General features: G+C 69.3%; 51 protein-coding genes, 2 tRNA genes and 3 pseudogenes (1 of these 56 running past the window's edge). 27 read left to right on the top strand and 29 right to left on the bottom strand.

The features are described from left to right. The 4 genes from ACZ4RZ_RS41365 to ACZ4RZ_RS41350 all read right to left on the bottom strand — a co-directional run. Positions 1–697, bottom strand: partial view of an SRPBCC domain-containing protein gene (locus tag ACZ4RZ_RS41365; protein WP_467752679.1) — the 5' portion only. The gene continues 338 nt to the left of window position 1, outside the view; only the first 697 of its 1035 coding nucleotides appear in the window; it begins with the start codon at positions 695–697; its stop codon lies off the left edge, out of view. Positions 698–763: 66 nt separating this feature from the next. Then, complete coding sequence (locus ACZ4RZ_RS41360) at positions 764–2419, bottom strand: polyamine aminopropyltransferase (RefSeq protein WP_467752678.1); 1656 nt, start codon at positions 2417–2419, stop codon at positions 764–766. Between the two features lie 228 nt (positions 2420–2647). Further along, positions 2648–3166 (bottom strand): DUF2617 family protein, encoded by a 519-nt coding sequence (locus ACZ4RZ_RS41355; protein WP_467752677.1) that lies wholly within the window; start codon positions 3164–3166, stop codon positions 2648–2650. A 345-nt stretch (positions 3167–3511) separates the two neighbouring features. Beyond that, positions 3512–3802 carry a hypothetical protein gene (locus ACZ4RZ_RS41350; protein ID WP_467752675.1) on the bottom strand — a complete coding sequence of 97 codons (291 nt, stop codon included), beginning with the start codon at positions 3800–3802 and terminating at the stop codon, positions 3512–3514. A 138-nt stretch (positions 3803–3940) separates the two neighbouring features. Here ACZ4RZ_RS41350 and ACZ4RZ_RS41345 point away from each other — a divergent pair, with 138 nt between their 5' ends. Beyond that, positions 3941–5128 carry a pyridoxal phosphate-dependent aminotransferase gene (locus ACZ4RZ_RS41345; RefSeq protein WP_467752674.1) on the top strand — a complete coding sequence of 396 codons (1188 nt, stop codon included), beginning with the start codon at positions 3941–3943 and terminating at the stop codon, positions 5126–5128. A 130-nt stretch (positions 5129–5258) separates the two neighbouring features. Beyond that, positions 5259–6461 carry a hypothetical protein gene (locus tag ACZ4RZ_RS41340; RefSeq protein WP_467752673.1) on the top strand — a complete coding sequence of 401 codons (1203 nt, stop codon included), beginning with the start codon at positions 5259–5261 and terminating at the stop codon, positions 6459–6461. A 12-nt stretch (positions 6462–6473) separates the two neighbouring features. Here the strand turns inward: ACZ4RZ_RS41340 and ACZ4RZ_RS41335 are convergent, their stop codons facing one another. Continuing rightward, a complete protein-coding gene (locus tag ACZ4RZ_RS41335) occupies positions 6474–7004 on the bottom strand; it encodes a YbjN domain-containing protein (RefSeq protein WP_467752671.1) in 531 nt (176 codons plus the stop codon). Between the two features lie 229 nt (positions 7005–7233). Further along, positions 7234–9840 (bottom strand): ATP-dependent chaperone ClpB, encoded by a 2607-nt coding sequence (gene clpB / locus ACZ4RZ_RS41330; RefSeq protein WP_467752670.1) that lies wholly within the window; start codon positions 9838–9840, stop codon positions 7234–7236. A gap of 136 nt (positions 9841–9976) precedes the next feature. Between clpB and ACZ4RZ_RS41325 the strand changes: the two genes are divergently transcribed. Further along, on the top strand, positions 9977–10390 hold the full coding sequence (locus ACZ4RZ_RS41325; RefSeq protein ID WP_467752668.1) for a pyridoxamine 5'-phosphate oxidase family protein: 414 nt from the start codon (positions 9977–9979) through the stop codon (positions 10388–10390). A 134-nt stretch (positions 10391–10524) separates the two neighbouring features. On the opposite strand, the gene ACZ4RZ_RS41320 is transcribed toward ACZ4RZ_RS41325, so the two are convergent. Further along, positions 10525–10860 carry a hypothetical protein gene (locus ACZ4RZ_RS41320; protein WP_467752666.1) on the bottom strand — a complete coding sequence of 112 codons (336 nt, stop codon included), beginning with the start codon at positions 10858–10860 and terminating at the stop codon, positions 10525–10527. 363 nt (positions 10861–11223) lie between these two features. On the opposite strand from ACZ4RZ_RS41320, the gene ACZ4RZ_RS41315 reads away from it, so the two are divergent. Beyond that, positions 11224–12234 (top strand): helix-turn-helix transcriptional regulator, encoded by a 1011-nt coding sequence (locus ACZ4RZ_RS41315; RefSeq protein WP_467752665.1) that lies wholly within the window; start codon positions 11224–11226, stop codon positions 12232–12234. Between the two features lie 48 nt (positions 12235–12282). After that, positions 12283–12495: pseudogene (locus tag ACZ4RZ_RS41310) on the top strand (helix-turn-helix transcriptional regulator); the annotation flags it as partial. Here the strand turns inward: ACZ4RZ_RS41310 and ACZ4RZ_RS41305 are convergent. After that, on the bottom strand, positions 12431–13492 hold the full coding sequence (locus tag ACZ4RZ_RS41305) for a helix-turn-helix transcriptional regulator (RefSeq protein ID WP_467752663.1): 1062 nt from the start codon (positions 13490–13492) through the stop codon (positions 12431–12433). The pseudogene ACZ4RZ_RS41310 and the gene ACZ4RZ_RS41305 overlap by 65 nt on opposite strands. Positions 13493–13899: 407 nt before the next feature. Between ACZ4RZ_RS41305 and ACZ4RZ_RS41300 the strand changes: the two are divergent. Together ACZ4RZ_RS41300 and ACZ4RZ_RS41295 are read left to right on the top strand one after the other, a co-directional pair. Then, positions 13900–14109, top strand: a pseudogene (locus tag ACZ4RZ_RS41300) (circularly permuted type 2 ATP-grasp protein); the annotation flags it as partial. Continuing rightward, a pseudogene (locus ACZ4RZ_RS41295) lies at positions 14089–14259 on the top strand (transglutaminase family protein); the annotation flags it as partial. The pseudogenes ACZ4RZ_RS41300 and ACZ4RZ_RS41295, both read left to right, overlap by 21 nt. Positions 14260–14312: 53 nt before the next feature. On the opposite strand, the gene ACZ4RZ_RS41290 reads toward ACZ4RZ_RS41295, so the two are convergent. Next, positions 14313–14804 (bottom strand): hypothetical protein, encoded by a 492-nt coding sequence (locus tag ACZ4RZ_RS41290; RefSeq protein ID WP_467752759.1) that lies wholly within the window; start codon positions 14802–14804, stop codon positions 14313–14315. A gap of 113 nt (positions 14805–14917) precedes the next feature. Next, on the bottom strand, positions 14918–16045 hold the full coding sequence (locus tag ACZ4RZ_RS41285) for a sugar ABC transporter substrate-binding protein (protein ID WP_467752661.1): 1128 nt from the start codon (positions 16043–16045) through the stop codon (positions 14918–14920). A 282-nt stretch (positions 16046–16327) separates the two neighbouring features. Between ACZ4RZ_RS41285 and ACZ4RZ_RS41280 the strand changes: the two genes are divergently transcribed. Then, positions 16328–16990: a PA14 domain-containing protein gene (locus ACZ4RZ_RS41280; protein WP_467752659.1), complete on the top strand. Its 663-nt coding sequence runs from the start codon at positions 16328–16330 to the stop codon at positions 16988–16990. A gap of 199 nt (positions 16991–17189) precedes the next feature. Next, positions 17190–18314, top strand: coding sequence for a fibronectin type III domain-containing protein (locus ACZ4RZ_RS41275; RefSeq protein WP_467752657.1), 1125 nt, complete (start codon positions 17190–17192; stop codon positions 18312–18314). Between the two features lie 60 nt (positions 18315–18374). Here ACZ4RZ_RS41275 and ACZ4RZ_RS41270 read toward each other — a convergent pair whose 3' ends face one another. From ACZ4RZ_RS41270 to ACZ4RZ_RS41250, 5 genes are all read right to left on the bottom strand, one after another. Further along, the gene (locus ACZ4RZ_RS41270) at positions 18375–18827 is read right to left on the bottom strand and encodes a heat shock protein transcriptional repressor HspR (protein WP_067028953.1); all 453 of its coding nucleotides are present in this window, start codon (positions 18825–18827) and stop codon (positions 18375–18377) included. Between the two features lie 5 nt (positions 18828–18832). After that, on the bottom strand, positions 18833–20014 hold the full coding sequence (gene dnaJ / locus ACZ4RZ_RS41265; protein ID WP_467752654.1) for a molecular chaperone DnaJ: 1182 nt from the start codon (positions 20012–20014) through the stop codon (positions 18833–18835). A gap of 33 nt (positions 20015–20047) precedes the next feature. Continuing rightward, entirely contained in the window at positions 20048–20704 is a 657-nt protein-coding gene (grpE, locus tag ACZ4RZ_RS41260; RefSeq protein ID WP_467752652.1) for a nucleotide exchange factor GrpE, read from the bottom strand. Continuing rightward, the gene (gene dnaK, locus ACZ4RZ_RS41255; protein WP_467752651.1) at positions 20701–22545 is read right to left on the bottom strand and encodes a molecular chaperone DnaK; all 1845 of its coding nucleotides are present in this window, start codon (positions 22543–22545) and stop codon (positions 20701–20703) included. The genes grpE and dnaK overlap by 4 nt, the downstream gene beginning before the upstream one ends. A gap of 158 nt (positions 22546–22703) precedes the next feature. Further along, positions 22704–23789 (bottom strand): MraY family glycosyltransferase, encoded by a 1086-nt coding sequence (locus ACZ4RZ_RS41250; protein ID WP_467752650.1) that lies wholly within the window; start codon positions 23787–23789, stop codon positions 22704–22706. 177 nt (positions 23790–23966) lie between these two features. Between ACZ4RZ_RS41250 and ACZ4RZ_RS41245 the strand changes: the two genes are divergently transcribed. The 10 genes from ACZ4RZ_RS41245 to ACZ4RZ_RS41200 all read left to right on the top strand — a co-directional run bounded on the left by ACZ4RZ_RS41245 (position 23967) and on the right by ACZ4RZ_RS41200 (position 41777). Further along, positions 23967–27077 (top strand): NACHT domain-containing protein, encoded by a 3111-nt coding sequence (locus tag ACZ4RZ_RS41245; protein ID WP_467752648.1) that lies wholly within the window; start codon positions 23967–23969, stop codon positions 27075–27077. A 183-nt stretch (positions 27078–27260) separates the two neighbouring features. Beyond that, positions 27261–29537 (top strand): (Fe-S)-binding protein, encoded by a 2277-nt coding sequence (locus ACZ4RZ_RS41240; protein WP_467752647.1) that lies wholly within the window; start codon positions 27261–27263, stop codon positions 29535–29537. 385 nt (positions 29538–29922) lie between these two features. Further along, positions 29923–31224 (top strand): FG-GAP repeat domain-containing protein, encoded by a 1302-nt coding sequence (locus tag ACZ4RZ_RS41235; protein ID WP_467752645.1) that lies wholly within the window; start codon positions 29923–29925, stop codon positions 31222–31224. A 110-nt stretch (positions 31225–31334) separates the two neighbouring features. Continuing rightward, on the top strand, positions 31335–32792 hold the full coding sequence (locus ACZ4RZ_RS41230; protein WP_467752644.1) for an FG-GAP-like repeat-containing protein: 1458 nt from the start codon (positions 31335–31337) through the stop codon (positions 32790–32792). A gap of 223 nt (positions 32793–33015) precedes the next feature. Further along, entirely contained in the window at positions 33016–34518 is a 1503-nt protein-coding gene (locus ACZ4RZ_RS41225) for an FG-GAP and VCBS repeat-containing protein (protein ID WP_467752642.1), read from the top strand. Between the two features lie 77 nt (positions 34519–34595). After that, complete coding sequence (locus tag ACZ4RZ_RS41220) at positions 34596–35963, top strand: FG-GAP-like repeat-containing protein (RefSeq protein ID WP_467752641.1); 1368 nt, start codon at positions 34596–34598, stop codon at positions 35961–35963. 35 nt (positions 35964–35998) lie between these two features. Beyond that, positions 35999–37360 (top strand): FG-GAP and VCBS repeat-containing protein, encoded by a 1362-nt coding sequence (locus ACZ4RZ_RS41215; RefSeq protein WP_467752639.1) that lies wholly within the window; start codon positions 35999–36001, stop codon positions 37358–37360. A 118-nt stretch (positions 37361–37478) separates the two neighbouring features. Beyond that, complete coding sequence (locus tag ACZ4RZ_RS41210; RefSeq protein WP_467752638.1) at positions 37479–38915, top strand: FG-GAP-like repeat-containing protein; 1437 nt, start codon at positions 37479–37481, stop codon at positions 38913–38915. 203 nt (positions 38916–39118) lie between these two features. Continuing rightward, the gene (locus tag ACZ4RZ_RS41205; protein ID WP_467752636.1) at positions 39119–40132 is read left to right on the top strand and encodes a Yip1 family protein; all 1014 of its coding nucleotides are present in this window, start codon (positions 39119–39121) and stop codon (positions 40130–40132) included. Between the two features lie 211 nt (positions 40133–40343). Next, positions 40344–41777: a recombinase family protein gene (locus tag ACZ4RZ_RS41200; RefSeq protein ID WP_467752635.1), complete on the top strand. Its 1434-nt coding sequence runs from the start codon at positions 40344–40346 to the stop codon at positions 41775–41777. Between the two features lie 139 nt (positions 41778–41916). On the opposite strand, the gene repSA is transcribed toward ACZ4RZ_RS41200, so the two are convergent. From repSA to ACZ4RZ_RS41140, 12 genes are all read right to left on the bottom strand, one after another. Beyond that, positions 41917–43338 carry a replication initiator protein RepSA gene (repSA, locus tag ACZ4RZ_RS41195; RefSeq protein ID WP_467752634.1) on the bottom strand — a complete coding sequence of 474 codons (1422 nt, stop codon included), beginning with the start codon at positions 43336–43338 and terminating at the stop codon, positions 41917–41919. After that, the gene (locus ACZ4RZ_RS41190) at positions 43335–44036 is read right to left on the bottom strand and encodes a DNA methylase (RefSeq protein ID WP_467752632.1); all 702 of its coding nucleotides are present in this window, start codon (positions 44034–44036) and stop codon (positions 43335–43337) included. The genes repSA and ACZ4RZ_RS41190 overlap by 4 nt, the downstream gene beginning before the upstream one ends. Positions 44037–44041: 5 nt before the next feature. After that, the gene (locus ACZ4RZ_RS41185) at positions 44042–44248 is read right to left on the bottom strand and encodes a hypothetical protein (RefSeq protein WP_467752630.1); all 207 of its coding nucleotides are present in this window, start codon (positions 44246–44248) and stop codon (positions 44042–44044) included. Beyond that, positions 44248–44427: a hypothetical protein gene (locus ACZ4RZ_RS41180; RefSeq protein ID WP_467752628.1), complete on the bottom strand. Its 180-nt coding sequence runs from the start codon at positions 44425–44427 to the stop codon at positions 44248–44250. Before ACZ4RZ_RS41180 ends, ACZ4RZ_RS41185 begins: the two co-directional genes overlap by 1 nt. A gap of 93 nt (positions 44428–44520) precedes the next feature. After that, positions 44521–44820, bottom strand: a complete 300-nt coding sequence (locus ACZ4RZ_RS41175; RefSeq protein WP_467752626.1) for a SpdD protein — start codon at positions 44818–44820, stop codon at positions 44521–44523. A 23-nt stretch (positions 44821–44843) separates the two neighbouring features. Beyond that, positions 44844–44999, bottom strand: a complete 156-nt coding sequence (locus tag ACZ4RZ_RS41170; RefSeq protein ID WP_467752624.1) for a hypothetical protein — start codon at positions 44997–44999, stop codon at positions 44844–44846. A 13-nt stretch (positions 45000–45012) separates the two neighbouring features. After that, positions 45013–45201: a mobile element transfer protein gene (locus ACZ4RZ_RS41165; RefSeq protein ID WP_467752623.1), complete on the bottom strand. Its 189-nt coding sequence runs from the start codon at positions 45199–45201 to the stop codon at positions 45013–45015. Positions 45202–45203: 2 nt separating this feature from the next. Then, entirely contained in the window at positions 45204–45389 is a 186-nt protein-coding gene (locus tag ACZ4RZ_RS41160) for a hypothetical protein (protein WP_467752621.1), read from the bottom strand. 20 nt (positions 45390–45409) lie between these two features. Further along, positions 45410–46069 (bottom strand): DUF2637 domain-containing protein, encoded by a 660-nt coding sequence (locus ACZ4RZ_RS41155; protein WP_467752620.1) that lies wholly within the window; start codon positions 46067–46069, stop codon positions 45410–45412. 251 nt (positions 46070–46320) lie between these two features. Beyond that, a complete protein-coding gene (locus tag ACZ4RZ_RS41150; protein WP_467752618.1) occupies positions 46321–46524 on the bottom strand; it encodes a hypothetical protein in 204 nt (67 codons plus the stop codon). Positions 46525–46605: 81 nt separating this feature from the next. Beyond that, entirely contained in the window at positions 46606–47949 is a 1344-nt protein-coding gene (locus ACZ4RZ_RS41145) for an FtsK/SpoIIIE domain-containing protein (RefSeq protein ID WP_467752616.1), read from the bottom strand. Positions 47950–47951: 2 nt separating this feature from the next. After that, on the bottom strand, positions 47952–48281 hold the full coding sequence (locus ACZ4RZ_RS41140; protein ID WP_467752757.1) for an SCO3933 family regulatory protein: 330 nt from the start codon (positions 48279–48281) through the stop codon (positions 47952–47954). Positions 48282–48472: 191 nt separating this feature from the next. Here ACZ4RZ_RS41140 and ACZ4RZ_RS41135 point away from each other — a divergent pair, with 191 nt between their 5' ends. The 7 genes from ACZ4RZ_RS41135 to ACZ4RZ_RS41105 all read left to right on the top strand — a co-directional run bounded on the left by ACZ4RZ_RS41135 (position 48473) and on the right by ACZ4RZ_RS41105 (position 55055). Further along, positions 48473–48793, top strand: coding sequence for a putative quinol monooxygenase (locus ACZ4RZ_RS41135; RefSeq protein ID WP_467752615.1), 321 nt, complete (start codon positions 48473–48475; stop codon positions 48791–48793). Continuing rightward, positions 48790–50025 carry a helix-turn-helix domain-containing protein gene (locus tag ACZ4RZ_RS41130; RefSeq protein ID WP_467752613.1) on the top strand — a complete coding sequence of 412 codons (1236 nt, stop codon included), beginning with the start codon at positions 48790–48792 and terminating at the stop codon, positions 50023–50025. The genes ACZ4RZ_RS41135 and ACZ4RZ_RS41130 overlap by 4 nt, the downstream gene beginning before the upstream one ends. Positions 50026–50546: 521 nt before the next feature. Continuing rightward, positions 50547–50747, top strand: a complete 201-nt coding sequence (locus ACZ4RZ_RS41125) for an SCO3870 family protein (protein ID WP_467752611.1) — start codon at positions 50547–50549, stop codon at positions 50745–50747. Between the two features lie 431 nt (positions 50748–51178). After that, the gene (locus ACZ4RZ_RS41120) at positions 51179–51664 is read left to right on the top strand and encodes a hypothetical protein (RefSeq protein WP_467752609.1); all 486 of its coding nucleotides are present in this window, start codon (positions 51179–51181) and stop codon (positions 51662–51664) included. Beyond that, complete coding sequence (locus ACZ4RZ_RS41115; protein ID WP_467752607.1) at positions 51661–53973, top strand: tetratricopeptide repeat protein; 2313 nt, start codon at positions 51661–51663, stop codon at positions 53971–53973. Before ACZ4RZ_RS41120 ends, ACZ4RZ_RS41115 begins: the two co-directional genes overlap by 4 nt. Positions 53974–54266: 293 nt before the next feature. Next, positions 54267–54323: transfer RNA gene (locus tag ACZ4RZ_RS41110), tRNA-OTHER, on the top strand. A gap of 402 nt (positions 54324–54725) precedes the next feature. After that, positions 54726–55055 carry a hypothetical protein gene (locus ACZ4RZ_RS41105; protein ID WP_467752605.1) on the top strand — a complete coding sequence of 110 codons (330 nt, stop codon included), beginning with the start codon at positions 54726–54728 and terminating at the stop codon, positions 55053–55055. Between the two features lie 214 nt (positions 55056–55269). On the opposite strand, the gene ACZ4RZ_RS41100 is transcribed toward ACZ4RZ_RS41105, so the two are convergent. Beyond that, entirely contained in the window at positions 55270–55785 is a 516-nt protein-coding gene (locus tag ACZ4RZ_RS41100; protein ID WP_467752604.1) for a phosphoribosyltransferase, read from the bottom strand. Between the two features lie 4 nt (positions 55786–55789). Next, positions 55790–56365 (bottom strand): dCTP deaminase, encoded by a 576-nt coding sequence (gene dcd, locus ACZ4RZ_RS41095; protein ID WP_467752603.1) that lies wholly within the window; start codon positions 56363–56365, stop codon positions 55790–55792. Positions 56366–56887: 522 nt separating this feature from the next. Between dcd and ACZ4RZ_RS41090 the strand changes: the two genes are divergently transcribed. Continuing rightward, positions 56888–56961: transfer RNA gene (locus tag ACZ4RZ_RS41090), tRNA-Gly, on the top strand. Positions 56962–57137: the final 176 nt, after the last annotated feature.

Here is a 57137-nt window from a genome sequence, read left to right as displayed (position 1 = left end):
CGGACTCGGACTCGGGCTCGAGCTCGGACTCGGGCCTGGGCTCGGACTCGGGCTTGGGCTCGAGCTCGGACTCGGGCTTGGGCTCGAGCTCGGACTCGGACTCGGACTCGGGCCTGGGCTCGGGCTCGGGCTTGGGCTCGGCCGAAGCCTCGGATTCAGCCGCCACGTCCGGCTCGGACTCGTCCCGAGACTCGGACAGCGCGACCGCACCGGGCTCGGGCTCCGGCTCGGCCCGGGACTCGGGCTCCACCCCCGCATCCGGCTGAGGCTCCCGCTCACCTCCCGCCCCCAAGTTCTCCGCGAACCGGCTCAGCAGCCGCACCCCCGCCGAGGACACCGCGTCCGGCGGGAGTTCCGCCACGCGGCCGTCGCCGGAGGCCGTGCCCGTGAAGGCGAGGGTGGTGCCGCCGTCGGTGGGGCGCAGGTGTACGGCGAGGGCGAGCTTTACCGAGCCGGTGCCGCGGGCCTCGGTCGCATCGCCCTCGACGGCGTAGGTGCCGTCGTCCTGGGCTGTGACCCGGAGCGCCCCGCGGTAGGTGATCGTGTGGCCGCCGACGCGGACTCTCAGCCGCCCGGAGACGGGCGGCGTCCCCGCGTCCTGCTGGAGGCCCGGAATCGCACGGGCCACCCGCACAGGATCGGCCAGCGCCTCCCTCAACCGCTCGGCCGGAACCGGAACGAACACCTCATGCTCCATGTCAGCCGAGCCTACCCAGCACGGCCCGAAGCGCACCCGTGTATCACGGGATTCTCCCGCTCCACTTCAGTCGGCGTACCGCGGATGCACCAGAGTGGAGGGCGGGAGGCCGGCCGTGACCCGCGTTCGGTAGGCCTCCCGCGCGTCCGCGGCCAGGGCCGCCCGGGTCAGCGTGCGCAGCCGCGGCCCGTGCGGGGCGAGGCTCAGGCGTACGCCCGTACGGGAGGCGGAGGCCAGGATGAAACCCCAGTCCCGGGGGGCTTTCGACGTACCGCCCGCCGTACGGTCGGGACCCGCCGCGAAGCCGGAGTCCCGGCCGCCCACGCGGTAGGGCTCGGTGCGCAGCCCGGCCGCCCGGATCGTCCTGTCCACCGTCCAGAAGACGCGGGGGCGGGAGGCGACCGGGCCCGCGTGGACCGCCAGGCGGCCGTCGGGGGCCAGGACACGGTGCGCCAGCCCGTAGAACTCCTGCGAGTACAGCTTCGTACTGGCGGTGATGCCCGGGTCGGGAAGGTCCGAGATGACGACGTCGTACGTCGACGGGGCGCTGCGCAGCCAGCGGAAGGCGTCCGAGGTGATGACGTGCACGCGCGGGTCGTCGTACGCGTGGCCGTTCAGGGCGGACAGCGCCGGGTCGCTGCGCGCCAGCCGCACCACCCCCGCGTCGATTTCGACGACGTCGACACTGCGCACCCCGGGGTAGCGCAGCACCTCGCGCGCCGCGAGCCCGTCGCCGCCGCCGAGGATGAGCACGCGCGCGTGCGGGCCGTTCATCGCGGGGTGCACGAGCGCCTCGTGGTAGCGGTCCTCGTCGCGGCCGCTGACCCGGAGGCGGCCGTCGAGGAAGAGGCGCAGCGGACGGCCGTGCGTGCCGCCGGTGAGGACGACCTCCTGGACGTCCGTCTGGAGGGCGACCCGCACATCCGTCCCGTACACCGCGTGCCGCGCGGCCCGTTCGAAGTCGTCGACCAACACCGCGGCGGAGGCGAGGAGTCCGAGGACGACCAGGTTGGCGACCAGGAGAACCCAGCGCACCCGGCGGGTCAAGTCGCCCCGGAACAGGCCGAGTACGAGAGCCCCGCCGGCCACCGCGTTCACCGTTCCGGTGAGCAGCGCGCCCGTCAGCTGGCCGAGCAGTGGGAGAAGGAGGAAGGGAAAGGCCAGGCCACCCACCAGCGCGCCCACGTAGTCCGCCGCGAACAGGTCCGCCACCGCTCCACCCGGGTCCTGGCGGCGGATGCGCTGTATCAGCTCCATCAGGAGGGGGACTTCGGCGCCGATCAGCAGGCCGATGGTGAGGGAGAACGCCACCAGCAGATAGCGGGATCCGTTCGCCCAGACGCCGCCCCAGTCGCCCGTCCACGCGAACACCGCGTACAGCGCCATCGCGCTGCAGCCGCCGACGAGCGCCAGTGCCGCCTCGACCGCGCCGAAACCGGCCGCGGCGCGGGGACGCAGCCGCTTCGCGGCGAGGGAGCCGATGCCCATGGCGAAGACCATGACGGAGAGCACGACGGAGGCCTGGGTGACCGAGTCGCCGATCAAGTACGAGGCGAGGGCGACGAGTTCGAGTTCGTACACGAGTCCGCACGCCGCGCAGACGAATACGCCGGCGAGGACGAGGAACCGCCCGATGCCCGGGCGGACGGGCAGCCGCGCCTGACCCTGGACGCCCCAGAGCGGCGGCGCGCCGGGGGGAGCGGGCGCGTGCGGTTCGATCACCCCGCGAACGCTACGTCACGTCGGAGCTACGCTTCGTCACCCACACGTGTGGAACCGCGGCACTTTATGGCACCCCGGGTTGCGGAGGGCGTATCCGGGGCTCCGCCGCAGACCCCGCCAAGGGGTTGCGCCCCCTGCCCCATCGGCCTCAACGGCCCCGTCCTCAAACGCCGGACGGGCTGAAGACTGCCGGCCCGAGCCGAAAAGCCGCCCGCCGGCGCCCAACCGTCACAGCGCCGCCGTCACCCGAACCCCCACCCTCGTCCTCGTCGCCACCAACTGCCCGTCCTGCGGGTACGCGTGCCACGTACGCCAGTGGACCTGACCCTCGTGGCGCTGGGCGAGCAGCGCGGTGAAGGCGTGGGGGCTGCCGGGGAAGACGCCCGCCAGACCGTTGGGGTGGTCGGAGACCAGGGCCAGCAACTCCTGGGCGCGGCCCGCGAAGGAGCCGGGGGACAGCACTTCGACCCGGGCCGCGAACTCGTACTCCCAGTTGCCGACCCGCTTCGCCACGCCGAGCGGGAGGGGCGTGCTGCTGCCGGGGATGCACGCGACGGTCTCCGAGCAACTGCCCCGCTCCTCCTCCAGGAGCACCTGGTGGGACGCGCCGAGGAGTCTCAATTGGAGCTTCGCCCCGGCGAGTTCGAGGTCGAGCGTGGCGAGGGCAGGCAACGGCTCACGGCCGAGGGTCCAGGCGAGATCGGCCGCGCGCGTGTCGGTGTACGAGGTTTTCAGGGTCGTGAGCATGGGTCGGCTCCGCTAGCACGCAAAGGGAGGTGGGGGTCCGGCGCACCCGGTCGGCACCGGGGGAACGGCCCGGTCAGCCCGGTCAGGAAGGACGACCCGACGCCAGGATGACGACAGGGCCTCGGGGCTGCGTTGGTGATTGAGAGGGAATCATGAACTGTGGCGCCGCCACAGCGTTTTTACCCAACTTCGTCGGGTTTCCATCCCTCCGAGGGCTCCACAGCTCAACTGTTCAACTACGGCGTGCGCCCGGCGCACGGAAGTGCCCGTCGGCAGCCGTTGCCCGACGGGCACTTCCGTGTGCTCCGGATGCGCTTCCCTCACTGGGAGCTCAGCTGCCCCGTGTCAGCTGCCTCCGCCGCATCCGCCCCCGCCGCCACAGGAGGACCCGCCTCCGCAGGACGAGCCTCCGCACGACGAGTGACCGCCGCACGAGTGGCCCCCGTGGTGCCCGGACGAGCCGCTGTCGCCGGCGCCGCCGACCCACCAGCTGCTGCCGCCGCTGTCCGACGAGGAGCCGCGGTACGAACGGCGGCCCCCCTTCGAGAGCGTGACCTTCGACTGACTGCGGCTGGTGGCCATGAACGCCACGACGAGCACGATGCAGACGACCGCCAGGATGATGCCGATGACCATGGCGCCACCCTCCTTTCGTTCCCCCGAAGCGGCCCCCCGTGGGCCGTGCTTCCTGTATCGCTTCTTGCGTGAGAGGGGGATGCCCCCGCGTCTCATGACCCAAAGCAGAGTTGAGGAAGTCCAGAGCTTGGGCGCAGGATGACCGGCATGACCTCCAGCGCACGCCCGTTCCTCAACCGCCGGCTCGCCGAGTTCGGAACGACGATCTTCGCCGAGATGTCCGCCCTCGCGTCGAGCACCGGCTCGATCAACCTCGGCCAGGGCTTCCCCGACACCGACGGTCCCGAGGAGATCCGGGAAGCGGCCGTGCGGGCGCTGCGGGACGGGCGCGGCAACCAGTACCCGCCGGGTCCCGGCATCCCCGAGCTGCGCACCGCGATCGCCGCGCACCAGGAGCGCCGGTACGGCCTGTCGTACGACCCCGACACCGAGGTCCTGGTCACGGCGGGCGCCACGGAGGCCATCGCCGCCACGCTGCTCGCCCTGCTGGAGCCAGGCGACGAGGTGATCGCCTTCGAGCCGTACTACGACTCGTACGCGGCCTGCATCGCGATGGCGGGCGGCACCCGGGTCCCGGTCACCCTGCGCCCGCACGAGGGCAGCTTCCGGCTCGACCTCGACGAGCTGCGCGACGCCGTCACCGACAAAGCCCGGCTGCTGCTGATCAACACCCCGCACAACCCGACCGGCACCGTCCTCACCCGCGAGGAACTCACCGAGATCGCACGGCTCGCTGTGGAGCGTGACCTTCTCGTGGTCACGGACGAGGTCTACGAGCACCTCGTCTTCGACGGCGCCGAGCACCTGCCGATGGCCACGTTCCCGGGGATGCGCGAGCGGACGGTCACCATCGGGAGCGCGGGGAAGACCTTCTCGTTCACCGGCTGGAAGGTGGGCTGGGTGACCGCGCCGCCCGCCCTGGTCAGCGCCGTGCGGTCGGCGAAGCAGTTCCTCACGTATGTGTCGTCGGGGCCGTTCCAGTACGCCGTGGCCGAGGCGCTCGCGCTGCCGGACGCGTACTTCGATGCCTTCCGCGCCGACATGCTGGCCAAGCGGGACGTGCTGGCGGCGGGGCTCACGGAGGCCGGATTCGAGGTCTTCCGCCCGCAGGGCACGTACTTCATCACCACCGACATCCGGCCGCTCGGCGAGTCCGACGGCTTCGCCTTCTGCCGCGCCCTGCCGGAGCGCGCCGGAGTCGTCGCCATCCCGAACGCCGTCTTCTACGACCACCGGGAGGCGGGCGCGCCCTTCGTGCGGTTCGCGTTCTGCAAGCAGACGGAGGTGCTTCAGGAGGCGGCGAAGCGGCTCAAGGCGGCGTGGTAACACCGCCTTGAGCGCCGCCGTTAGCACTGCGCGCGCCGTCCGTACGGACGGCGCGCCGGGGCGAGGTGAACCGTACCCGCACGGAGGCGCAAAGCTCGCAAATACCCCGTAGGGAACGCACAGTTCGGGTGTGACCCACCCGAGTACCCTCGCTCGCCCCGCCCTCACGGAGCCCGGGGACCGCGCCCACCCGTCGCAGCGGGCCGCGCGCAGCCTGCCGACCGCCGCGGTGACCGCACTGGGGCTGTTCGCCGCCGCGCGCCTCACCGGCATCCTCGTGCTCGCGGCGGCCGCCTGGGCCACCGGCAAGCACCCGCTCGTGCTGCTCGCGCGGTCCTGGGACTCGATCTGGTACCTGGACATCGCGGCGCACGGCTACGGCAGGACGATGTATTTCCAGCCCACCGTCGTCCACAGCGACCTGGCGTTCTTCCCGCTCTACCCGGCGCTGGTGCGCACCGCCACCGCGCTGACGCCGCTGCACGCGGGCACGGCGGGCCTGCTGGTCTCCTGGCTGTCGGCGGCGGCGGCCGCCTGCGGTGTGTACGCGATCGGGGCCCGGCTGCACGGCCGCGCGGTCGGCACCACCCTCGTCCTGCTCTGGGGCCTGCTCCCGCACTCGGTCGTGCTGTCGATGGCGTACACCGAGCCCGTGCTGACCGCCTTCGCGGCCTGGTCGCTGTACGCGGTGCTCAGCGAGCGCTGGCTGTGGGCGGGCTCCCTCGCGGCGCTCGCGGGTCTTTCCCGGCCGAACGGGTTCGCGGTGGCGGCGGCGGTCCTCGCGGCGGCGGCGCAGGAGGTCTGGCGGCGGCGCGGAGGAAAAGTTCCCCACAGCCTGTGGACGGGCGCCGCTCTCGCGCCGCTCGGCTGGGGCGGCTACGTGCTGTGGGTGGGGCAGCGGAAGGGCGATCCGCTCGGCGGCTACTTCGAGGTGCAGCGGCTGTGGGGCTCGCGCTTCGACTTCGGGATGGGCTCGCTCCGCTTCATCAAGCACCTGCTGCTGTTCGGGGACCGCTTCGTGTTTCCCGTGACGCTGCTGATCGTCACCGCGGCCGTCCTGCTGTACGCGCTGCTGATCGCCGACCACGCGCCGTTGCCGCTCCTCGTCTACAGCGGCGTATTGCTGCTGATCGCGCTCGGCGGCTCCGGCTTCTTCGAGTCCAAGCCGCGCTTCCTGCTGCCGGCCTTCCCGCTGCTGCTGCCGCTGACGCGGGCGCTGACGCGAACGGCGAGAGCCCGGCCCTGGCACGCGACCCTGGTGGTCGGCGCCCTGGCCGGGCTCTCGTTCGCATACGGCGCGTATCTGGTGGTGATCACACACACGCCGCTGTGAGTCCCCTGAGGGTTACTCCTCGTCGTCTTCGGGCTTCTCCGCCTCGTTGATCTCCTGCTCCAGGCCCAGCTGCTCGACGAGCCACTTGTCGAACTCGATGGCGGCCCGCACCCAGCTGACCGTCGACGAGACGAAGTGCTCCAGGCTGACGCCGGTGCCGATCAGCATCTGCGCCTCGCCGATCAGGCGGACGGTGCCGTCGTCGTGCGTGTGGCTGTAGACCTTGGGCCACAGCGTGCGGCGGTTCCAGTCGTCGATGGACTCCAGCAGCGAGGGCTTCTCGTCGATCTGGTGCGGCCGGTCGTAGAACGTCCGCACCGAGAAGACCTGCTGGTCACCCTCTCCGCGGAACATGAAGTACGTACGGAACTGCTCCCACGGCGCCGCGAGGTCACCCTCATCGTCGACGACGTACTTGAGCTCCATCTGGTCAAGGAGCTGCTTCACGAGGTCCTGATCCGGGACGACGGGGCCCGCGGGGCCGCTGGGCTGCGGCTCGGGCTGGCCCCCGAAGTTCGGAATCGAGGACGGGTCGATGCTCACCGTGTATTTCCCTTCGTACGGATTCTGCCATCCTCCCCCATTCGGGGAGGGGAGTGGCAACCCCTGACGGGGCCTGTCGCCCGGGCGCTGGCAAGATCCGGTCACGGGCACCGCTCGGCGCCCGCCCCCGGAGCCTCCGCACTGATCATCCGAAGGGTTTGGCGCCGGTCTTCCGCAGCGCCTCGGCTCACCGGGCCGGGCCTTCGCACCGGCCCGGTGAGCGCGGCCCTTACAGCGTCTTGCCCGTCGCCGGGCCCACGATCAGCCCGTCGCCGAACGCGTCCACCCGTACCGTGTCGCCGTCCTTGACCTCGCCCGCCAGGATCTCCTTGGCGAGGCGGTCGCCGATGGCGGTCTGGACGAGGCGGCGCAGCGGGCGCGCGCCGTACGCCGGGTCATTCCCCTCGTCGGCGAGCCAGGCCAGGGCCGCGTCGGTGACCTCCAGGGTCAGCCGGCGCTCGGCGAGCCGCTTGGCGAGCCGGCCGATCTGGAGCCCCGCGATGCGCTCCAGCTCCTCCTTGTCGAGGGCGGAGAAGACCACCAGGTCGTCGAGCCGGTTGAGGAACTCCGGCTTGAAGGAGGCCCGCACGATCTCAAGGACCTGCTGCTTCTTCTCCTCCTCGGAGGTGAGCGGCTCGACGAGGAACTGGCTGCCCAGGTTCGAGGTGAGGATCAGGATGGTGTTGCGGAAGTCGACCGTCCGCCCCTGACCGTCCGTCAGCCGTCCGTCGTCCAGCACCTGGAGCAGGATGTCGAAGACCTCCGGGTGCGCCTTCTCGACCTCGTCCAGCAGGACGACGCTGTACGGGCGCCGGCGCACGGCCTCCGTCAGCTGGCCGCCCTCCTCGTAGCCGACGTACCCGGGCGGGGCGCCGACCAGCCGCGCGACAGTGTGCTTCTCGCCGTACTCGCTCATGTCGATGCGGACCATGGCCCGCTCGTCGTCGAAGAGGAAGTCGGCGAGTGCCTTGGCCAGTTCGGTCTTGCCGACACCGGTGGGACCGAGGAAGAGGAAGGAGCCGGTCGGACGGTCCGGGTCGGCGATTCCGGCGCGGGTGCGACGTACGGCGTCCGACACGGCCTGTACGGCCTCGGTCTGGCCGATGAGCCGACGGCCCAACTCCTCCTCCATGCGCAGGAGTTTCTGGGTCTCGCCCTCCAGGAGCCGCCCGGCGGGGATGCCGGTCCAGGAGCCCACGACGTCGGCGATGTCGTCGGGCCCGACCTCTTCCTTCACCATCGTGTCCTCGGCGGCTTCCTCCTCCGCCTCGGAGGCCTCCTCCAAGTCCCTTTCCAGGGCTGGGATCTCGCCGTACAGCAGCTTGGAGGCGGTGTCGAAGTCGCCGTCGCGCTGGGCGCGTTCGGCCTGGCCGCGCAGCTCGTCGAGCTTCTCCTTCAGCTCACCGACGCGGTTGAGAGACTGCTTCTCCTTCTCCCAGCGGGCGGTGAGACCGCGCAGCTCCTCCTCCTTGTCGGCGAGGTCGCGGCGCAGCTTCTCGAGGCGCTCCTTGCTGGCGGCGTCGGTCTCCTTGCCGATCGCCAGCTCCTCCATCTTCAACCGGTCGACGGCGCGCTGGAGTTCGTCGATCTCGACCGGGGACGAGTCGATCTCCATACGCAGCCGGGACGCAGCCTCGTCGACGAGGTCGATGGCCTTGTCGGGCAGGAAGCGGGAGGTGATGTACCGGTCGGAGAGGGTCGCGGCCGCGACGAGCGCGCTGTCCGCGATCTGGACCTTGTGGTGGGCCTCGTAGCGCCCCTTGAGCCCGCGCAGGATCGCGATGGTGTCCTCGACGGTGGGCTCGGCGACCAGCACCTGCTGGAACCGCCGCTCCAGCGCCGGGTCCTTCTCGATCCGCTCGCGGTACTCGTCGAGCGTCGTGGCACCGACCATCCGCAGCTCACCACGGGCGAGCATGGGCTTGAGCATGTTGCCGGCATCCATGGCGGAGTCGCCGCCGGCACCCGCGCCCACCACCGTGTGCAACTCGTCGATGAAGGTGATGATCTGCCCGTCGGAGTCCTTGATCTCGGCGAGGACGGTCTTGAGCCGCTCCTCGAACTCACCGCGGTACTTCGCGCCCGCGACCATCGCGCCGAGGTCGAGCGCGACGAGCCGCTTGTCCTTGAGGGACTCGGGCACGTCGCCCTTCACGATGCGCTGGGCGAGCCCCTCGACGACGGCGGTCTTGCCGACACCGGGCTCACCGATGAGAACGGGATTGTTCTTGGTGCGGCGGGACAGCACCTGCACCACCCGCCGGATCTCCTGATCGCGGCCGATGACGGGGTCGAGCTTGCCCTCGCGCGCCGCGGCCGTGAAGTCGGTACCGAACTTTTCGAGCGCCTTGTACTGGCCCTCGGGATCCGGGGTCGTCACCCGGCGTCCTCCCCTGGTCTTCTGGAACGCCTCAAGGAGCTTCTGCGCACTGGCGCCCTGCTGGGAGAGTACGTCGCCGGTCTGGCCGCCCTTCGCGGCGATACCGATGAGCAGGTGCTCCGTGGAGAGGAACTCGTCGCCGAGCTCCCTGGCACGTTCGGCGGCGTCGGCGATGACGGCGAGCAGCTCGCGGTTGGGCTGCGGGGGCGCGACGGTGGACCCCGTCACGCTGGGCAGGCCCGCAAGGACACGTTCGGTCCCGGCGCGTACGGAGGCCTGGTCGGCGTCGACGGCGGCCAGCAGATCAGTGATGTTCTCGCTTGCTTGTTGGCCTCGCCCCCCGAGCAGCGCCAGCAGCAGGTGCGCGGGGGTCAGATCCGGGTGCCCCTCGGACACGGCCCGGTTGGTGGCCGCGTTGATCGCATCCCGGCTCCTGTTGGTCAGCTCGGCGTCCACGGTCGCGTTCTCCTCCTTGCGTCAGCGGTCCTGCATACGTCCCTCGTGCATGCATCCCTCATGCTGAGTGTGCCAACGGGCACAAAGTTGAGTCTATTCCACTCAAGGCCGCGACGGGGGCGTAGATTCGGGCCTCATGGCTTCATATCCGGTGGACCCGCGGCAGCCCGACGCCGCCTACCTCAGCTTCTGGCGCGAGCGGCACCTGTGCACGCTCTCGACACTCCGTCCCGACGGGAGTCCGCACGTGGTGCCGGTCGGGGTGACCTACGACCCCGAGGCGGGCCTGGCCCGGGTGATCACCAACAAGTCCAGCGCGAAGGTGGGCCACGTACTGGCGGCGGGGGCGGACGGGGCGCGGGTCGCGGTCTGTCAGGTGGACGGCCGCCGCTGGGCGACGCTGGAGGGGCGGGCGACGGTGTCCGGCGACCCGGCGCGCGTCGCGGAGGCGGAGCGGCGGTACGCGGAGCGGTACGGGCGGGTGCCGTCCCCGAACCCGTCCCGGGTGGTGATCGAGATCGACTTGACCTCGGCGATGGGGCGCGGCTGATTTCGGCCTATGTCGGTATGGGCTGATACCGGGAGGTTTCACGTAAAACTGCAGCGGCGTCACCGTGTTCAGGTCACGGTGACGCCGCTGCGGGGGGAAGTACCTGCGCGATCTACTACGACGGGGGAATCGCGTCAGGCACTGCGGGGGGTGGCTGCAATGGTCTGTACGTCCGGAGCTTCCGGTTCGGCCAGCTGGTGGTCGCGCTGGTCGAGGTTCACAAAGATCATTCCGTACCGAATGGCACACCGCACTGGCTGTGGCGCCCCCCGAGGCCGCCGCAGACACCGGTACGCCCGCAAGTCGTCCTCTTCGTCCCGGGTGACCACCACCGGTTCCCCGAACACGGTCACCATCAGCGAGTCACCGCTGTGGGGGATGGCGGTGACCAGGTCGATGAAGTGCCAGCCGGAGCGGTAGGCGGTGGCCATTTCTCGGCGGAAGGAGCGGTCGTCGGGGGGAGTAGTCATGAGTCCACTGAAGCCTTCGTGACGTCACTCACAGCACTGTCGGCCGGAACGCTCAGACCCCAACCGCTGTCAGCCTGCACGGTCGTCTGCGCGTTGCCCCAGCCGCTGTCCATGGAGATAGCCGCCGGCATGCTGCCCCAGCCGCTGTCCGGTGGCGCCGATGTCGTCGACGAGCCCCCCGCCGCGAGGCCCAGAGCCCCGAGAGCCACAACCGCGGAGAAAGCAGTGGCAAGTACTGAGCGAAGCATTCTCCTGTACATAGTCGGCTTCGTCCTCACTTGATCGGATCCTCTCCCCCGGTAATGAAGACGATGTCTTATTCAGGCACGTCACCACCACCGACACGATGCATCATGTTCCTGCATGTTCAGGACCCTGGGGGGTGGCGATTTGCCCATAGAACACTCAAACCAGACACATCCCCATCCCGTCACCGAACTTTGTGACGAGGGGGCGCGCTTGTACACGAGCGCTTTGAGCACCGGGCGCATCGCCCGGGCCGAAGCGGCGGCCGCGCCATGCCTCCTGGAGTTCGCGCTGCTGCGCCCCGATCCGGACGACTCGAACTGGCTGCGGCCCGTCCCCCCGTCCGTCGCGCTCACCCAACGACTGCACCCTATTGAGCGCGAGATCCAGGAGCGCAGACGGCGCACCATCGAACTGACCGAATCATTTGAGCCGTTCATGATGGTCAGCGCCCAGGCTCCCGCCCCCACCCACGCGATCACCGTGCTGGAGGGAATCGACCGCATCAACGCGGCGCTCGACGTCGCCACGTCCGAGTGCCACACGGAGATGCTCACGATCCAGCCAGGCGGCCGCCGCAGCGAGCACATCCTCAACGAGGCCCTGCAGCGGGACCGGCCCCTTACCGACCGCGGCGTCCGGATCCGCACTCTGTACCAGCACACGGTCCGCTACAGCCAGGGCACCGCCGCGTACATGGACCGCATAGCGAGCGGGAAGATAGAGATCCGAACGCTCGAAGAACTCATCGAGCGGCTCATCATCTGCGACGGGACCGTTGCCTTCATACCCGCCAGCGACGACAACCAGTTCGCCCTGGAACTCCGTCACCCCGGCCTGGTCCGGTATCTGACCAGAGTCTTCGAGCAACTCTGGCGCCGCGCCACCCCTCTGCGGGAAGAAGTCCCGTACGAGTCCACCCCCGACGGCATCACGGGCGTCCAGCGCTCGATAGCCAAGCTCCTCGTCGAGGGCCATGTCGACGAGGCCATCGCGCGCCGGCTCGGGATGAACGTCCGCACCTGCCGCGCCCACATCGCGAAGCTCGCCGCGGCCCTGGGTAGCGGAAGCCGGGCCCAACTCGGCTTTCTGATAGCGCAGTCGGGGATTCTGGACCAGGAGCACTGAATGCCGAGAAGGCAGGGCGACGCGGCCCTCGCTCAGCGCGCGGGCGTAGAGCGCACGATGGCGAACCTTCTCGTCGAAGGCCTCACCGATGCCGCCACAGCCGACCGCCTCGGTATGAATGTCCGCACCGCCCGAGTCCACATCGCCAAACCCGCCGCCCTGCTCGGCAGCGAGAGACGGGCCCGACTCGGCTGTCTCATAGGCCAGTCGGGGATCCTTGACCAGGAAGGTCAGGAACACCAGGGGCATCAGGAACCGTGATCGGCTGGAGCTCCCCGGGGCGGGGCGGCCCGTCCAACCCCGCCTGGGCGATGCGGACGCCCAACTGGGTGCGACTGGCCGCGCCCAGGGTCTCCGACAGACGCGCGATGTGCGCCCGGCACGTACGGACGCTGATGCCGAGCCGTTCCGCGACCACCGCGTCCTGGTGGCCCTCGGCAAGGAGCGCGGCGATGGAGCGTTCTCGATGCGTGATGCCCTCGATGCCCGTCGACGGGAGCGGGGACGTCAGCGGGATCGCCAGACGCCACAGGCGCTCGAAGACCGTGACCAGGTAGTCGACCAAAGCCGGGTGGCGCAGTTCCAGGGCGATCGTGCGGTCCGGGTTCGCGGGGATGAAGGCGACCTTGCGGTCGAAGAGGATCAGGCGTTCCACGACCTCGTCGAGGGTCCTCGCCTCCGCCGCGTCCCCCACCAACTCCATGTAGTTGAGAAGGCCCTGGCCATGCCTCGCCACGTGTGTGTACAGGTCGCGCATGCGCACGCCCCGGCGGCGCATCTCCAGCGCCCGGTGCAGACCCTCGGAGAGTTCGTCCTCGCGGCGGATACCGCCCGGCTGCACGGCGAGGACCTCGCTCGTGCACTCCTCGGTCGCCTTGTCCATGGCGGCCCGGATCCGCGGCAGTCCGTCGAGGACGCGGATCGCCACGCCCTCGGCCGGCGCCTGGACGCGCCCGCCGAGCCCCGCGTACCACTCGAACGCGGACACCGCGTCGCCCACCCGCGCCTGGCTCGCGCTGACCTCCTCGTACACCCCCCGCAGCAGTCGTGTCATGACCTCCTGCGGCGAGGTCGGCACCAGCCAACCCATGTCGTCGGGGTCGGGGTGCAGCAGCGCCAACTCCAGCAGGCAGGGCACCGATTCCGCGTCCTCGCGGGGCACGCGGCCGCGCCGCACGGCCCGGGAGTACACCCGGTCGCCGGCCTCGCACAGTCGGTCAGCGCCGTGCGGATGCGTGTCCGTCCCGTGCCCGGCCATCTCCCACCCCTGGCTCCAACCCTGGCGTAAGCCCCGCATCCCAGCGTCTTTCGCAGCGCAACCACCCGCGCTCCGGCGTCTTCCGCAGCGCAACTATGCGCGGCCCCGTCCGGCATCGCAACACGGCTGCTCCGCCTACGCGCCCCATCTCGCCCGTATTTGCGGGCAAAAGTTCCCACCTCCGCCCTGCCCCTTGCAACAAGATGACGGTGGTGCCGCCCCGGCGCCCGGTGCACCGTGGAGCCGCTTCCCACGGGGTGCGCGACGGCGCTCCGAGCGACCCTGGTCGATCACCCCCCTTTTTTCGGCCAGGGCCCCGCGTGCGGCGGCGCACGGCGAAGGGCCGCGTGAGCTGCCGGAAATCACCGAGTGATCGGCATGTTACGTACCGCACTTGACGTCAGCTCATGGCGGACATATGTGACGCGTACGCGTTGGCCGATGCGTGGCACGAGATGTTTGAGCGGCCCGGTGAGGTCAGGACCGCCTATGAGCCGGCGCTGGCGGCGCTGCAGCCGATCGAGCCGGGTGAACTGCGGTTCCGGGCCGACCAGATGGCGCGGGCCTTCACCGACCGGGGTGTGACCTACGCCTTCGCCGGCCAGAGCCACGCCTGGATCGAGTACTGGGCGGGCGACCGGACCGGCTACGACCCCACCAACAGCACCCGCGCCGACGAGTCCCACGTCGTGGTCGGGCGGCGCCGCGACCACGACGACGTGACCCCGCACAAGGGGGTGTACCGGGGGTGGCCGGGGGGCCGCCCTCGACGTGTTCCGACGCGCCTTCGGGTACACCCCGGGCACGCACCAGCGGCGTGTCAGCCCGCGACCCAGCTCCTGAGGAGCGCCTCCCGGGCCGGCCGCCACGGTGTCGCGCCGCCGCCGTCGGCGCGGCCCCACTCCACCAGCCGTGCCACGTCCGCCGTACCGTCCACGAACCGTTCCAACAGCTCCAGCGACAGCTCGTACTCGGACTGCACATAGCCCCCGACGGCGGCGCAGTACACGGTCAGCTCGGCCTTCTCCTCGTCCGTGCGGACGTGGATCTCGAACGCGGGCGGGGCCTCGCCGCCGCCCAACGCCACGTCGAGGACCGTGTCCACCACGCTGTTCACCAGCCACCGGGTGCTCGAACGCACCGGGGCGTAGTGGACGCTGACGTCGCGCACGTCCGGCCAGGCCCAGAACCCCTTCTGGTCCGTGCCCACGGCCTCGATCCCCTCGGGGGTGAGCCGGACGCCGCGCCCGAACCCCTCGGGCTCTGCACCGAGGTACACGCTCTCCTCGGTGATCCAGAACAGGCCGATCATGGCCACGGGGCGCCTCCAGGGGGACGACAGGGGTACGACGTTCGACACGACGTTCGGTCACCCTCTGAGACACCGGTGAACCGCGAACGGTTCACCGGCACTGCGTCCGCGTCCTACTTGATGCCGTTCGCGCGGCACGCCGCCTTGTAGCTGGCCGTGCAGATCTGCTGGACGGTGTAGATGCTGTCGGGGATCACCGTGTCCTTGATGTTGCCCTTCTTGAGCGCGACCACGGGCACGAGCTGGGCCGGAATGTCCTTGTTCGTCGGGCTGTTGACCTTGTCGCGGGTGAGGGCGTCGAACTCGATCGAGCGGCCCTGGACCCTCGCCACGGCCATCTCGGCGGCCGCGGTGGCCTCCTGCGGGTACGACTTGTACACGCTCATGAACTGGTCGCCCTTGAGGATGCGCTGCACCGCGTCGAGCTCGGCGTCCTGGCCGGTGACAGGCGGCACGGAGCTGACGCCCGCGGTCTTCAGAGCGTCGATGACGGCGCCCGCGAGGCCGTCGTTGGCGGAGTAGACACCGGCGATGTTGTTGAGACCGACCGCGGCGATCGCCTTCTCCATGTTGGCCTTGGCGTTGACCGGGTTCCAGTCCTTGGTGTCGTAGGACTTGGCGATGACGACCTTGTTGTCGAGCTCGGAGAGGGCGCCCGCCTTGAACTGCGCGGCGTTCGGGTCGGTGGTCGCGCCGTTCATCATGATGATCTTCTTCGAGGACGAGTTGCTGCCCAGCGCCCCGACGAGCTCCTTGCCCTGGACCTCGCCGACGAGTTCGTTGTCGAAGGAGATGTACGCGTCGATCGGGCCCTGCGCCAGGCGGTCGTAGGCGATGACGGGAATGCCCGCGTCCTTGGCCTTCTGCACGCCGCTCGCGATGGCCTGGGAGTCCACCGCGTCCACGAGGATGACGTCGACCTTGTCGTCCACCATCTGCTGGAGCTGGGTGTTCTGCTTGGCCGCGTCCTGCTCGGCGTTGGCGTAGACGACCTTGCCCTTGTTGCTGGTGAGCTTCTCGACCTGCTCCTTGATGATGCGGTAGTCGAACTTCTCGTAACGGGTGTTTTCCCTCTCCGGGAGGAGCAGGCCCACCTTGATGTCGTCGCCCTTCGTGGGGCTGGCCTTGGTGTCGCTGCCGCCGATTCCGTCCACGACACCGCAGCCGGCGAGGGTGACGGCCATGGCGGACGAGGCCAGGGATATGACGGTGCGACGCAGACGGGTGTTACGAGTGTTCACATCAGGTGCCTTCCGGGCGAGGTTGCAGCATTGCGACCCAGGTGGCTGAAAGCCAACGCGGCGATCACCTCAGCGTCAAGGACTAACCACTTAACGAGATGGCAACAGCGTTCCGTGTTCCCCAAGTGAACACGATGGGAAGAGGGTACGCCCCGTCTTCCAGCAATCCCCATGGCTTCACCTTCTGTGATCCACCGTCGTACAACCAACTCCCCTGCTCAGGAGTCCTGATCGTCAACGGTTTTGCCCGCCGTTGACGATCAGGACTCCCGAAGGAACGCATTGAACCCAGCCAGAGGCACGACCGCGGCGCTCTCCTGCGCCCTCGTGCTCGCCACCGCCGGCGGTCTGCTCACCGCGACCGTCATCCCCGCGTCCGCGGCGACGAATTGCGCATCTCCCGTCTACAAACGGGAGTTCTTCGCGAACACCACCTTCTCGGGCACAGCGAAGAAAACGGACTGCGACGGCACGATCGACCAGAACTGGGGCACCGGCGCCCCGGCTTCGGGCCTGCCGTCCAACAACTTCGGCGTCCGCTGGACAGTGACCCGCGACTTCGGATCCGGCGGCCCCTTCGCCCTCCCCCTCGCGACCCAGGACGGCCTCCGCGTCTACCTCGACGGCAGCCGCAAGGTCGACCTCTGGAAGAACGTGTCGTCGACGGTGAAGAAGACCGTCAACATCACCATCCCGTCCGGCAAGCACACCCTGCGCGTCGACTACGTCAACTGGACCGGCTCCGCCACGGTCAAGTTCACTTACGCGCCGCGGACTTCGGCCACCTACGACAAGACCGCGCCGCTGGCCCCGGCCGGCCTCGCCGCCACGTACACGGCCGCCACCCAGCAGACCAAGCTGACCTGGTCGAAGAACGTCGAGATGGACCTCGCCGGATACCGCGTCTACCGGCAGGTGGCGGCAGCGGAGCCTGGCGGCAGCTGACCTCGGCGACCACCACCTCGTACACCGACGTCCCGCCCGCCACCGGGGACAAGTACGAGTACCTCGTCAGGGCGTACGACAAGGCCGGGAACTTCTCGGCGGAGACCGCACGCGCCACCGTGCCCAGTTTCGCCGTGACCACCCGACCGGCTTCGCCGCCACCGGCACCGACAAGGGCATCGCCCTCTCCTGGAATGCGGTGCCCGGCGCCGCCCGCTACCGCGTGGTCCGCGTGGCCGAGGGCGAACCCGGCATCTACTGGTTGCCCACCGGCACCTCGCTGACCGACACCGGCGTGGCACGCTCCGCCGCGTACGAGTACCGGGTCGCGGCGGTCGACGCCAGCGGCCGGATCACCGCCTACACCCCCCTCAAGGCCGCGCGGCGCCTAGTGGCCGCCCCCGCGAACGTCCAGGCGTTTCCGCAGCGCAGCGCGGTCACCCTGACCTGGCGAGTGGACGAGGAGACCGGCGGGGACTACGCGGACTTCCGGATCTACCGGTACGGCGGCGCGAGCGCCGGATGGGCCGAGGTGACCGACCGCTGCGACCCGTACAAGCGCACCCTCGCCGACGGCACCGTCCAGCACCTGTGCACGGACTACTCGGCGGGCACGGGCATCGCCTACCGCTATGTGGTCACCGGCTACGACAGGACCGGCACGGAATCGATTCGGAGCACCGAGGCGGCGGCCACCACCGGCACTGACGCGCAGGGTCCCGCGGCGCCGGCCTCCGCGACCGCGGCCTCCGCGGACTGGGGCACGGTCGTGACATGGGAACCGGTGGCCGACGCCGATCTCGACCGCTACTCCGTGCTGCGGGGCACGACCGTCGTCGACGGCGACTCCGTCGGCTGCTCCGACCCCGTGCACATCGGCTGGGCCGACGCGGACGCCACCTCGTACCAGGACGTCAACCTCGCGGACGGCGAGAAGTTCTGCTACGTCGTACGGGCCGTCGACTTCGCCGGCAACGCCGGTGAGGGCGCCACGGCCCACACCACCGAGAGGGATCTGAGGCCCACGGTGCAGACTCCCGCCGGGGCCACCCACATGGCCTGGGCGACAGTCTGGAGCCCCGGCACGGTGCAGGTGGGCATGTGGTCACCCGCGGGCACGGAGACCTACAGCAGTGCCCGATTCTCCCGCTGGAACCCGCAGACCGGGACCTTCGACGCACTGCCCGAATCGGAGTACACCACGATCTACGACCACGACGTCCCCACCGGAACGACCCTGTGGTACCAGGTCGTCGGTGTGCGCGACGACGGCAGCATCTCGCAACCGGTCCTCGTGGGCGTGGCCGTGCCGCCGGCCTCCTGAACAACGCGAAGGGGCCCGGAGGTTGGAAACCTCCGGGCCCCTTTCACGTGCGCGAGCGCGTCAGTCCGAGGACTGCTGCCGCTTCGGCCGCCACACCACCAGCGCGCTCGTCTGCTGGACCTCCTGGTACGGGACCAGGTCGCGGCGGTACGAGGCGTGGACGGCCGCCTCGCGTTGCTGCATGGCGGCTGCCGCGCCGTCCAGGGCCGATTCCAGTTCCGCCACGCGGGACTGGAGCGCGGCGACCTGGTTCTCCAGTTCGATGATGCGCTTGATGCCGGCCAGGTTGATGCCCTCGTCCTGCGACAACTGCTGGACGGTGCGCAGCAGTTCGATGTCGCGGGCCGAGTAGCGCCGGCCCCGCCCGGCGGTGCGGTCGGGGGAGACCAGGCCGAGGCGGTCGTACTGACGCAGGGTCTGCGGGTGCAGGCCGGAGAGTTGGGCCGCCACCGAGATGACGTAGACCGGGGTTTCCTCGGTCAGTTCGTACGGGTTGCGTCGACGGCCGTCCATCACCCTCAAGCTCCCTTCGCGGCCTGGAACAGCTCCGCCCGCGGGTCCTCACCCGCGGTCGCCTCGCGATACGCCTCCAGGGCGTCACGAGCCTTGCCCGACATGTCCGTGGGGACCGCGACCTCGACGGTGACGAGGAGATCGCCCCGGGTGCCGTCCTTGCGGACCGCACCCTTGCCGCGGGCCCGCATCGTCCGGCCGTTGGGCGTGCCCGGCGGCAGCTTCAGGGTGACCGGCGGTCCGCCCAGCGTCGGCACACGCACCTCGCCGCCGAGAGCCGCCTCCGCGAAGGTGACGGGCACGGTGACGGTGAGGTTGTCGCCCTTGCGGCCGAAGACCGGGTGGGCGTCCACATGGACGGTGACGTACAAGTCGCCCGCCGGGCCGCCCCGTTCGCCGGGTGCGCCCTTGCCGCGGAGGCGAATCCGCTGGCCGTCGCTCACCCCCGCCGGGATGCGGACCTGCATCGTGCGCGACGACTTGGCGCGGCCGCTGCCCTTGCAGATCTCGCACGGGTTCTCCGCGATCAGACCACGGCCCTTGCAGTCCGGGCAGGGGTCGGTCAGGGAGAATCCGCCGCCCGAGCCACGGGCGACCTGGCCGGTGCCGACGCACGTCGGGCACACCCGAGGGGTGCCGTTCGCGTCGCCGGTCCCGGAGCACGCCTTGCAGGGCGCCTGCGACGTCATCCGCAGCGGAACCGTCGCGCCGTCCACCGCCTCGGTGAAGCTCAGCGTCACCTCGGTGTCGATGTCCTGGCCGCGCCGGGGCTGCGTACGAGTGCCGGTGGTCGCGCCGCCGCGGTTGAACAGGCCCCCGAAGACATCCCCGATGCCGCCGCCGAAGCCGCCTCCCGCGCCCTGTCCCTGGGCGCCGCCTCCGAAGAGGTCGCCCAGGTCGAAGTTGAAGGAGCCGCCGCCGGCGCCGGGACCCGGACGGAAGCCGCCGTTGCCGAAGAGGGCGCGTGCCTCGTCGTACTCCTTGCGCTTCTTGGGGTCGCCGAGCACGTCGTTGGCCTCGGAGATCTCCTTGAAGCGCTCCTCGGCCTTGGCGTTGCCCTTGTTGGCGTCCGGGTGGAACTCGCGGGCGAGCTTCCGGTACGCCTTCTTGATCTCAGCCTCGGTGGCGTCCTTGGGGACGCCGAGGACCTTGTAGAAGTCCTTCTCGATGAAGTCCTTGGTGCTCATCCTCAGCGTCCCTCCTCTCTTGTGCGTTCAACGTCAGCCCTCGTCCGGGCCACCGCTCTCCTTGTCGTCGGCCGCCTCGGCCTCGTCGGCCTTGACGGTCTGCGCCCCCGGCTGGGGCTCGGCGACGGCCACCCGCGCGGGACGGATGGTGCGCTCGCCGATGCGATACCCCGGCTGCAGAATCGCCACGCACGTCGTCTCGGTGACGTCGGGCGCGTACGAGTGCATCAGGGCCTCGTGGATCGTCGGGTCGAAGGGCTCGCCCTCCTTGCCGAACTGCTGCAGCCCCATCTTCGCCGCGACGGTCTCCAGCGACTCGGCCACCGACTTGAAGCCGCCGACCAGTTCGCCGTGGTCCCGTGCACGGGCGATGTTGTCGAGCACGGGCAGGAGCTCGGTCAGGAGGTTCGCGATGGCGATCTCCTTGACCGCGATCCGGTCGCGCTCGACCCGACGGCGGTAGTTCTGGAACTCGGCCTGGAGCCGCTGGAGGTCCGCCGTGCGCTCGTTGAGCGCCGTGCGCGCCTGGTCCAGCTGGGCCGTCAGGCCGACCAACTGTGCTGCTGCGTCCCCGTCCGGGGCCGCCGCCCCCTCCGAAGAGGAGGTGGCGGTCTGCGGCTCGGCGTCGTCAGAGGTGGCGCCGGAGGGGACGTCGGGCTTCTCCTCGAAGCCCGGGGTCTCCTCCGTCACGCGGCACCGTCCTTACGCTCCTCGTCGACGATCTCGGCGTCGACGACGTCGTCGTCGGCCTTCGGGGCCTCGGCACCGGGAGCGTCGCCGCCCGCGGCCTGCGCGGCCTGGGCGTCGGCGTACATCGCCTGGCCCAGCTTCTGCGAGACGGCGGCGACCTTCTCGGTGGCCGTACGGATCTCGGCGGTGTCCTCGCCCTTGAGCGCGGCCTTCAGCTCCTCGACGGACGCCTCGACCTCGGTCTTGACCTCGCCGGGGACCTTGTCCTCGTTGTCCTTGAGGAACTTCTCCGTCTGGTAGACGAGCTGCTCGCCCTGGTTGCGGGTCTCGGCGGCCTCGCGGCGGGCGTGGTCCTCCTCCGCGTACTTCTCGGCCTCCTGGCGCATCCGGTCGACCTCGTCCTTCGGCAGCGAGGAGCCGCCGGTGACGGTCATCTTCTGCTCCTTGCCCGTGCCGAGGTCCTTCGCGGTCACGTGCATGATGCCGTTGGCGTCGATGTCGAAGGCGACCTCGATCTGCGGGACACCGCGCGGGGCCGGCGGCAGACCGGTCAGCTCGAACATCCCGAGCTTCTTGTTGTACGCCGCGATCTCGCGCTCGCCCTGGTAGACCTGGATCTGCACGGAGGGCTGGTTGTCCTCGGCGGTGGTGAAGATCTCGGACCGCTTGGTCGGGATCGTCGTGTTCCGCTCGATGAGCTTCGTCATGATGCCGCCCTTGGTCTCGATACCGAGGGACAGCGGGGTCACGTCGAGGAGCAGGACGTCCTTGACCTCACCCTTGAGGACACCGGCCTGGAGGGCGGCGCCGATGGCGACGACCTCGTCCGGGTTGACGCCCTTGTTGGCGTCCTTGCCACCGGTCAGCTCGCGCACGAGCTCGGCGACGGCCGGCATACGGGTGGAGCCACCGACGAGAACGACGTGGTCGATCTCGGAGAGGTTGATGCCCGCGTCCTTGATGACGTTGTGGAACGGCGTCTTGCAGCGCTCCAGAAGGTCGGCGGTGAGCTGCTGGAACTGGGCGCGCGTGAGCTTCTCGTCCAGGTGCAGCGGGCCCTCGGCGGACGCCGTGATGTAGGGCAGGTTGATCGAGGTCTCGGTGGACGAGGACAGCTCGATCTTGGCCTTCTCGGCGGCCTCACGGAGGCGCTGGAGGGCCATCTTGTCCTTGGAGAGGTCCACGCCGTGGCCGCTCTGGAACTGCTTCACCAGGTAGTCGACGACACGCTGGTCCCAGTCGTCACCACCGAGGTGGTTGTCACCGTTGGTGGCCTTCACCTCGACGACGCCGTCGCCGATCTCCAGCAGGGACACGTCGAAGGTGCCGCCACCGAGGTCGAAGACGAGGATGGTCTGGTCGTCCTTGTCGAGACCGTAGGCCAGGGCGGCGGCCGTCGGCTCGTTGACGATGCGCAGCACGTTCAGGCCGGCGATCTCGCCGGCCTCCTTCGTCGCCTGACGCTCGGAGTCGTTGAAGTACGCGGGAACGGTGATGACCGCGTCCGTGACCTTCTCGCCCAGGTAGGCCTCGGCGTCGCGCTTCAGCTTCTGCAGGATGAAGGCGCTCATCTGCTGCGGGTTGAAGTGCTTCCCGTCGAGCTCGATCTTCCAGTCCGTACCCATGTGACGCTTCACCGAGCGGATGGTCCGGTCCACGTTCGTGACCGCCTGGCGCTTGGCGACCTCGCCGACGAGCACCTCACCGTTCTTGGCGAAGGCGACGACGGACGGCGTGGTCCTGGCGCCCTCGGCGTTGGTGATGACGGTGGGCTCGCCGCCCTCCAGAACGCTGACGACGGAGTTAGTCGTGCCCAGGTCGATGCCGACCGCACGTGCCATTTCGATTCCTCCAGCAATGACTTGAGTGGAACGGACTCAAGTGTGCATGACGCCCGCCGCTGGGTCAACAGACCTGAGTCGGGGGGGCTCAACTCTTATCTGTTCCTTACGCGCAAGAGGGGTCTGAACTGGAGCTTTGCCGCCTGGGGTTGAGGATTTCAGCCCCGGCCGGCACCCATCAGCCCGTCCGGCGCTGGAGGACGAGGCCGTGCAGGCCGATACGGGGGTCCGGATCTGGGGGCGGAGCGCTGAGGGGACGGGAACGGGTAGGGGCGGCGGGGACGAGGAACCGGACGCGCGCCGCCCGCGACCACGACGAGCGCGACGCACCCCACCACCCACCATGCCGCACCCGCCCCCACCCACCCCAGGTCGATGAGCAATCCCACCACCGCCCCGGCGAACGCGGCGACCCCGATGACGACCGTGACCCCCTGCCGGGTCAGCCCGACCCGCCGCAGCCGGTGCACGAGATGGTCCGGCGCGGACCGCAGCGGCGGCCGCCCGGCGCGCCGCCGCGACACGAGCACGAGTACGGCATCGGCACTGGCCACCGCCGTCAGCGCGAACCCGCCCCCGAGCCCGGGCCCGGCCTCCCGCCCGGCCTGCACCAGCACGACCGCCGAGGCCAGCACGAACCCGGCGAACAGCGCACCGCACCGCCCCGGCACGATCCGGGCCGGCGGCCACCCGTGCATCAGGAACCCGGTGAGCGCGGCGGCCAGCACGCTCAGCAGCGCCGCGAGCCCGTCCATGACCTCGGCGGCGGCACACCCGCTGAGCGCAAAGGCGGTGATGACGCCGACGGTCCCCATCACTCCGTCGGCGTGATCGAGCGAGCCGAAGGCGTGCACGACGAAGGCGATCCAGGCGACTGCCAGCACCCCGGCCGGCAGCCCGAGTTCGTCGTACGGCACGGTCAGCGCGGCGGCACCCAGCACGCCGGCGACCCGCACCGCGAGCGGCACGGCCCAGAGATCACTGACCAGTCCCAGCACGGCGACCCCGATGCCGGCCATCAGCACCCGCCCGGCCTCCGGCCCCAGCGGGGCGACGTCCGTCCAGTCCACGATCCCGGCCACGAACGCCGTCCCGGTGACGACGGCCACCCCGCCGAGCAGCGGAACCGGCCGCACACGCCGGCGCTCGACCACCCCGAGGCGCAGGGCGAACATCCGCAGCAGCGAACTGAGCGCGGCGGTGAGCAGCAGTGCGGCCGTGGCGGCGGCGATTCCGTACAACACGCCCTTGAGGCTAAGCCCGAACACCCCAATATGGGATGAATAACACGATCTGCTTTACGTGTCACGCCGTGCATCCCATGGCCGCACATGGCCGGAAGCCGCCTGGCTGCCGCATACCCCGGGGACGTACCCTGCCTCCCCTGGAAGCATGGCGCCGGAGGGAACACGGGGGATCCGGTGGGGAACGTACTGCGTGCCTGGCCCATCGGACTCGCCGGGATTGTGCTCGGAGTGGCCGCGACCGCCGCCAAGGACTGGCTCGGCGGCAAGGCGAAACTCCTGCTCGACTTCCTGTACGCACGGCTCGCCGGCAGCGCGCTGCTGCGCAGGACCGCGCTGGCCAAGTACACGCGCGCGCTGTACCTCAGGCACCGCCGCTTCGCGGTCTCCTTCCAGGTGGACGACGACCTCAAGCTCCCGATGGAGCAGGTGTACGTCCCCCTGCGCAGCGCCCGCGCCGAGGGCGCTCTCGGGGAGCTGGCGGCGAACCTGCGCGACGAGCCGCACAGCGTGGTGCTCGGCGTGCCGGGCTCGGGCAAGACGATGCTGCTGCGGCACGAGGCGCTGATGTGGGCACGGCAGCGCATCCGGGTGCGCGGCGGGGAGGACCGCGCAGACCGGATGGCCCGGACCGGTCTGCGCGCCCTCCGTGTCAATCTGCGGGACCGTCGGGACATCCCCGTACTCCTCGAACTGCACCGGCTGAACAAGGAGCCGGAGCTGGGCCTGGAGCAGCACATCGTGCGCCACTTCGAGCGGCACGAGTTCCCGCGGGCGGACAAGTGGGTGGCGCGGGCGCTGGAGCGGGGCGAACTCGCCCTCTACTTCGACGGCCTGGACGAGGTGACGACCGAGCTGCGGCCCCGGGCGGTGGACCAGATCAAGGACTTCATCGCGACATACCCCGACTGCAGGACCGTGGTGACGTGCCGCGTCGCGGTGTACGACGGCTGGTTCGCCGACGACGTGGGTCAGACCCTGCGCGTGCGTGACTTCGACGAGCACCTCATCCGCCGCTTCCTGAACGGGTGGCCGTGGCGGGTGGGCACGGCAGAGGACACCGTCGACCAGGTGCTGGGCGCGCTCCGGGACACCCCGCAGATCATGGCGCTGGCCCGCAATCCGCTGCTGCTGACGATGATCGCGTACCTCTACGACTTCGTGTACGCGGGCACGGAACAGGTGCTGCCGCACACGCGGGCGGAGTTCTACAAGGAGGTCATCGACAGTCTCCTGATCGACCGCCGCCGCCAGCCGAAGTTCTCGCTGCCCCTGAAGAAGGCGGTGCTCCAACAACTCGCCCTGGCGGCCCAGGACATTCCGTCGGGGACGCACGACCGGCTGGCACTCCCGGAGAGCGAGGTACTGCGGACCACGCGGCGCGTGCTGCAGCAGCAGGGGCGCGATCCGGCCGTCGCCGAGGACGTGCTGAAGGAGATCGTGGAGCGCAGCGGACTGCTGCTGGCCGTGGACAACGGCGAGCGGTACCAGTTCGCCCACCTGACGTTGCAGGAGTACCTGGCGGCCGTGGCCCTCGCGGCCGATCCGGCGGGACTGCTGCGGCGGTACGAGGGGGACCCGGCAGCCTGGCGGGAGGCCGTACGGCTGTGGTGCGGGGTGGAGCCGCGGGACTCGACGGAGGTGGTGCGGGCGGTTTTCGGACGGGACCGGGTGTTGGCGTTTCAGTGTCTGGCGGACGCCAGCACCGTCGACGACCGGCTGGCGGAGCAGGTGCTCGAGCACTTCACCAGCAGGCTCCGCAGGGGTGATGCCGACGAGCAGGTGATCGCCGCGTTCGGGCTGGTCGCCGGGGACCGTCGACAGCACGGCATACGGGTATTCAACTTCCTGACGGAAACGCTTCGCTCGAACCCGGCGGAGCTGGTCGCCGCGCCGGAGAGCCGGCCTCACGCCGACGCCGCGGCCCACGCGCTGGCGGCCACCAATCTGCCCATGGCCGCCGCCATGCTGGCTTCGACGGCCCAGCCGGTCAACCCCGCCTGGCGTGCTCTGCCCCTGATGGGGGACCTCGCGGTGCCGCTGTTCGCGTACAAGGCCGCCGAGTACCCCCAGGCCGTCCGCCAGCTGTGGTCCATCCGCACGCCCAAGGCCGCGCTCGCCCTGAACCACCTGCTCTGGCACGACCGGTCCCCCGAGACGCTGCTCATGTGCGCCTTCCACCTCGGCGAACTGATCACCGTCCCGGAGATCGCCGCCGAGCTGCGCACCGCACAGGTACGGCCCGAGGAGGCGCAGTACCTGGACTGGGTCTGGCGGCCCTTCACGCAGGGGCCCGACGACGCGCTGGCCAAGATCGCCGGGAGGATCGCCGCGATCATCAACGGGGCGGAGGCCGCTGCCTTCGCGGGACTGCCGGATCTGCCGCCGCCCGATCCGCGGATCATCGCCGCGCTCGTCGTCATCGATGACAGCCCTCTGCCCAGCGTCGAACCCTTCTCAAGGGCGGGGGACGCTCCAGAGGCAGCAGCGGACTGGTACGCCCGGAACGTGGAGTCACGTGGTCCCGGGCGGTCCACGCCATCGGCCGACCTCAGCGCTCTCGACCTCGCCCAGGCTCTGAGCGAGGCCGCGGAGACGGAACCGTCGGCGCTGCCGTACGCCACCGCCGCCCTCTCCGCGGCCGGGCTGTCCCCACGCCGGTCGGCGCTCCTGTCCCTCCTCCCCGCCTCCGTGCGCTTGGCGGCCATCAGGACACTCCTGCGCCAGCCCGCCTTCGCTGGGACGCAGAGCTGGGACGCGCTCCCCCGGCACACCGAACCCACCCGCGACGACAGGTCCTTCGACTACAACACGAGCCCCCACTACCGCTTCATCCTGCTGATCTGCCTTGCCTTCTCCGGCCTCGCCGCCTGGCGCGCCTTCGAAGCCGCCACCGGAGACCGCCCCTGGGGCCCCGGGTGGCCGGCCGCGGCCGCCCTCGCCCAGATCACGATCGCCTGGCTCGTCCTCATCGGCCACGGCATCCTCACCAACCACTGGGTGCTCGCCGAACTCGGCATCATGAGCGGCCCGACGCTGCTCTTCGCGATCACCGACGACGAACGTGAGGGCCGCTGGGCCCTGGCCACCCTCGGTCTCGTCCCCGCCGCGGGCGTCTACTCCTTCGTCGCGGTCATGGAGCCCTGGGGCGTGCTCGCGGCGATCGGGGTCATCGTCCTGGCGACCGCGGCCTGCGTTGTCGCCCGCAAGCTCGCGGACGTACGCAAGCGGGACGTACAGGCGAGAACCCACCCGGTACGGGAACTCGTCCTCAAGCCCCTCCTCTGACCCCGCCTGCGAGAACGACGCGCCCCCGCTCAGGCAACCCTCAGCGACGCAGATCACCGCACTCCTGGCTACAGTGCGGCGCTAGAAGTGGGTAGTCTCAGACGGACTGCATAAGTTACCGCTTAGTAATCACCTTCGAGGTCATACTCGAAGCAACACCTCGCAGGCCCGAGGAGCCCCCAAATGCAACTCGCCGCGATCATCGTGTCGCTGGTCCTGACCGTGGTCGGCGTTGCGCTGCTCGCACGCGCCATCGGCCAGTTCGTCCGGTATTTCAAGCTCGGCCAACCCGTACCCGCCGGAGCCCGGACGGACAACCCCTACCAGCGCAGTGTGACGCTGGTCAGGGAGTTCCTCGGCCACACGCGGATGAACCGCTGGGGCATCGTCGGCTTCGCCCACTGGTTCGTGGCCGTCGGCTTCCTGACGCTGCCGCCGACGATCATCACCGCGTACGGCCAGCTGTTCCAGGCCGACTGGACGCTGCCGTTCATCGGCGGCTTCCTGCCGTACGAGCTGTACATCGAGTTCATCGCCGCGATGACGACCATCGGGATCGTCGTCCTGATGGCCATCCGGCTGCTGAACCTGCCCTCGCGGCCTGGCCGCAAGTCGCGGTTCGCGGGCTCCAAGATGGGCCAGGCGTACTTCGTCGAGTACGTCATCCTCACCATCGGCCTGGCGATCTACGTGCTGCGCGGCCTTGAGGGCGCGCTGCACCACGTGGACCACTTCGAGGCCGCGTACTTCGCGTCGTACCCGCTGATCCTCGCCTTCAAGGGCCTGGGCCTCGGCACGCTGCAGAACCTCGTCTACTTCACCGCCATGATCAAGCTGGGCACGACCATGATCTGGATGATCACGGTCTCGCTCAACACGAACATGGGCGTCGCCTGGCACCGCTTCCTGGCCTTCCCGAACATCTGGTTCAAGCGGAACGCGACCGGTGAGACCGCGCTCGGCGCGCTCCAGCCCATGACCTCCGGCGGCAAGCCGATCGACTTCACCGACCCCGGTGAGGACGACGTCTTCGGTGTCAGCCAGGTCGAGCAGTTCTCCTGGAAGGGACTGCTGGACTTCTCCACCTGCACCGAGTGCGGCCGCTGCCAGTCGCAGTGCCCCGCCTGGAACACCGGCAAGCCGCTCTCCCCCAAGCTGCTGATCATGTCGCTGCGCGACCACGCGCACGCCAAGGCGCCCTACCTGCTCGCCGGTGGCGGCAAGACCATGGAGGGCGAGGAGAAGGCGTCCGAGGAGCAGCTGAAGGACGTCCCCGCCGCCGCCCTGGCGGAAGCCGAGCGCCCCCTCATCGGCACCGTCGAGGAGAACGGCGTCATCGACCCCGACGTCCTGTGGTCCTGCACCACCTGCGGCGCCTGTGTCGAGCAGTGCCCGGTCGACATCGAGCACATCGACCACATCGTCGACATGCGCCGCTACCAGGTGATGATCGAGAGCGCGTTCCCGTCCGAGGCGGGCACGATGCTCAAGAACCTGGAGAAGAAGGGCAACCCCTGGGGCCTGGCCAAGAAGCAGCGCCTGGAGTGGACGAAGGAAGTCGACTTCGAGGTGCCGGTCGTCGGCAAGGACATCGAGGACCTGTCCGAGGTCGACTACCTGTACTGGGTCGGCTGCGCGGGCGCCCTGGAAGACCGCGCCAAGAAGACCACCAAGGCCTTCGCGGAGCTGCTGCACATCGCGGGCGTCAAGTTCGCGATCATGGGCGGCGACGAGAAGTGCACCGGTGACTCCGCCCGCCGCCTCGGCAACGAGCCCCTGTTCCAGGAGCTCGGCATGGAGAACGTGGCCGCGCTGAACATGGCGTTCGGTGAGGACGACGAGGACGAGAGCACCAAGAAGCCGAAGTCCTCGAAGAAGATCGTCTCCACCTGCCCGCACTGCTTCAACACCATCGCCAACGAGTACCCGCAGCTCGGCGGTGACTACGAGGTCATCCACCACACGCAGCTGCTCCAGCACCTCATCGACGAGGGCAAGCTGCTCCCGGTGACCCCGGTCGACGGGCTCATCACCTACCACGACCCCTGCTACCTGGGCCGTCACAACAAGGTCTACACGCCGCCGCGCGAGATCATGTCCGCCGTCCCGGGCCTGCGCCAGCAGGAGATGCACCGCCACAAGGAGCGCGGCTTCTGCTGCGGCGCCGGTGGTGCGCGGATGTGGATGGAGGAGCGCATCGGCAAGCGCATCAACAACGAGCGCGTGGACGAGGCCCTCAGCCTCAACCCGGACATCGTCTCCACCGCCTGCCCGTTCTGCCTCGTCATGCTGACCGACTCGGTCAACGGCAAGAAGAACGACGGCAAGGCCAAGGAGTCCATCCAGGTCGTGGACGTGGCCCAGCTGCTGCTCGACTCCGTCAGGACGCCGGTCGACGAAGAGCCTCCGGCGGGTGAGGCCGATTCGGAGAGCGCGCCGGAGCCGGAGCCGGTGAAGTAACCGGCCGGCTCGTACCTTCCGACGCCCCCTGCCCCTTCCGGGCAGGGGGCGTCGCCGTTCCCACGGGTCCGTTCAAGTGCAACCGGTCCAGCCGGAGTCCGCGGCTCTCCGCGACGCGCAGTGCGTCATGGAGGACCTCGGCCAGGCGCTCGGCGAGAAAGCGGAGTTCACCCGGCCGGGTGTCCGGGAGCGGGCTGACGTACACCGAGCCGGGCCTCGGCTCGTTCGTCACCGAGCAGCCGCCCGAGCCCTCCGAGTAGGGCTGGACGCAGGCCGGGGTCCAGACCCCCGCGTGACCCATCCCGCACGTCCCACCCCTTAACCCCCCGCTCGAACACGTGCATGATGACCCGCGTTGTTGTCTCCGGGGCGGGTGAGGTGCGCGGTGAGCGGGCGAAGAGCGGGTACGCGGGTGGCGGCAGCCCTGGCGGTATGCGCCCTCGGGGGCAGCCTTCTCGCCGCCTGCGGCCCCGGCACGAACTCCGGGACGGCCAAGCGCACCCCGGCACACGTCGCGAACGCCCCGGCCCAACTCCCCATACCCCAGGGCAAGGGCAGCAAGGTCGCCGACGACTTCAACGGTGACGGGCACCGCGACCTGGTTCTGGGCGACCTCGTCAAGGAGCAGAGCCACGCGGACGACGCGGGCATCGGCATCGTCTACGGCGGCGCGCACGGACTCACGCCCGGCGCCCGGCAGTTGCTGAGCCCGAAGAAGCAGGCCGCCCCCACCAAGGGCCAACTCCCCGCCGTCTTCGACGCGGAGGCGAGCTGCGACCTCGACAAGGACGGCTTCACGGATCTGGTCGTGTCGACGGACCCGCCGTACGACGGGCAGGGGCAGCCACCGGTCCCCCTCCAGATCCTCTTCGGCTCCCCGAAGGGCCTCACCGGCAGGGCGGTCAAGCTCGACGTCCCCGCCCAGGCGCGTTTCGGGAACGACTGGGCCGACCAGCCCGTGTGCGGCGACTTCGACGGCGACGGTGCCGAGGACCTGGTGGTGCACGCCTCGGCGGGCCGACTCAGCTATCTGCGCGGCCCGTTCAGCCGCAAGGGCGCCCCGCGCAAGGCCGGTGCGCCGATCCCGTCGCCGGGCGAGGTCCCCACGGGTCCGGCCGCCGACGTGAACCGCGACGGATACGACGACCTGCTCGTCCGTACGGCGGAGGGCACGGGCAAGTCGGCCGTGGTACTCGGCGGACCGGACGGCCCCGCCCGCACGGGGGTCGTCCTGCCGGCCGGCATCGACGTGGCGTTCGGCCGCTTCGGCAAGGGCAGGGCGCTGGACGCGGCGATCGGCGCGATGGGCGCGACGGCCGTGCGCTACGACCTGCCGACCGCCGGACGCGGCAGCCTCGCCTCCCCCGGTTCGGTGCTCGACGCCGGGGACTTCGACGGGGACGGGCTGAGCGAGCTGGTCTCCAGCGGCTCGCGGCTGCATGTGTTCCGGGGCCGTACGACGGGACTGTCGGCCGCGGGCATGGTGACCGTCGAGCCGCCCGCACAGGGCACCACGCGGGTGGTGGCGGTCGGCGACTTCGACGGGGACGGGCGGGCGGACCTGGCCGTGCGGGCGTACCGGGGCGAGACGAAGGACACCATCGCCGTCTATCCGGGCGTGAAGAAGGGGTTGTTGGCGTCGAAGCCGTCGGTCACCTTCTCCAGCTCGGAGTTCCTGGTCCCGTAGGCCTCTCTCTTCACAGAAACCTCAAAGATCCGTCGAACGTACGCACAACCCTTGCGCACCACCAAAGGTCTCCTGACCGCCGACCGATGCGCCCCTCAGGAGAACCCCGCATGCCCAAGAACCATCTGCGACTCGCCCTCGCTACGGCCACCGCCGCCGCGCTGACGGGCGGTCTGCTCACGTGCGCGGCCGCACCGGCGACCGCCGCGAGCGCTGCCCGCTCCTACCGGGCGGACTTCAACGGCGACGGCTACGGCGACGTCGCGTTCGCCGCGCCGTACGCGAAGGTCGGCGACAAGGGCCTGGCCGGCTATGTGGCCGTGGTCTACGGCAGCTCCACCGGCCTCAACCCCGCCAAGCGCACGGTCGTCAGCCAGAACACCACGGGCGTGCCCGGCACCGCCGAGGAGGAGGACTTCTTCGGCGAGGCGCTCACCGTGGGCGACCTGAACGGCGACGGCTACACCGACCTCGCGGTCGGCGCCCCGGGCGAGGACGTCGGTTCGGACACCGACGGCGGCTCCGTCACGGTGCTCTGGGGCTCGTCGAGCGGCATCAAGAACGGCACCACGGTCAAGGACCCCGCCGCCTCGGCGCACGACGAGTGGGGCAACGGGCTGGCCGCCGGCGACTTCAACGGCGATGGCAAGGCCGACCTGGCCGTCGGCACCAGCGCCTCGCACGCGTACGTCGTCAAGGGCCGCTTCACCACCACCGGCACGACCGGCGGCACGCAGAAGATCGGCCTGCCCGACAAGGCTAAATACGGCATCGACGCCATGGCGGCGGGCGACACCAACGGCGACAAGAAGGCCGACCTCGTCCTCACCTACCGCACCGCCCTCAACTCGGACGGCTCGGGCGACTGGACCAAGGGCGTCGCGTACCTCGGCACCTCCTCCGGCCTGGAGACCTCCGTGCCGCGCCCGCTGAACGGTGGCACCTCCATCGCGCTCGGTGACATCAACGGCGACGGCTACGACGAGATCGCCCTCGGCAACGTCTTCACCAAGGAGCAGGGTCACGAGGGCAGCCCCGGCGGCAAGGTCGTCGTCATCCGCGGTTCCGAAGGCGGCCCGATCAACGGCGACATCCCGATGGCTCAACTCACCCAGGACTCCGAGGGTGTTCCCGGTGCCGACGAGGCCGGGGACGGCTTCGGCGCCTCGGTCTCCATCAGTGACGTCACCGGCGACGGCTACGGCGAACTCGCCATCGGCGTGCCCTTCGAGGACATCGGCCCGAACAAGGACACCGGCTCCACGGTGGTGCTGACCGGCTACGGGCTCAGGAGCGGCCGCGCGATCTCGCAGGACACCTACAACGTCCCCGGCTCCCCCGAGTCCATGGACTACTTCGGCTCCGACGTCCTTCTGTCGGACGTCAACAAGGACGGCCACGCCGACTTCACCATCGCCGCCGGCTTCGAGGACGAGGGCGTCGGTGCGATCACCACGCTGCGCGGCGGCGCGGGCGGCGTCAGCACCGCGGGCGCCCGCTCCTTCGGCCCGGGCACGTTCGGCCTGTCCCGCACCTACGGCGCCTTCGGCACCGGCCTCATCGGCTGACCTGCCGAAGGCGGCTCTTTTGTGGGGCGTCGAGCTCCGGCCCGGCGCCCCACCAGCCACGAGAATTTACCGAACTCACGTACAACCCTTGAGCCCCAGCGATGGTCTCCTGATCGCCGACCAACCATGAACCCGAGGACAACTCCCGGCAAACACGGACGGTCCGCACCCCATCGACTGTGGATGCCCGCCAGCATCCCCGCATGCCGCAGGAGAACCCCGCATGCACAAGCAGTACCCGCACCACCGGTCCCACCTGCGAGTCGCCCTCGCGACGGCCACCGCGGCCGCGCTGACGGGCGGTCTGCTCACCTTCTCGGCCGCGACGGCGACCGCCGCGGACTCGTTCAAGACGGCGAAGGCCGACTTCAACGGCGACGGCATCGGTGACGTCGCCGCGTCGGCGCCCGGTGCCTACGTCAGCGGCCACGCCGACGCCGGCCAGATCGTGGTGCTCTACGGCACCTCCACCGGCGTATCGTCCGCCAAGCGCTCGACGATCAGCCAGAACACCACCGGCGTCCCGGGCACCGCCGAGGCCGGCGACGGCTTCAGCGCCGAGACGGCGTACGCGGACTTCAACGGCGACGGTTACGACGACCTCGCCGTGGCCTCCCCGTACGAGAAGGTCGGCACCGACACCAACGGCGGTGCGCTCGCCATCCTCTGGGGCTCCGCGAGCGGCCTCACCGGCAAGAGCATCGACGTGCCCGACCCGGCCGCCTCCTCGCACGACTACTGGGGCAAGGACCTGGCCGCCGGCGACTTCGACGGCGACGGCAAGACCGACCTGGCCGTCGGCAGCTCGTCGAACACGATCTACGTGTACAAGGGCGGCTTCAGCACCAGCGGTACGCCGGGCGGCCGCACCACGATCAAGCCGCCGATCCAGCCGGGCACCAACGACTCCCCCTTCGGCCCGATGAGCCTCACCGCCGGTGACGTCAACGGCGACGGCCGCACCGACCTGATCGTCGACGGCTTCGAGACCCAGACCGACTACGGCTGGAACACCAACTACTTCGTGCCCGGCACGGCGAGCGGCCTGAACGTCGCGTCCGCCCAGGCCCTCAAGCCCGGCATCATCACGGCCATCGGCGACATCAACGGCGACGGCTACGGCGACATCGTCAGCGGCGCGGGCTGGGACAGCACCACCGACAACGGCACGCCCGTCCCGGACGCCGCCAACGGCGGCAAGGTGAACATCACCTACGGCTCCGCGTCCGGCCCGGCCGGCACCTCCGGCATCACCCAGAACACCGGCAACGTGCCCGGCACCTCGGAGAAGGGCGACGCCTTCGGCTGGGACCTGGACATGGGCGACATCAACGGCGACGGCTTCCAGGACCTCGTCGTCAGCGCCCCGGACGAGGACATCGACGGCGTCAGCAACACGGGCATGGTCACCGTCCTGTACGGCTCCGCGAGCGGCGTCAAGGTCTCCTCCGGCGTTCAGTCCTTCGCCCAGAGCACCGCGGGCGTCCCCGGCAACGACGAGAAGAGCGACCTCTTCGGCGCGGACGTCAAGCTCGACGACGTCACCGGTGACGGCAAGGCCGACCTGCTCGTCGGCTCGTACGAGAACAGCGCCAACGGCGCGGTGACCTACCTGCCCTCCAACGGCACGACGATCACCACGAGCGGCAGCCGCACCATCTCTCCGAGCACCTCGGGCGTCTCGACGTCGGGCACCCCGGAGTTCGGCGCCCTCTTCGCCGACTGAGCCCCGCTCGCTGCCCGCCGGGCCCGTGCACACGGGCCCGGCTTCCCCTCTGTTCTTGAAGCGTTGGAGCCCCCGCCTTGCGCAAGCGCACCCTCCTGCTGGCCGCGACCCTGACGACCGGCCTGCTCACCGCCCTGCCCGCCACCACGGCCTCCGGCGCGCCCTCCCACCTCATCGGCGATTTCAACGGCGACGGATACCAGGACGCCGCCGCCGGTACGCCCCAGGCCTCGCCCGGCAACACGTCGTGGGCCGGGGCGGTAGGCATCGCGTACGGTTCGTCCACCGGCATCGGCCGCAAGACGTCGATCACCCAGAGCACCTCGGGCATCCCCGGCACCGCCGAGGACAACGACTTCTTCGGCGACGCGCTGGCCGTGGGAGACCTCAACAACGACGGCTACAGCGACCTCGCGGTCGGCACGCCGTACGAGCAGGTCGGCGACGACGTGGACGGCGGGACCGTCGTGATCGTCTGGGGTTCGTCGAGCGGCCTGAGCGGCGCCACGACGGTCAAGGATCCCGCCGCCACCGGGCACGACCGTTGGGGCCAGTCCCTCGCGATCGGCGACTTCACCGGCGACGGCAAGGCCGACCTCGCCGTCGGTGCGACCGGCACCACCCAGTGGATCATCAAGGGTGGCTTCACCAGGGCGGGGGCCACCGGCTCGAAGGTCTCCTTCACCACGTCGTTCACGACCACGGGCGGCGCACTGCGCCTGACCGCAGGGAAGATCAACGGCGACGGCAAGACGGACTTGATCGTCGGCGGCCACAAGAAGTTGAGCTCCGAGAAGTACCTGGACCGCAACTTCCTCTACTACGGCACCAGTTCGGCCCCCACGCAGAAGGTGGAGCTCCCGTACGGGTGGCAGACCACCGCCGGCGACCTGAACAAGGACGGCTACGGCGACATCGTCGTGGGCCAGACCGAGAACACGACCGACGGCGACTGGTCCTTCGGCACGGGCGTCATCTCGTACGGCAGCGCGACGGGCATCGCGAGCAAGGCCGACATCCCCGACTCCGGGACCGGCCGCCCCTCCCTCGGCGACATCAACGGCGACGGCTACCCCGACCTGGCCGTAGGCAACCCGGAGGACTCCAGCGTCACCACGGTCAACGGCGCGGTCCTCGTCTACTACGGCGGCGCAGACGGCCTCGCGTCCCCGGTGACGTACACCCAGGACACCCCCGGCATTCCCGGCTCCGCCGAGTACAACGACTTCTTCGGCACGGCCGTGCTCCTCACCGACGTCACGGGCGACGGCAAGGCGGACCTCCTGGCCGGAACCGACGGCGAGAACGACGGCGACGGCCTCATCACCTTCCTGAAGGGCTCCGCCTCCGGCATCACCACGTCCGGCGCCGCGAACTACGGCCCCACCGCCTTCGGCATCTCCACCGCGGGGGAGCCGACCCTGGGCGGCGCCTTGACCGGTTGATCCCCCACCTCTTGGATTCCACGGAGAACTCCCCTATGCGCACGCGCACTTCAGTGACCCTCGCCGCCCTGCTGGCCGCGGGCCTCACCCCTCTCACCCTGAGCACCCCGGCCTCCGCCGCACCCGCCAAGCACTACGACGACTTCAACGGCGACGGCTACCGCGATGTCGCGTACCTCAACTCGGCCAGCGGCGTCTCCGGCCCCGGCGGCTGGCAGGGCGGCGCCGTCACCGTCGTCTACGGCGGCGCGAACGGCCTCGACACCTCGCACTCCCAGGTGATCCACCAGGACAGCCCCGGCATCCCCGGAACCGGCGAGGAGGACGACGCGTTCGGCGAGACGCTCGCAAGCGCCGACCTCAACAAGGACGGCTACGCGGACCTCGTCGTCGGCAACCACACCGAGCACGTGGGCAGTGCGGAGTACCGCGGCACGGTCACCATCGTGTGGGGCTCCGGCTCCGGCCTGTCGGGCGGCACCAACCTCACCCCGAAGAGCGGCGCGAACGGGTCGAACGCCCTGTTCGGCCGTGACCTCGCCACCGGTGACTTCAACGGGGACGGCTCGCCCGACCTCGCGGTGATCGGCGGCGAGGAGGCGTGGCTGTACCGCGGCTCCTTCACCAAGTCCGGCTCCACCGGCACCGTCAGCAAGATCGACAAGGTGGACGCGGGCTGGTACTCGTACGGACTGGCCGCCGGCAAGGTCAACGGCGACGGCAGGACCGACCTGGTGGTCCTCGGCACACAGCTCTCCGGCGGCCAGGAGAACAGCCGCGTCTGGTTCCTCAAGGGCACCTCCGGGGGCCTGACGTCGGGCGCGTCCAAGACGCTGGACAGCGGCGCCATGACCGCCGCCGTCGGCGACTTCGACAAGGACGGCTACGGCGACATCGCCCTCGGCCAGCCCGACCGCAGCACCGGCAGGGGCGCGGTCACCGTCTGGCGCGGTACCTCGTCCGGCCCCAGCGGCTCGACCACCTTCACCCAGGCCACCTCCGGCGTCTCCGGCACGCCCGAGCCCTACGACGACTTCGGGTACGCCGTCTCGGCCGCCGACACCAACGGCGACGGCTACGCGGACCTCGCGGTCGGCGTCCCGCACGAGGACGTCGACGGCACGGAGGACCAGGGCGGCGTGCACCTGTTCCGTGGCGGCTCCGGCGGCCTGAGCGGCGCCCGCTCCTCCTGGATCCCTCAGGCGGTGACGGGCGCGGACGGCTCCAACGCGTCCTTCGGCTACACGCTCCACCTGCGCGACCTGAACGCCGACGGCAAGGCGGAGCTGGGCGTGGGCTCGGCGGGCGTCGCGCTGGTGCTGCGCGGCACCTCCACCGTTCCGACGGCGAGCGGGGCGACCCAACTGCCCTACTTCGGCGGGGCGTTCCTCGACTGAGCTCTCACTTCGACGACTGGGCCCTCGCCATGACGACCGGGCCCTCTCTTCGACCGGCGGGCCGCGTCCGCCGGTCGACCACCCATGAACCTCACGCACTCGTGAACGGGGAATCCACATGCGCAAGCGCACCCTCCTCCTGGCCGCGACCCTGATCACCGGCCTGCTCACCGCCGTGCCCGCGACCACCGCCTCCGCCGCGCCCTCCGGCCTCTCCGGCGACTTCAACGGCGACGGCTACCGCGACCTCGCGATCGCCGCGCCCATCGCCAAGGTCTCCAGCAAGTCCGGCGCCGGTTACGTGGCGATCGTCTACGGCACGGCGAGCGGCCTCGACACCTCCAAGCGGCAGATCATCAGCCAGGCCACGGACGGCATCCCGGGTACCCCGGAGTCGTACGACTACTTCGGCGACCGCCTGACCACGGGCGACATGGACGGCGACGGCTACACGGACATCGTCGTCGGCGTGCACAGCGAGAAGATCGGCTCGACCGACTCGTACGGCGCTCTGACGGTGCTGTGGGGCGGCGCGGACGGCGTGAAGTCCGGCACCGACATCTCCTCGCCGCTGCCGCAGTACCGCAACGAGCTCGGCTGGCAGATCGCGGCCGGCGACTTCGACGGAGACGGCCACACCGACCTGGCCGCCGCCAACAACTCCACGCCCGCCCTGAACATCTTCCGCGGCCCCATCTCCCGTACGGGCACGGCGGCTTCACTCGTCGGCGTCGACACGGTCGAGCAGACCACGATCTACCCGGACCAGCTGGTCGCGGGCGAGGTCAACGGCGACGGCAAGCAGGACCTCCTGGTCATGGGCCAGGAGGAGACCAGCACCGGCGACAACCGCACCCGCAGCGCCCTCTACCTCGGCTCGGCCACCGGCCCGAAGTACAGCAAGAAGCTCGCGGGCGGCTACGCGGGCACCATCGCCGACGTCGACAAGGACGGCTACGGCGACATCGTCACCGGCAACTTCATGGAGAAGTCGACGAGCGAGCCGAACGGCGGCCTGGGCGGCGCGATCACGGTGACGTACGGCGCGTCGGGCGGGCTCAGCACCCGTACGCCCGTCCGTATCACCCAGGACACCACCGGCGTCCCCGGCACCGGCGAGAAGAACGACGGCTTCGGCTGGAGCCTGTCCTCGGGCGACACCAACGGCGACGGGTACGCCGACGTCGTGATCGGCTCCGACAGCGAGAGCCTCGGTTCGGTGAACGACGCCGGCCAGGTCACAGTCCTGCGCGGCTCCGCCTCCGGACTGACCGGCACCGGCTCCAAGTCCTACTCGCAGGACACCACGAACGTCCCCGGCACCGCCGAGGCCTACGACTACTTCGGCGACGCGGTCTTCCTCACGGACGCGAACGCCGACGGCCGCGCGGAACTGGCGGTCGGCGCCCGCGGCGAGAACGGCGGCGACGGTGCTGTCTGGCTCTTCAAGTCCACCACCTCCGGCACCACCGCGACCGGCTCCAAGTCCTTCGGCAGCACCACGCTGGGCGGGCCGTCGGGAGACGCGTACTTCGGGAACGTCTTCGCGGGCTGACGCCCCTCGCGCATCACAGGGTTCACACGGAGAACTCCCTTATGCGCAATGGAGCCTGCGCGGCGCGGCCTCGGGCATCACCACGACGCACGCGCTCAGCTTCGGCCCGTCGTCCGCCGGCGTGTCCACGTCGGGGTACCCGAGGTTCGGCGCGGGGATGCTCCAGTAACCCCGGAAACTTCCCTCACCCTGCCCCTTAGGGGATGTCACAGGTCGGCCCCAATGCCGGGTCCGTTCCCCCGGGCCCGGCACGTGACTCTGCGGGACCAGGTACGTTCGATTACGTGGCTGGATTCAGGATCGGACGCGGCGGCCGGGACAACCGTGCACCGCAGGCGCGACCGCAACAACACCGACCGTCGTACGGGCAGCAGGCACCGCAGGGAGGCCAGCAGCCGCCGTACGGCTACCCGTCTGCGCCGTCGCAGCCGCAGTACGGGGGGCAGCAGTACGGCGGGCAGCAGCCCTACGGCGGCGGTCAGCAGGGCGGCTGGCCCCAGGCCGGCAACGGCGGCCAGGGCGAGCCGGAGTACTTCGGCGACGGCCACCCGCAGCAGGGCCCGGACCCCTACGCGGCGAACAGACCCGGTCACACCCAGGCGTTCTCGATCGGCGAGGACCCCTACAGCCAGGGCGAGACCTACCGCGCGGGCCAGGCCGCGGCCCCGCCGGTGGGCCCCCGTCTGCGCTGGAAGGACCTGCTCAGGGGCATCGTCCTGTCCCCCAACCAGACCTTCCTGCAGATGCGCGACTACACGATGTGGGCCCCGGCCCTGATCGTGACGTTCATCTACGGCCTGCTCGCGGTCTTCGGCTTCGACGGAGCCCGCGAAGACGCGATCAACGCCACCCTCTCCAACGCGGTCCCCATCGTCCTGACGACGGCCATCGCCATCGTCATCAGCACCTTCATCCTGGGCGTGGTCACCCACACCCTGGCCCGCCAGCTCGGCGGCGACGGGGCCTGGCAGCCCACGGTCGGCCTCTCCATGCTGATCATGTCCCTCACGGACGCCCCACGCCTGCTCGTCGCCATGTTCTTCGGCGGCGACGCGTCCTTCGTCCAGCTCCTCGGCTGGGCCACCTGGGTCGCGGCGGGCGCCCTGCTGACCCTTATGGTCAGCAAGTCCCACGACCTCCCGTGGCCGAAGGCGCTCGGCGCGTCAGCCATCCAGCTGATCGCGATTGTGTCGATCATCAAGCTGGGCACGTTCTAGCACTTCCCGCACGCACGAGAGAGGGGCTTCCGGCACAGCGCCGGGAGCCCCTCTCTTCGCGTTTCGCCACGTCAGGCGTCTTGCGTTCCGCCACCTCAGGCGTCGAGAACCTGCCCGGCCCTTTTCACCACCGGCGGCTCGACGCTCCAAGCTGACTTGACTCGATGACGGTAGTAGTCTGGCCCTGCTCTGGAGCAGGGGAGGCCCGATCGTGGCACGCAGGGTGGGGATCTACACCCGCATCTCGCGGGATGACGAAGGGGACGCGCTCGGCGTAGCCCGCCAGCAACAGGACTGCGAGCGCCTCGCGGATCTTCGGTCGTGGCAGGCCGTGAAGGTCTACGAGGACAACGACGTATCCGCGTACAAGCGCAACGTCGTGCGCGAAGAGTTCGAGCTGATGTTGAACGACCTTCGCAGCGGCCTTATCGACGGCATCGTGGCGTACGACCTCGACAGGCTCGCCCGGCAGCCGCGAGACCTTGAGCGCCTGATCGAGATCTTCGACGACCGCCCTCGGCTGGAGTTCGCCACAGTCACCAACGACGTCAACCTCGGGACACCGGACGGCCGCACCATGTCCCGCATCATGGTCGCCTTCGCCAACAAGTCGTCCCACGACGCATCACGCCGGATCAAGCGCAAGCATCTGGAGTTGGCCCAGCAAGGCAAGGACAGCGGTGGGCCGGCGCCGTACGGATGGCGCAAGGACGACCGCAGCAAGGTCGACCCGGAAGCAGCCGAGGCTATCCGAGAGGCGCAGCGCGAGATCCTCGCCGGCGTCCGCATCGGCACAATCCGCACGAGGTGGCAGGAGCAAGGTCTAGGTAACCCTCGCGCGGGGACCAAGCGGATGGCCCACCATCACGTCGAGCACATCCTCACCAACCCTCGATTGGTCGGGTACCGGACGTACCACGGCGAGGTTCTCTACGCGGACGATGGTCAGCCCGTCATGGGCGAGTGGGAGGCGATCAATACCCTGGAAGAGTGGGAAGCCGTGTGCGCGGCAGTCGCCGAGCGGAAGCAGAAGCAGCCCGGCAAGTCCCTCGCGCGGAAGTACCTACTCTCGGGAATCGCCCGCTGCGGACTGTGCAAGACCAAGATCCGAGGTCAGATTAATCAGCGGCGGGAGCCCGGATCGAAGGCGGCGAAGTACACGTATCAGTGCTCGGTAGTCAACGGCGGTTGCGGCAAAGTCGGGCGCACCGGCGAGCCAGTTGACAGGCTGGTAGCCCAACTCGCGCTTGAAGAGCAGCGTGCACGAGCGGCAGTCACAGCCGTGCCCGTCGACCAACGTTGGTCGCAGGAAGCCGAGTTGGAGCAGGTCAACGAGGACATTGCCCAGCTCGTGAACGCCGAACGGTCGAAGCAAATCACCGTGTCCACACTCTTGCAGCTCTTGCCCGCCAAGGAGCGATTGCGCGATGAGTTGAAGTTGGAACGCGCCCGCTTCTACAAAGAACAGAAGCAGGCCGAGGCCAAGGGAGAAGCGGCGAACCTGACGGTAGATGAGTTCTTCGGTCTGCCCATCGAGCGGCAACAAGAGATCGTGTTGCACAGCCTGTCAGCCGTGATCATCCACCCAGCCGGCCGAGGCCGCAGGAAATTCGACCCCAGCCTGATTGAGCCTGTCTGGCGCTGACGGTCAGGCGCGGCCCTGCAAAACGAGCGCACGGCGCACCCATTCCTCGTCACGCTCGGGAGCACGACGAAGATGCATCCTGATCCACTCGTCGATGGTCATGACCTCCTTCTTTGCCGCCTCCTTGGGGGCCTCCGACCTAACGGACCGGCTCATCGAACCCACCTCCCGCCAGTTCTTCGCGTGCTGTCTCGCGGTTGAGTTGGATGTCCCGGCGGATGTTGGCGGCGAGCCAGGATTCGCCGGGTGTATAGCCGTGGCCGGCGTAGGTCCAGTGGGCGAGCACGAGGGTGGTTGCCTCCGGGTTGTCGTCGGGGTCGGGCAGGCCGAGGGCTGCGCGTTGCTGTGCGGCGCGGTAGTCGGCTCTCACCTGTCGGAGGGCGCCGAGGGTGGTCGAGTAGCGGCGGGACTTGGTGGAGAAGTGGCCGCGGAAGCCGAGCATGTGAGCCCAGTCCCGCAGCTTCCGGTCCGGGTAGAGCGCGTGCAGGTCGAGGCAGGCCTCAATGAGCTGGCGGGGGTGATCGGGCACGTCGAGGAGCACGAGGGCTTCTTTGTTGCCGATCCGGCGGTCGACGGCACCGGTGGTCTCGGCAGCCTTGGTGGCGTATTTGGCGACGTAGGAGGCCACGGCTTGTTCAGTGAGTTCTTCGCCATCGCCGAAGGCCTTGATCCGCTGGACGTCGAGCTCTTTGCCCCATCGCAGCGTGCGCGCCGGCTGAGTGCGGACCGGTTGATCGGGGTCCGACTGGTACCGGGCCGAGGGCACGTCGACAGCCACGCGGGCAGCGGCGGCGCGGATCGCGTCGGTGAGCAAGTCGAGGGTGGCCCAGTGCGGGGGCGGGGTGTCGGGCCCGTCCGGTCCGTCGAAGCGAATCACGGCATGGAAGTGGACGGCCCCGCGCTTCTGGTACTCGGCGACCTTGCCGAAGGACACCCGGGACTGTTCGCGGGCGTCTTTCTGGGTGAGGCCGACACGCTTTGCGATCTCGCGGCGGAGGTAGATCGTGAAGTAGCGCCACAGGTCCGAGGCGTGGTTGTTCCACAACACGGCGCCCGCGTAGTCGTAGGTCGTCGGGTCCAGCGGGGTGCCGAGTTCGGGAGCGTCCTCCGGGTGTCGCCTGCCGCAGCGGCAGGGCCGAGTGCCGGGGCGGTTGTGGACCGGGCCGAATGAGGGGGCAGTGAGGGTGGCGAGGACGCGGGGGTGATCGCGGACGGTGTGCGGGGTGCCCTTGTCCGGATCTCCGGTCAGTCCGGCACGGATCAGGTGGTAGGTGTCGCCGGCGTAGGTCCAGGCGCAGGCCGGGCACCGCGACGCACGGCGGTTGCCACAGGCGATGCGGAGCATGCCGCCCGGCTCGTGCTCGGTCGTGTAGGCGTAGAGCACAGTTTTGGTGGTCGGGTCGATGGTCTTGGTGCCGCCGGTTAACCGGATGGGGTCGGAGCATCCTCCGGTGCGGCGGACCTGGTCCTGCCAGCGGTCGAAGTCGGCCGAGCCGGCCACCCTCAGTACGTCGCCGAGGGTGGCCGCGTCCAGGCCCGCCGGCATGGCGGTGTCGGTCACGCCAACACCTCCTGGCGGGCGGTCAGGAAGGCGGTGCCGATCCACTTGCTGTAGGCGGGCGGGATGGCTTCGGTGAGTTCCTCGTGGACGTCGGTCCAGGTGATGCCCATCGCGGCTTGCATCTCGGGCACGGTGGCTTTGCCGCCGCCCTTGCCGTACGCGGCTACGTACGGGCCGTCGCGGTAGACCCCGTGGCGGTGGCCCCGCACGTAGCCGTCGTGCTTGACGTGAACCGGCTTGACCGTGGACCAGTTGCCCAGCTCGAAGTTCCGGTGCCGGAAGACCTTCAGCCCGAACATCACGCCGCACAGCGAGACGTCCTTGCGGATCTTCGCGCGGCCGTTGGGCTGCTCGATCACATACGGAAGGCCAGTTCGGTCGAGGAGTTCGCGGGTCGGCGCCACGAGGTCCGTGTGCGAACCGCCCCAGCCCTGGGAGCGATTGGTGCCCACGGTGAGGGCGCAGCCAGCCTGGCAGGGCGGGGAGGCGTGCACGAGCGTGTAGCGGTCGATGTCGCCGGTGCTGATCAGGTGGGCGAGGTATTGGAGCGCGTCGCCGCGGTGGTAGGGGAAGGGGTAGCGGGGTCGGTCGGCGATGTCGCAGCCGTCGACCTCGAACCCGGCGAGGCGGTAGCCCCAGCCGGCGCCACCCGCGCAGGAGAACAGGTCCAGGACGCGACGCGAAGGGATTCGGGTCATCCCGATCACCGGCCCCAGCGACGCTTTTGCGGGGTGCTGGCATCGCGACTGGTGGTCTGGGACTGGTTCTTGGACCCGCGGCTCGGGCGGGGCCACTTCGTGTCCCCGTCATGCCGTTCGTGAGCCTTGCTGATCTTCATCAGGCGGTTGATGTCGTCGTCCAGTGCGTCGTAAGGGATGCGGTCGACGCCGCGGCTCCAGCGGCGGGACATCAGACGCTCACCGCCAGCCGACGAGCGAGGCGGACCGTTCCAGTGCCCTTGCAGGCCGGGCAGGCGATGCGGAGGGTGGTGCGGGAGCCGTCGCGGTTGCGTGCGCCGGTGGTGATGGCTGCGGTGGCGAAGCCGTCGCAGCCGCGGCAGACGGGCGTGTTCTGGGCGTGCTGGGGCATGATGAGGCTTCCCTTTCGGGTCCGTTGGATCAGGAAGAGGTCAGGCGCCCGGAGCGGCGGAAGTTTGGCGACCGAGGCCGCTCCGGGGGCCCTTCAGCGGTGCTTGTCGAGGTCCTTGAGCAGCGAGCGCAGGACGACCGCGACCACGGCCACAGACATTCCGGTGATGGCGACCGCGAGGAGCAGCGAGACCAGGACCGCGCCGACGACGAGGACCACGGCCCCTCCGCCCGCGGCGAGGGCGAGTGCACTACCGGGGGTGAGCTGCACGGTCGGCCGGTTCGAGACTGCGGCGAGCGGGGCGGGGGCCTGTGCGACAGGCACCGGGGTGCTGGCGCTCGGGGCGGTCGGGGGCGGTGCGGTGTCGGGGGTCGGGTACTTCGGCGTGAACACGGGTTTTCTCCCTTCGGGTTGGGCTACTTGACGGCCGTGCCGATGGCGGGGCCGAGGAAGCTGTCGGCGATGAGGTAGCCGCCGAGCAGGAGCACGGCCACGAGCCACCAGGGCGGGCGGACGAGCTTGACGCCGAGCCAGCCGATGACGATCAGGGCGAGCCAGAGTGGGACATCCATGGCGGGCCGTCTCCTAGGCGTTGCAGCGGTGGGTGCGGGCGGCGAGTTCGGCGCCGGCGCGGTTGAGGTAGTCGGCGGAGAAGTCGCAGCCGGGGGCCGTGCAGGCGGCGACGTGCTTGGTGCGTCCACGGCCGTCGTGGTAAGTGCCGACCTGCACGGGGCCGATGCGGATCACGTCGTAGAAGCGGTTGGGGCGAGGCATGGTCAGTCCTCCTGGCGGAGGTTGCGGCCGGGGAACTCGGCACGGATGCGCGCCGCCTCGTCGGAGTCCGGGGTGCGGTCGGCGGCTTCCTCGGCCAGCAGGCGGGCCAGGGTCGGCCGTCCGGAGTCGGCCATCTCACGTGCCGCATCCAGGTAGTCGGCCGGGCGGTTGAAGGTGAACCGGGGCATGGAGTGATCTCCTTGTCTGATCAGGTGAGTTGGAGTTCGGTGGCGATCGCGGCGGACATCGGGCCGGGAAGTCCGAGCCGGGCGGAGAGAGCGTCCGCGGCCATCGGGGTTCCGGTCGTGGCGCGGTGCGCTTCGGCGATCTTTCGGGCGTGGTCCAAGAGCGCGACCGGCACCGTCACCACAGGCGCAGGAGCAGCAGGCGCGGCGGCTGGAAGCTCCGGAGCCGCGGGTGGGGCGGGCTCGTCGCGGCGTACGTCGACCTCGGTCACGGCCGGTTCGTCCACAGGCTGTGCACGGGGTTCGACCGGGTCCGGTTCGTCGGTGGGTGAGTGAACGAGGAGGGTGCCGCCGAGGAAGGCGAGCGCGGGCCAGCCGGCGACGAGGATGCACAGCCAGTCCGGCACATGGGCCAGGTCGAGGAGCCCGGCGGTGGCGATGTTCGCGCCGAGCGACGCGAACAGGGCGATCACGAACCAGGTCCACGCCGATCGGTCCTTGCGGGCGGTCCGCAGCCGGCGCCATGCGGCCACCAACAGCAAATCCACGCTGATCGGGTAGGCCCACGCCTTCCATCCGCTCTGCCCGGCAGCCTCGGCCAGATCATGCAGGTGGGCAAAGGACAACGCGCCGGCAATCACGGCCTGGACGAGCACGGCATCGATGCGGATCGAGCGGGACATGTCTTCACCTCCTTCCGGGGGTGGGCCGGGAACGGGCGGGGAGCGTGTCCGGCCGCCCGGTCCCGGCGGGTTCAGTCGGTGGCGGCTTCGCCGGTGCCGAAGCAGGCCAGACAGATACCGGCCTGTTGGCCGACGGGGCGACGCTTGCGGCCCACGTGGACCGTGCGGGCAACCTCTCCGGTCCCGTTGCACGGCTCGCACTTCGGCGGTGCAGGGGTGGGGCGCGGGGGTGTCTTCTTCCTGGCCACGGTTCACCGCCCGCCGGGGTACTCGGGACCCTGGTCCGGGTCGTAACCAGGCGGGAACAGGCCGGGCGGAGGCTCGGGCAGGGACGCGGCCAGGGACGGGCCCACCACCTCGATGAAGCTGTCGTCCGCGTCGGACTGGTCGGCGTACAGGGCGAGTGCGCCGAGCATCAGCACCGTGCGCTGGAAGTCCTCGAAGTGCTCGCACATGGGTTGGTCCTCCTGTTTCGGGCATGGCTCGGGTAGGGACCTGGCGCGAGACGGTCGCGCCGACCGGGGTGGAGCGTGGCGCTAGTCGACGACCGGAACGGGCTTGACCAGCGAGGGGTCATCACCGACTGGGGTGCCGGCGTGAACGTGAGGTCGGAATGGGTCGAGGGCGGGGAAGTCCGGGACCAGGTGGGCGAACTCCCGGCACACCGTCGTGGCTTCCGCCGGCGTGGTGAGCGGCGTACGGATGCGGGACCAGCCGCCGGAAGAGTCAGCGGCGACCGCAAGGCCGGCCTTGTCCGGCGGGATCGTCGTCACCATGGGGACTGCCTCCGGGGCGACGTCCCCGAGACCCATTTCGGCGGTCTGCTTGTCGTTGACGCGGTGCACCACACGGCCGGTGAGCTGGGCGCGGAGCATGGTGGCGCCCTTGCCCAGTTCGGAGCCGAAGCGCTGCCCGCAGATCTCCAGATAGATGCCGACCGCGCGGGCCATCTGCGCCAGCCGGATCAAGGCCGTCACCAGACGTTCGCGGCGCTCCTCATCCTTCCTGGAGGCGATCAGGAAGAGTTCCGCAACCTCGTCCACGAGGACCACGACCGGCACCGGACGTACGTGTTCCGGCAGGTCCGCCAGGTCCGAAACGCCGTACGCGCTGAGGAGATCGAAGCGGGATTCCATCTCGGCGACCAGGACATCGAGCAGGGATGCGGCATCGTCTGGGGTGGTGGCCAGAGCCGAGAGGCGAGGTGCGTAGGCAGTGTGCTCGACACCGCGCTTGCAGTCGATACCGACCAGCGCCACCGGCAGTTGGGCCAGGCCCTTGATCAGGTTGCGCTGATACATCGACTTGCCGGACTGGTTGGCGCCCAGCGTCAGCGCCATCGGCACCTTGCGGTAGTCGCGCACGAAGGCGGTTCCGTCCTCGCGCAGCGCCACCGGAACGACCAGGTCATGGGGCCTTGCCTTGCGGGGCATCCGCACGCGGCGCAGTACGTCGTATCCGGTCATCCGCAGTTCCACGAAACCGGGCTTCGTCTCGATCACGGTGACCGAGTGGACGCCCCAGGCGTGGCGGAGCCGTTCCGAGGAGGCGACCACGTCCGCCGGTTCCAGGCCGGCGGGGAGTCGCAGCGTGACCCGCAGCCCGGTGGACGTTCCGCGTATCCGGCGGATCTTCGGGGGCACCGGCTGAACCTCGCGCCGGGCGACGTTGCGGACCATGAACGCCCGCAGGCCGGGCGGCTGGACCGTCAGCCCGCACACGTCCATGGTCGAGCGGTACGTCACGGTCAAGCGGCCCCAGGCTGCCGGCAGTCCGACCAGCGACCAGTACACGCGGGGAGCGCGGACCTTCGCATAGCCCAGACCACCGGCACCCGCTAAGGCACCCGACGCCTCCAGCCACATCGACAGGTCCGACATGATCAGGCCGCCGCCGTGATCGCGACCGCACGGAACGAGATTCCGTGCATCTTCTTGCCGTTGAACTCGTTCTCCCAGTCCTTGGCCTTCAGGCCGACCACCTGTACTGGCATACCCGGCGCCAGACCTTCCGGGATACCCGTCTCGGGAACGGCCACCTTGTACACGTTGCCCTCGCCCTCGTCCGTGACCAGCAGACCCACCACGTACAGCGGCTGCTCCGTCACGATGTCGATTGCGATCTCACCGGTCTTCCTGTTGGCCAGCTTCGGTTCCGGCACAGTCGCCACGAACACGAGAGCAGTCGAAGTGTCGATCTTGAACGACGGCATGATGGAGTCTCCCCTTTGGGATAAGCCCCGGGCTGCGTTGTGATCTTGGCGGATGGCACGCAGTCCCGGGGCGGCTTGTTGTTCGGCACCTTCGAAGTTACCCGCAGAGAATCTGCGGGTCAACAGAAAAACTGTGACTAGTAGCAGAACTCTGAGTCTGCGAGACTGAGGGCAACGCGAAGGAGGCAGGAATGAGCAATTTTGGGCTTTTCGTCCGCTTCACGCTGCGCGACGGTGCAGGCGAAGGGTTCGACGCTCTGGTCCGAGAGACCGCCGCAGGCATCCGTGCACACGAGCCCGGCACGCTGGTTTACGCATGCCACGAGGTCGACGGTGCGCCGAACGAGCGGGTCTTCTTCGAGCTGTACGCTGACCGCGCCGCTTTCGAGGAGCATGAGCGTCAGCCGCACACTCGCCACTTCCTGACGGAACGTGACAAGTACGTCGAGAAGACCGAGGTTGACCGCCTCCAGCCGTACGCCGGCAAGTACCCCACCGGAGCTGAGAAGTGACCACTTCCGAAACCCAGACCGTCGGTCAGCGGGTTAAGGAGCTGCGTCGCGCCGGAGGCATGTCGCAGAGCGACCTTGCAGCGGCGATGGGCCGCTCTGAAAGCTGGGTGTCCCAGGTTGAGCGAGGCGTGCAGCCTGTCGAGCGGCTGTCGGTCCTCCAGGCTCTTGCAGATGCACTCAACGTGTCTGTGCGAGACCTTCGGCCCGACGCTGCCCCAGCCGAGGAAGCTAAGCCGGAGGAGCAACCGAGGAGCAACGACCTGGATGGCCTGCGCGTAGCCCTCACAGGCCATCCAGCGCTGGGCAGCCTCTTTCAGCAGTCGTCGGCCGAACCGACTCCGTCGCTTGCCGATTTCCGTCAACGAGTGGACGAGGCATGGACGCTTGCGCACGCATCGAGCTACGCAGCGCTGAGCGATCACCTAGCCATGCTGCTACCGCTCATCGAGACCGCGGTACGCCACGCTCCTGCGGCTGAGCGCACAGAGCTGCACTCGCTGCGGGCCAGGGCGTACCAGGTAGCCGCCGCGAGCTTCACCCGCCAGGACCAGGCCGATGCGGCATGGGTCGCGGCTGACCGAGCCCTAGAGGCAGCCGAACTTGCCGGGCAGCCATTGGAGGTTGTCGCGAGTCTGTTCCGCATGGCGCACGCCTTCATGCGACAACAGCACATGGAACAGGCCGAGCAAGCAGCAAGATCCGCTGTGGCCGTCATGTCCCCGAGGGCAGAGGCTCCCGCATGTCCACCGGAAGAGCTCTCTCTCCTGGGTGCCATGAATCTCGTCCTTGCAGTGATCAACGCAAGGGAAGGCAACCGAAGGCGGACCCATGAGCACATTGACCAAGCGCGAGAGATCGCGGCGCGATTGGGCGAGGACCGGAACGACTTCGACACGGAGTTCGGGCCGACGAACGTCGAGATCCATGCCGTAAGCACGGCCGTGGAGCTGGGAGACGCCGGGCTTGCCCTGGAAGTGGCCCACCGGGTCGACGCATCGGGTCTGTCCCCCGAGCGGCAATCGCGTTTCCTGCTTGACGTGGCGCGAGCGCACGCGCAGCGGCGACACGTCGGTGAGGCCACAGCCGCGCTCTTGGAAGCCGAAGCCCTGGCACCCGAGCAAATCCAGGATCACCACCTGGCCCGCGAGGTCATCCGCGACTTGATCCAACTGTCAGGTACTCGCATCCCTGAGGCACTGCGCGACTTGGCCGAGCGGAGCGCCGTCGTCTAGGACGATGCCCCACTGACGATCTTGTTACAGATTTCTCTACCTCATCAAGGGCCCGCGCAAGCGCGGGCTGGCCCCTTGGGCCCGGCCCCTCTGCGCCTTCGGCGCCAGGGCCGTGCCCCTGGGGCCGCAAGCGAGTTACGGCCCTGAGTAGAAACCTCAACGGGCAAGGCCACGGTCAGAACGATGCCTCCGGCGGGGGATCGGCCGGCACCGGGATGGAGGCGGCGCCGTTCGCGGCCGCGGGTCCGTAGGGGCGTGCGCGGGGAGCTCCCATCCCGTCCACCATCGACCCAGGCAGAGCCGAGCAGACGCGGCCCATGGCGTCCAGGTCGTTCGTACAGTGGCGCGCTCCACCTGGACGCCATGAACCACGCCCGCTCCACGGTGTGTGGGTCGACGGCGGACGGGATGGGAGCTGGGGTGGGTGGTGGGTTGGGCAGGACTTCGGCTGCACCTTCTGAAATCACGCTGCATGTAGTCTCGATTGTGATCAGTCGTCTCTTGGCTTGGGGGAAGTACCAATGACGAAGGGCCCGTTCGTCGCCATGGCCGCCGCTACCGCATCGCTTGGGACCGCACTTGGTTCCCTCGCGCTCCAGCTTCGTGCAGACGGCCACGAGCAGTACGTCGAATCCGTAGCCACCTTCAGTGTCCTGATGTACGTCACCGCAGTTCTGACTGTGGTGACATGGGTCCGTGACGGTCGGCCGCACGCGAACTGAAGCGCGTCGGCGGGTGTGTCAAGGGCGTCCCTCTGCTCTGACACCAACGCCTGACACCAACAGGCACGAACAGCGGCGATCGATGCCGAAGCCCAGCGGACGTACAGGCGAGGCGTGAGCCGGTTCAACCTCGATCGCTAGAGTTCCCTGATCGACCTGATAAGGATGAGGCCAGAGTTCAAAATCTGTGCCCAGCGCGGGCGCTGTCCCTGCAGGTAGATGGCGACCGACGGCGTCGTCGGGACCGCTGCCCGGCGCTGGAGCCGTGCAGTGATGGCGCGAACGACGTCCACGTCTGTTATCAGGTCAGTGGTTTTACCCAGCCGTTCGGCCGGGCCACGCTGGAGGCCCTATTCCAGCGGGCGGGCACTGGCTGGCCGCGGATGGGGGAATGCGCCTACCACTGTGGGCAGTTCGGGAGTTTTGGCCTCATGCTGGATCTGGCTTTTCTACGCTGGTCCCTTTCGGAGCCGCATGGGTCGGGGGAACAAGTGAGTGCTGAGATCGTGCAGTTGGTCGAGCAGGCAGGTCCGTATCTGACGACCGCGGTCGGCGCGTACGGGGCGGCTGTTCTTACCCGGGCCGAGGACGCAGCCGCGGACGCCACAGCCACTCTCGGGCGACGCATCCTTCAGGCCGTGTGGCGGCGCCGGGACGAGGCGGGCCAGGCAGAACTGGAACGCGTGGTGGACGAGGCCGCCGACGAACAGAACGAGTCCTACACCGCGGCGGTGCTGGGCAGGCTGCTCAGGCAGGCGTTGCAGGACGATGCCGAGTTGCGTGCGGAACTGTCCGCGATGCTGCCGGCGCCGGCTGCCGGTTCGGTCATTGTCACGGCTTCCGGTGAGCGGTCGATCGCCGCTCAGCACATTGGTACCGCGATCACCGGTGACGGTCACACCGCGCCACGCCCGTGAGTACCGACGACGACCTGTCTCGGCTGCGGATCGAGGGGACCGGACCGAGGTCGATCGCCGCCAGGCAGATCGGCAGCGCTTACACCGGCGACATACTGCCCGCCGAGGCAATGCACACACCGGAGAAGGTCACTGCAGCCCCGGGCACCTCCAATCTGCCCCCGGCTGCCCTCTGCCTGGGGCGGGAGGAAGAACTGGCCCGGCTGCGGCGCATCCTGGCCAGACGGCACGGGGGTGCGATCACGCAGAGCGGGACGGTCCACGGCCTGGGCGGGATCGGCAAGAGCACGCTCGCTCTGCACTACGCCCACCGCCACCGCGGTGACTACACCCTGATCTGGTGGATCAACGCCGCGTCCCCCGACGAGATCGAGACCTCCCTCACCAGCCTCACCCACACCCTGGTGCCCGGCTGGGCCACCACCGCCGACCAAGGAGCGCAGGTGGCATGGGCGATGCAGTGGCTCGCCTGGCATCCAGGCTGGCTGCTGGTCTACGACAACGTGGAGAACCCCGACCACCTCACCCCCTACACCGGTGCACTCAACCAAGGCCATCACCTCGCCACCAGCCGGCGCACCACTGGCTGGCCCGACAGCGCCCCCACTCTGACCCTGGGCAACCTCGACCCCGACGACGCCACCACCCTGCTGTGCCGGCTCGTGTTCAAGGGCACCAGTGCCACGCCCCGCCAGCAGGCCGAAGCCCGGGCTCTTGCCGCTGAATTGGGGTACTTCCCTCTGGCGATCAAACAGGCCGGTGCCTACCTGGCCCAAAATCGCGGCATCAGCCTCAGCGCCTACCGCCGCCGTCTGGACACCAAACTCGCGAAGACCGCTCACGGCACCGACGCCGAACGCACCATCGCCCGCATCTGGAACGTCACCCTCCAAACCTTGGATAGGGCAGATCCGCTGGCGGTGGAGGTGCTGCACACCGCCGCCTGGCTGGCCCCCGACGACATTCCCCACGGCCTGCTCACCCCGCCCGGCGCTGACCCGGACGACATCTCCGAAGCCGTCGGAACGCTTGCCGCCTACAGCATGGTCACTCATACCGGCACCACTCTGAGCGTCCACCGCCTGGTCCAGACCGTCCTGCGAACCCCGCAGATCACCTACGACACCCGGCCGGCCCGGCACCTGCAAGGACGCGACCGCGCGGAAGAAGCGGTCCTCCACAGCCTGACCCCGCCGCTGGGCCAGGACACGCCCGCCGAAGAGCAGTGGGACACCGTCACGCCCCACCTCGTCACCCTCGCGGCCACCAGACCGCCCGAACACCACAACCCCCCACTCGCCAATGCGTATGAGACCGCTGCCCACCGCCTCTACCAGCAAGGCCACACTGCCCGCGCCATCCCCCTGCTAGAGGCCACCCTCACCCAGTACGAGCAGGTCCTGGGCGACACGCACCCCAACACCCTGAAAAGCCGCAACAACCTCGCCACCGCCTACCACGAGGCGGGGGATCTGGGCCGCGCCATCCCCCTGTTCGAGGCCACCCTCGCCCAACGCGAGCAGGCCCTGGGCGACACGCACCCCGACACCCTGCAAAGCCGCAACAACCTCGCCAGCACCTACAAGGCGGCGGGGGATCTGGGCCGCGCCATCCCCCTGTACGAGGCCACCCTCACCCAACGCGAGCAGGTCCTGGGCGACACGCACCCCAACACCCTGACCAGCCGCAACAACCTCGCCACCGCCTACCACGAGGCGGGGGACCTGCGACGCTCCATCCCCCTGCTAGAGGCCACCCTCGCCCAACGCGAGCAGGCCCTGGGCGACACGCACCCCAACACCCTGCAAAGCCGCAACAACCTCGCCAGCGCCTACCAGGCGGCGGGGGATCTGGGCCGCGCCATCCCCCTGTACGAGGCCACCCTCCGCCAGTGCGAGCAGGTCCTGAGCGACACGCACCCCGACACCCTGCAAAGCCGCAACAACCTCGCCAGCGCCTACCACGCGGCGGGGGATCTGGGCCGCGCCATCCCCCTGTACGAGGCCACCCTCCGCCAGTGCGAGCAGGTCCTGGGCGACACGCACCCCGACACCCTGACCAGCCGCAACAACCTCGCCACCGCCTACTACGCGGCGGGAGATCTGGGCCGCGCCATCCCCCTGCTAGAGGCCACCCTCACCCAACGCGAGCAGGTCCTGGGCGACACGCACCCCGACACCCTGAAAAGCCGCAACAACCTCGCCAGGGTTCGTGAAGTCGGCCAGACCGTACAGCAACTAGATACCGCAACCTCAGCAACCGACTCCGGTCGACAACCTCCTCCAGAAATTACCGAGCGACCTGTATGACTGGCACTGCCCGATCCACATAGAGCTACGGATCAGAAGGTTGCCGTGCCCCTCTCGTGCCCGATCGAGCGGGGAACCCCGGGAAACAACGATCACTCACAGGCAGAGGCCAAAGAGACGGCCCCCGACCGATTCACCTGGTCAGGAGCCGTTCACCTGCGCGGTGGGTGTGGGCTTTGAACCCACGGTGACTCGCGCCACGACGGCTTTCAAAATCGCTCGCGGGCAGGTGCGACGTTTCACGTGAAACACCCCGATTTGCCTCAAGTTCCGCTCATGAGGCTCTACAACTTGGGATGCTTGTAGTTCAGCGGAAGGACAGGTCACGGGTTCGAATCCCGTCAGGCCCACCGGGGGTGGGGGGTGCGTTCTGCGCACCCCCCACCTCCACCAAATTCCGCCTGTTGCGCTACAGCAGCGAAGACGCGGAGCTTTGGCGTCGAGGGCCGTGACTGGGCCGTCTCCGGGCCGTCCGAGGGCAGCCAACGATGACAGACGACGACAGATGGCGACGGCTTCCCCCCTGATCAGAGATGGCGCGTTGGGTACCACCGAAGGTGTTCATCCGCGAAGCTATGTTGAGGAACAAGTTAGTTCCGGGGTTAGAAGGCCAGGTCAAGGACGCTCTGCACCACTAGCCCAAGAGCAACGCAGAAGAACCCGAGCACCTGCTCACGCAAGCCTCGAATCGTGGCCCGCTTCGACTCTTGATCAATGTTGGCGATACGAGCCTGAAGATCTTCCCCTAGCCGTTGGTCTTCCTGACCTCGGACTTTCGCCTCCTGGCCCAGATCGTGCTGCACGTCCTGGGCAAGCTTGAAGACACGGTTCAAGCGGTTCTCAATCTCGACCCTGAAGGCCTCGGCATCCTGAACGGGATCCGGCAGCCGGCCGAACTGAACGAGCCCCCTGGCGCTCCCCGCAAACTCGACGGACAGAGCCGTACCAAGAGCGTGAGTCACGGACGGTCGAGGGCGTCGAAGGAGACGTCGAAGCAGGCATTCAAGGGCAGTCCGAACCTGCCGGGCCACTTCGACTTCAGTCGCCAGCACGCTGCTGAAGAAGCGATCGCCGGGAGCTGAGGAGTCCTTGAACGTCTTGTAGAGGCCAGTCGCAGCCGCAACTAACCCGAGCGTTTGAAGCACGATGCTAAAGATCGTGAGCGCAGTTTCAAGCACCGGATCATCTTCATTCTCTGACCGTGATCAAGTGTGCTGATCACGCAAACTGTCGGGGCCTGCCAGGCCACGCAGTCTGCCGAGCGATCGCCGTGTGGCGCGCGCGACTCTTGCCAGGTCAGAGCGCTTCTTTGGATGGGGTGACCGGCTCACCCGACTTACGTACTACAGGCAAAACACTCCACGGGAAGTTGATCCACTCATCGGTCCGCTTCCACACGTACTCGCACTTCACGAGCGAGTGGGACTTCTCATAGACCACGGCGCTGCGGACCTCGGCGACGGTGTCGACGCAGAAGTCGTGCACGAGCTTGAGCGTCTTGCCGGTGTCGGCGACGTCGTCGGTGATCAGAACCTTCTTCTGGGAGAAGTCGATGGCGTTGGGAACGGGCGCCAGCATGACGGGCATCGGAAGGGTGGTCCCGACGCCCGTGTAGAACTCCACGTTCACGAGGTGAATGTTCTTGCAGTCGAGGGCGTAGGCGAGCCCGCCGGCGACGAAGACACCGCCGCGGGCGATGGACAGCACGATGTCGGGCTCGTACCCGTCGTCGGCGATGGTCTGGGCGAGCTCGCGAACCGCGACTCCGAAGCCCTCGTAGGTGAGATTCTCACGCACCTGGGACACGCTCACGCCCTCACACCTGGGTCCGATGGAAGTTCAGGAAGGACCGGGAGGCGGTCGGCCCGCGCTGCCCCTGGTAGCGGGACCCGTACCGGTCGCTGCCGTAGGGGAACTCGGCCGGCGAGCTGAGCCGGAACATGCACAGCTGCCCGATCTTCATCCCCGGCCACAGCTTGATGGGGAGCGTCGCGAGGTTGGACAGCTCAAGGGTGACGTGCCCGGAGAAGCCCGGGTCGATGAACCCCGCGGTGGAGTGGGTGACGAGCCCGAGCCGCCCAAGCGAGCTCTTCCCCTCGAGCCGCGAGGCGAGGTCGTCGGGCAGCGTGATGACCTCGTACGTCGAGGCCAGCACGAACTCCCCGGGGTGCAGGATGAACGGCTCATCGCCGTCGGGCTCGACGAGCCGCGTCAGGTCCGCCTGCTCGATGGAGGGGTCGATATGCGGGTAGCGGTGATTCTCGAACACCCGGAAGTAGCGGTCGAGCCGCACGTCGATGCTCGACGGCTGCACCATGAATTCGTCGTAGGGATCGATCCGGACCCGCCCGGCGTCGATCTCGGCCCGGATGTCCTTGTCTGAGAGAAGCACGTCCCGAGGATACGCAAGGCGCGCGGACCGGCCACAATCGTGACGGTCCGCGCGCCTGCCCACGTCGGCGTGAACGCTTCTGTTTTCTGCCCCTACCGCTTTTCCAGCTCCACCGGAACGACGTTCCGGAGCCGCGCACACCGCGGACACCGGATCAGCCGACCGGGACCGAGCCGCTCGGCCTGCTGCATCGGGAACGAAGCGGTGCTGAACACGTGCCCCTCGGCACAACGGACGACGGTGCGCTCCATCAAGTCCTCAGAGTCCCTTCCCCAAGAGCCTTCGTCAGGCACTGGCGTGACCGACGACGAAAGCCACATTACGGGATGAAAGGGACGGCCCTCCAGGCGGCACTCCGGTCCCGCCCGGACCCTCCTCCAGCCCCACCGTACGCCCCAACTCCGGTCCCCCGCAGCCGCATCCACCCTCCGAAACGCGACCGGGCCCCACGGCTTCAGCGCCGGGGGCCAGGCATGAGGTAGAGTGAGCGAGCATTCGACACCGGATCAATCGGCGTCTTACGCGGGTGTAGTTTAATGGTAGAACATCAGCTTCCCAAGCTGAGAGCGCGAGTTCGATTCTCGTCACCCGCTCCATGATGAAACCCCAGGTCAGTGGCCTGGGGTTTGTTTGTTGTCTAGTCCAATTTGGGGGCGGCGTGCCCTCTGCGCGCCCTAAGAAGTCCTAACAAAGTGGGAGGTTTCTCAGTCGTCGCCAGCAGATGATGCTGCAGGCGAGGCTGAGGAAGGCTTGGTGGATGTCGTCGCGGATC

This window comes from Streptomyces sp. NPDC027189 (assembly GCF_055566975.1).
This window is presented reverse-complemented; position numbering and strand designations above follow the sequence as displayed.

Coding starts and splice junctions, on each gene's coding strand:
- ACZ4RZ_RS41355 (WP_467752677.1), bottom strand. CDS start 3,166: ATGCTCACGACCCTGAAAACCTCGTACACCGACACGCGCGCGGCCGAT.
- ACZ4RZ_RS41350 (WP_467752675.1), bottom strand. CDS start 3,802: ATGGTCATCGGCATCATCCTGGCGGTCGTCTGCATCGTGCTCGTCGTG.
- ACZ4RZ_RS41345 (WP_467752674.1), top strand. CDS start 3,941: ATGACCGGCATGACCTCCAGCGCACGCCCGTTCCTCAACCGCCGGCTC.
- ACZ4RZ_RS41325 (WP_467752668.1), top strand. CDS start 9,977: ATGGCTTCATATCCGGTGGACCCGCGGCAGCCCGACGCCGCCTACCTC.
- ACZ4RZ_RS41320 (WP_467752666.1), bottom strand. CDS start 10,860: ATGACTACTCCCCCCGACGACCGCTCCTTCCGCCGAGAAATGGCCACC.
- ACZ4RZ_RS41315 (WP_467752665.1), top strand. CDS start 11,224: ATGTTCAGGACCCTGGGGGGTGGCGATTTGCCCATAGAACACTCAAAC.
- ACZ4RZ_RS41305 (WP_467752663.1), bottom strand. CDS start 13,492: ATGGCCGGGCACGGGACGGACACGCATCCGCACGGCGCTGACCGACTG.
- ACZ4RZ_RS41290 (WP_467752759.1), bottom strand. CDS start 14,804: ATGATCGGCCTGTTCTGGATCACCGAGGAGAGCGTGTACCTCGGTGCA.
- ACZ4RZ_RS41270 (WP_067028953.1), bottom strand. CDS start 18,827: ATGGACGGCCGTCGACGCAACCCGTACGAACTGACCGAGGAAACCCCG.
- dnaJ (WP_467752654.1), bottom strand. CDS start 20,014: ATGAGCACCAAGGACTTCATCGAGAAGGACTTCTACAAGGTCCTCGGC.
- dnaK (WP_467752651.1), bottom strand. CDS start 22,545: ATGGCACGTGCGGTCGGCATCGACCTGGGCACGACTAACTCCGTCGTC.
- ACZ4RZ_RS41240 (WP_467752647.1), top strand. CDS start 27,261: ATGCAACTCGCCGCGATCATCGTGTCGCTGGTCCTGACCGTGGTCGGC.
- ACZ4RZ_RS41230 (WP_467752644.1), top strand. CDS start 31,335: ATGCCCAAGAACCATCTGCGACTCGCCCTCGCTACGGCCACCGCCGCC.
- ACZ4RZ_RS41225 (WP_467752642.1), top strand. CDS start 33,016: ATGCACAAGCAGTACCCGCACCACCGGTCCCACCTGCGAGTCGCCCTC.
- ACZ4RZ_RS41215 (WP_467752639.1), top strand. CDS start 35,999: ATGCGCACGCGCACTTCAGTGACCCTCGCCGCCCTGCTGGCCGCGGGC.
- ACZ4RZ_RS41210 (WP_467752638.1), top strand. CDS start 37,479: ATGCGCAAGCGCACCCTCCTCCTGGCCGCGACCCTGATCACCGGCCTG.
- ACZ4RZ_RS41205 (WP_467752636.1), top strand. CDS start 39,119: ATGTCACAGGTCGGCCCCAATGCCGGGTCCGTTCCCCCGGGCCCGGCA.
- ACZ4RZ_RS41190 (WP_467752632.1), bottom strand. CDS start 44,036: ATGACCCGAATCCCTTCGCGTCGCGTCCTGGACCTGTTCTCCTGCGCG.
- ACZ4RZ_RS41185 (WP_467752630.1), bottom strand. CDS start 44,248: ATGTCCCGCCGCTGGAGCCGCGGCGTCGACCGCATCCCTTACGACGCA.
- ACZ4RZ_RS41180 (WP_467752628.1), bottom strand. CDS start 44,427: ATGCCCCAGCACGCCCAGAACACGCCCGTCTGCCGCGGCTGCGACGGC.
- ACZ4RZ_RS41170 (WP_467752624.1), bottom strand. CDS start 44,999: ATGGATGTCCCACTCTGGCTCGCCCTGATCGTCATCGGCTGGCTCGGC.
- ACZ4RZ_RS41165 (WP_467752623.1), bottom strand. CDS start 45,201: ATGCCTCGCCCCAACCGCTTCTACGACGTGATCCGCATCGGCCCCGTG.
- ACZ4RZ_RS41160 (WP_467752621.1), bottom strand. CDS start 45,389: ATGCCCCGGTTCACCTTCAACCGCCCGGCCGACTACCTGGATGCGGCA.
- ACZ4RZ_RS41155 (WP_467752620.1), bottom strand. CDS start 46,069: ATGTCCCGCTCGATCCGCATCGATGCCGTGCTCGTCCAGGCCGTGATT.
- ACZ4RZ_RS41150 (WP_467752618.1), bottom strand. CDS start 46,524: ATGTGCGAGCACTTCGAGGACTTCCAGCGCACGGTGCTGATGCTCGGC.
- ACZ4RZ_RS41145 (WP_467752616.1), bottom strand. CDS start 47,949: ATGTCGGACCTGTCGATGTGGCTGGAGGCGTCGGGTGCCTTAGCGGGT.
- ACZ4RZ_RS41140 (WP_467752757.1), bottom strand. CDS start 48,281: ATGCCGTCGTTCAAGATCGACACTTCGACTGCTCTCGTGTTCGTGGCG.
- ACZ4RZ_RS41135 (WP_467752615.1), top strand. CDS start 48,473: ATGAGCAATTTTGGGCTTTTCGTCCGCTTCACGCTGCGCGACGGTGCA.
- ACZ4RZ_RS41125 (WP_467752611.1), top strand. CDS start 50,547: ATGACGAAGGGCCCGTTCGTCGCCATGGCCGCCGCTACCGCATCGCTT.
- ACZ4RZ_RS41120 (WP_467752609.1), top strand. CDS start 51,179: ATGCTGGATCTGGCTTTTCTACGCTGGTCCCTTTCGGAGCCGCATGGG.